The 57,671-nt window shown below is 67.8% G+C and carries 45 protein-coding genes; 28 read left to right on the forward strand and 17 right to left on the reverse strand.

Annotated features, from left to right (window positions below; translation table 11 throughout):
- Positions 1-583: 583 nt before the first annotated feature.
- Genes ACWDKQ_RS04155 through ACWDKQ_RS04165 form a run of 3 tightly spaced genes read right to left on the reverse strand, consistent with a single transcriptional unit; the run spans position 584 to position 3,448 of the window.
- A complete protein-coding gene (locus ACWDKQ_RS04155) occupies positions 584-1,483 on the reverse strand; it encodes a glycine betaine ABC transporter substrate-binding protein (protein WP_450137287.1) in 900 nt (299 codons plus the stop codon).
- Between the two features lie 26 nt (positions 1,484-1,509).
- Complete coding sequence (locus ACWDKQ_RS04160; protein ID WP_450137288.1) at positions 1,510-2,406, reverse strand: ABC transporter permease; 897 nt, start codon at positions 2,404-2,406, stop codon at positions 1,510-1,512.
- Positions 2,399-3,448 (reverse strand): quaternary amine ABC transporter ATP-binding protein, encoded by a 1,050-nt coding sequence (locus ACWDKQ_RS04165; RefSeq protein WP_450137367.1) that lies wholly within the window; start codon positions 3,446-3,448, stop codon positions 2,399-2,401. Before ACWDKQ_RS04165 ends, ACWDKQ_RS04160 begins: the two co-directional genes overlap by 8 nt.
- Positions 3,449-4,007: 559 nt before the next feature.
- Here ACWDKQ_RS04165 and mshC point away from each other — a divergent pair.
- The gene (gene mshC / locus ACWDKQ_RS04170; RefSeq protein ID WP_450137289.1) at positions 4,008-5,243 is read left to right on the forward strand and encodes a cysteine--1-D-myo-inosityl 2-amino-2-deoxy-alpha-D-glucopyranoside ligase; all 1,236 of its coding nucleotides are present in this window, start codon (positions 4,008-4,010) and stop codon (positions 5,241-5,243) included.
- 97 nt (positions 5,244-5,340) lie between these two features.
- Here mshC and ACWDKQ_RS04175 read toward each other — a convergent pair whose 3' ends face one another.
- Positions 5,341-6,219 carry a PAC2 family protein gene (locus tag ACWDKQ_RS04175; protein WP_450137290.1) on the reverse strand — a complete coding sequence of 293 codons (879 nt, stop codon included), beginning with the start codon at positions 6,217-6,219 and terminating at the stop codon, positions 5,341-5,343.
- 312 nt (positions 6,220-6,531) lie between these two features.
- Here ACWDKQ_RS04175 and ACWDKQ_RS04180 point away from each other — a divergent pair, with 312 nt between their 5' ends.
- From ACWDKQ_RS04180 to ACWDKQ_RS04210, 7 genes are all read left to right on the forward strand, one after another.
- Positions 6,532-8,898, forward strand: a complete 2,367-nt coding sequence (locus ACWDKQ_RS04180) for a lysylphosphatidylglycerol synthase domain-containing protein (protein WP_450137291.1) — start codon at positions 6,532-6,534, stop codon at positions 8,896-8,898.
- A 99-nt stretch (positions 8,899-8,997) separates the two neighbouring features.
- Positions 8,998-12,543: a methionine synthase gene (metH, locus tag ACWDKQ_RS04185; RefSeq protein WP_450137292.1), complete on the forward strand. Its 3,546-nt coding sequence runs from the start codon at positions 8,998-9,000 to the stop codon at positions 12,541-12,543.
- A 101-nt stretch (positions 12,544-12,644) separates the two neighbouring features.
- Positions 12,645-13,349 (forward strand): HAD family hydrolase, encoded by a 705-nt coding sequence (locus ACWDKQ_RS04190; RefSeq protein ID WP_450137293.1) that lies wholly within the window; start codon positions 12,645-12,647, stop codon positions 13,347-13,349.
- Positions 13,349-14,323, forward strand: a complete 975-nt coding sequence (locus ACWDKQ_RS04195) for a homoserine dehydrogenase (protein WP_450137294.1) — start codon at positions 13,349-13,351, stop codon at positions 14,321-14,323. Before ACWDKQ_RS04190 ends, ACWDKQ_RS04195 begins: the two co-directional genes overlap by 1 nt.
- Positions 14,324-14,414: 91 nt before the next feature.
- Positions 14,415-14,678, forward strand: coding sequence for a phosphoribosyl-ATP diphosphatase (locus ACWDKQ_RS04200; RefSeq protein WP_450137295.1), 264 nt, complete (start codon positions 14,415-14,417; stop codon positions 14,676-14,678).
- Between the two features lie 35 nt (positions 14,679-14,713).
- Complete coding sequence (hisG, locus tag ACWDKQ_RS04205; RefSeq protein WP_450137296.1) at positions 14,714-15,562, forward strand: ATP phosphoribosyltransferase; 849 nt, start codon at positions 14,714-14,716, stop codon at positions 15,560-15,562.
- A 201-nt stretch (positions 15,563-15,763) separates the two neighbouring features.
- Positions 15,764-16,609, forward strand: coding sequence for a VOC family protein (locus ACWDKQ_RS04210; protein WP_450137297.1), 846 nt, complete (start codon positions 15,764-15,766; stop codon positions 16,607-16,609).
- Between the two features lie 47 nt (positions 16,610-16,656).
- Here ACWDKQ_RS04210 and ACWDKQ_RS04215 read toward each other — a convergent pair whose 3' ends face one another.
- Positions 16,657-17,547: a RecB family exonuclease gene (locus tag ACWDKQ_RS04215; protein WP_450137298.1), complete on the reverse strand. Its 891-nt coding sequence runs from the start codon at positions 17,545-17,547 to the stop codon at positions 16,657-16,659.
- Positions 17,548-17,636: 89 nt separating this feature from the next.
- On the opposite strand from ACWDKQ_RS04215, the gene ACWDKQ_RS04220 reads away from it, so the two are divergent.
- Together ACWDKQ_RS04220 and ACWDKQ_RS04225 are read left to right on the forward strand one after the other, a co-directional pair.
- On the forward strand, positions 17,637-18,776 hold the full coding sequence (locus tag ACWDKQ_RS04220) for a site-2 protease family protein (RefSeq protein ID WP_450137299.1): 1,140 nt from the start codon (positions 17,637-17,639) through the stop codon (positions 18,774-18,776).
- A 57-nt stretch (positions 18,777-18,833) separates the two neighbouring features.
- Complete coding sequence (locus tag ACWDKQ_RS04225) at positions 18,834-19,667, forward strand: tRNA (adenine-N1)-methyltransferase (protein ID WP_450137300.1); 834 nt, start codon at positions 18,834-18,836, stop codon at positions 19,665-19,667.
- 58 nt (positions 19,668-19,725) lie between these two features.
- Here ACWDKQ_RS04225 and ACWDKQ_RS04230 read toward each other — a convergent pair whose 3' ends face one another.
- Both ACWDKQ_RS04230 and ACWDKQ_RS04235 read right to left on the reverse strand, forming a co-directional pair.
- On the reverse strand, positions 19,726-20,439 hold the full coding sequence (locus tag ACWDKQ_RS04230; protein ID WP_450137301.1) for a hypothetical protein: 714 nt from the start codon (positions 20,437-20,439) through the stop codon (positions 19,726-19,728).
- A 37-nt stretch (positions 20,440-20,476) separates the two neighbouring features.
- Positions 20,477-21,121: an Rv0361 family membrane protein gene (locus tag ACWDKQ_RS04235; RefSeq protein ID WP_450137302.1), complete on the reverse strand. Its 645-nt coding sequence runs from the start codon at positions 21,119-21,121 to the stop codon at positions 20,477-20,479.
- Positions 21,122-21,638: 517 nt separating this feature from the next.
- Here ACWDKQ_RS04235 and arc point away from each other — a divergent pair.
- Together arc and ACWDKQ_RS04245 are read left to right on the forward strand one after the other, a co-directional pair.
- Entirely contained in the window at positions 21,639-23,429 is a 1,791-nt protein-coding gene (gene arc / locus ACWDKQ_RS04240; RefSeq protein WP_450137368.1) for a proteasome ATPase, read from the forward strand.
- An 80-nt stretch (positions 23,430-23,509) separates the two neighbouring features.
- Positions 23,510-24,460, forward strand: a complete 951-nt coding sequence (locus tag ACWDKQ_RS04245) for an aldo/keto reductase (protein WP_450137303.1) — start codon at positions 23,510-23,512, stop codon at positions 24,458-24,460.
- 145 nt (positions 24,461-24,605) lie between these two features.
- On the opposite strand, the gene ACWDKQ_RS04250 is transcribed toward ACWDKQ_RS04245, so the two are convergent.
- On the reverse strand, positions 24,606-24,803 hold the full coding sequence (locus ACWDKQ_RS04250; RefSeq protein WP_450137304.1) for a hypothetical protein: 198 nt from the start codon (positions 24,801-24,803) through the stop codon (positions 24,606-24,608).
- A gap of 128 nt (positions 24,804-24,931) precedes the next feature.
- On the opposite strand from ACWDKQ_RS04250, the gene dop reads away from it, so the two are divergent.
- The 5 genes from dop to ACWDKQ_RS04275 all read left to right on the forward strand — a co-directional run bounded on the left by dop (position 24,932) and on the right by ACWDKQ_RS04275 (position 29,992).
- The gene (gene dop, locus ACWDKQ_RS04255) at positions 24,932-26,431 is read left to right on the forward strand and encodes a depupylase/deamidase Dop (protein ID WP_450137305.1); all 1,500 of its coding nucleotides are present in this window, start codon (positions 24,932-24,934) and stop codon (positions 26,429-26,431) included.
- A gap of 158 nt (positions 26,432-26,589) precedes the next feature.
- Positions 26,590-26,781, forward strand: a complete 192-nt coding sequence (locus ACWDKQ_RS04260; RefSeq protein ID WP_450137306.1) for a ubiquitin-like protein Pup — start codon at positions 26,590-26,592, stop codon at positions 26,779-26,781.
- A gap of 139 nt (positions 26,782-26,920) precedes the next feature.
- Entirely contained in the window at positions 26,921-27,766 is an 846-nt protein-coding gene (prcB, locus tag ACWDKQ_RS04265; RefSeq protein WP_450137369.1) for a proteasome subunit beta, read from the forward strand.
- Positions 27,767-27,823: 57 nt separating this feature from the next.
- Entirely contained in the window at positions 27,824-28,570 is a 747-nt protein-coding gene (gene prcA / locus ACWDKQ_RS04270; protein WP_450137307.1) for a proteasome subunit alpha, read from the forward strand.
- Positions 28,571-28,768: 198 nt separating this feature from the next.
- The gene (locus ACWDKQ_RS04275) at positions 28,769-29,992 is read left to right on the forward strand and encodes an RNA-guided endonuclease InsQ/TnpB family protein (protein WP_450137308.1); all 1,224 of its coding nucleotides are present in this window, start codon (positions 28,769-28,771) and stop codon (positions 29,990-29,992) included.
- Positions 29,993-30,013: 21 nt separating this feature from the next.
- Here the strand turns inward: ACWDKQ_RS04275 and ACWDKQ_RS04280 are convergent, their stop codons facing one another.
- Complete coding sequence (locus tag ACWDKQ_RS04280) at positions 30,014-32,119, reverse strand: UvrD-helicase domain-containing protein (RefSeq protein WP_450137309.1); 2,106 nt, start codon at positions 32,117-32,119, stop codon at positions 30,014-30,016.
- Between the two features lie 136 nt (positions 32,120-32,255).
- On the opposite strand from ACWDKQ_RS04280, the gene drmD reads away from it, so the two are divergent.
- Both drmD and ACWDKQ_RS04290 read left to right on the forward strand, forming a co-directional pair.
- Entirely contained in the window at positions 32,256-35,414 is a 3,159-nt protein-coding gene (gene drmD / locus ACWDKQ_RS04285) for a DISARM system SNF2-like helicase DrmD (protein WP_450137310.1), read from the forward strand.
- Positions 35,414-39,412, forward strand: a complete 3,999-nt coding sequence (locus ACWDKQ_RS04290; protein ID WP_450137311.1) for an Eco57I restriction-modification methylase domain-containing protein — start codon at positions 35,414-35,416, stop codon at positions 39,410-39,412. Before drmD ends, ACWDKQ_RS04290 begins: the two co-directional genes overlap by 1 nt.
- Positions 39,413-39,463: 51 nt before the next feature.
- Here ACWDKQ_RS04290 and ACWDKQ_RS04295 read toward each other — a convergent pair whose 3' ends face one another.
- Positions 39,464-39,676 (reverse strand): DUF397 domain-containing protein, encoded by a 213-nt coding sequence (locus ACWDKQ_RS04295; protein WP_450137312.1) that lies wholly within the window; start codon positions 39,674-39,676, stop codon positions 39,464-39,466.
- A 20-nt stretch (positions 39,677-39,696) separates the two neighbouring features.
- Positions 39,697-40,554, reverse strand: coding sequence for a helix-turn-helix domain-containing protein (locus tag ACWDKQ_RS04300; protein ID WP_450137313.1), 858 nt, complete (start codon positions 40,552-40,554; stop codon positions 39,697-39,699).
- Between the two features lie 171 nt (positions 40,555-40,725).
- Here ACWDKQ_RS04300 and ACWDKQ_RS04305 point away from each other — a divergent pair, with 171 nt between their 5' ends.
- Positions 40,726-40,938 (forward strand): zinc finger protein, encoded by a 213-nt coding sequence (locus tag ACWDKQ_RS04305; protein WP_450137314.1) that lies wholly within the window; start codon positions 40,726-40,728, stop codon positions 40,936-40,938.
- 43 nt (positions 40,939-40,981) lie between these two features.
- Entirely contained in the window at positions 40,982-41,260 is a 279-nt protein-coding gene (locus tag ACWDKQ_RS04310) for a hypothetical protein (RefSeq protein WP_450137315.1), read from the forward strand.
- Positions 41,261-41,459: 199 nt separating this feature from the next.
- Here the strand turns inward: ACWDKQ_RS04310 and ACWDKQ_RS04315 are convergent, their stop codons facing one another.
- Together ACWDKQ_RS04315 and ACWDKQ_RS04320 are read right to left on the reverse strand one after the other, a co-directional pair.
- A complete protein-coding gene (locus ACWDKQ_RS04315; protein ID WP_450137316.1) occupies positions 41,460-41,996 on the reverse strand; it encodes a DUF3558 family protein in 537 nt (178 codons plus the stop codon).
- Positions 41,993-42,406 (reverse strand): hypothetical protein, encoded by a 414-nt coding sequence (locus ACWDKQ_RS04320; protein ID WP_450137317.1) that lies wholly within the window; start codon positions 42,404-42,406, stop codon positions 41,993-41,995. Before ACWDKQ_RS04320 ends, ACWDKQ_RS04315 begins: the two co-directional genes overlap by 4 nt.
- A 289-nt stretch (positions 42,407-42,695) precedes the next feature.
- On the opposite strand from ACWDKQ_RS04320, the gene drmA reads away from it, so the two are divergent.
- Together drmA and drmB are read left to right on the forward strand one after the other, a co-directional pair.
- The gene (gene drmA, locus ACWDKQ_RS04325; RefSeq protein WP_450137318.1) at positions 42,696-46,187 is read left to right on the forward strand and encodes a DISARM system helicase DrmA; all 3,492 of its coding nucleotides are present in this window, start codon (positions 42,696-42,698) and stop codon (positions 46,185-46,187) included.
- A 3-nt stretch (positions 46,188-46,190) separates the two neighbouring features.
- Positions 46,191-48,065 carry a DrmB family protein gene (drmB, locus tag ACWDKQ_RS04330; RefSeq protein ID WP_450137319.1) on the forward strand — a complete coding sequence of 625 codons (1,875 nt, stop codon included), beginning with the start codon at positions 46,191-46,193 and terminating at the stop codon, positions 48,063-48,065.
- Here drmB and ACWDKQ_RS04335 read toward each other — a convergent pair.
- From ACWDKQ_RS04335 to ACWDKQ_RS04345, 3 genes are all read right to left on the reverse strand, one after another.
- Positions 48,037-49,116, reverse strand: a complete 1,080-nt coding sequence (locus tag ACWDKQ_RS04335) for a hypothetical protein (protein WP_450137320.1) — start codon at positions 49,114-49,116, stop codon at positions 48,037-48,039. The two genes, drmB and ACWDKQ_RS04335, sit on opposite strands and share 29 nt — an antisense overlap.
- A gap of 32 nt (positions 49,117-49,148) precedes the next feature.
- Entirely contained in the window at positions 49,149-49,661 is a 513-nt protein-coding gene (locus tag ACWDKQ_RS04340) for a DUF4365 domain-containing protein (RefSeq protein ID WP_450137321.1), read from the reverse strand.
- A 338-nt stretch (positions 49,662-49,999) separates the two neighbouring features.
- Entirely contained in the window at positions 50,000-51,478 is a 1,479-nt protein-coding gene (locus ACWDKQ_RS04345) for a phosphatase PAP2 family protein (protein WP_450137322.1), read from the reverse strand.
- Positions 51,479-51,672: 194 nt separating this feature from the next.
- On the opposite strand from ACWDKQ_RS04345, the gene pafA reads away from it, so the two are divergent.
- Entirely contained in the window at positions 51,673-53,031 is a 1,359-nt protein-coding gene (pafA, locus tag ACWDKQ_RS04350; RefSeq protein WP_450137323.1) for a Pup--protein ligase, read from the forward strand.
- Between the two features lie 123 nt (positions 53,032-53,154).
- On the opposite strand, the gene ACWDKQ_RS04355 is transcribed toward pafA, so the two are convergent.
- The gene (locus ACWDKQ_RS04355) at positions 53,155-54,822 is read right to left on the reverse strand and encodes an SMI1/KNR4 family protein (RefSeq protein ID WP_450137324.1); all 1,668 of its coding nucleotides are present in this window, start codon (positions 54,820-54,822) and stop codon (positions 53,155-53,157) included.
- 278 nt (positions 54,823-55,100) lie between these two features.
- Here ACWDKQ_RS04355 and ACWDKQ_RS04360 point away from each other — a divergent pair, with 278 nt between their 5' ends.
- The 4 genes from ACWDKQ_RS04360 to tatA all read left to right on the forward strand — a co-directional run bounded on the left by ACWDKQ_RS04360 (position 55,101) and on the right by tatA (position 57,635).
- Complete coding sequence (locus ACWDKQ_RS04360; RefSeq protein ID WP_450137325.1) at positions 55,101-56,096, forward strand: helix-turn-helix transcriptional regulator; 996 nt, start codon at positions 55,101-55,103, stop codon at positions 56,094-56,096.
- Positions 56,093-57,064, forward strand: a complete 972-nt coding sequence (locus ACWDKQ_RS04365; RefSeq protein WP_450137326.1) for a helix-turn-helix transcriptional regulator — start codon at positions 56,093-56,095, stop codon at positions 57,062-57,064. The genes ACWDKQ_RS04360 and ACWDKQ_RS04365 overlap by 4 nt, the downstream gene beginning before the upstream one ends.
- An 18-nt stretch (positions 57,065-57,082) precedes the next feature.
- Positions 57,083-57,283 (forward strand): bacteriophage holin, encoded by a 201-nt coding sequence (locus ACWDKQ_RS04370; RefSeq protein ID WP_450137327.1) that lies wholly within the window; start codon positions 57,083-57,085, stop codon positions 57,281-57,283.
- A 79-nt stretch (positions 57,284-57,362) separates the two neighbouring features.
- Positions 57,363-57,635 carry a Sec-independent protein translocase subunit TatA gene (gene tatA, locus ACWDKQ_RS04375; protein ID WP_450137328.1) on the forward strand — a complete coding sequence of 91 codons (273 nt, stop codon included), beginning with the start codon at positions 57,363-57,365 and terminating at the stop codon, positions 57,633-57,635.
- Positions 57,636-57,671: the final 36 nt, after the last annotated feature.

Genomic DNA, 57,671 nt, shown 5'->3' on the forward strand with positions numbered 1-57,671 from the left:
ACTGAACCTGATCAGACTCGACGCTTGGTGGAACAGCCACCCGCTCGACCGGACCCGCACCAGCCACCTCGCCCGCCTCGAACTCAGCCTGGCAGCCTAAACCAATTAACCACCAGGATCGGTGGAGACCCTGCTGGTTAATTTCGGCGCGGTGTTGGGGCTGTTTGGGAAGGTGCGGGCGTGAAGCGAACGGAGCTTCCGTTCGTGTCGTCTATCGAGGTGAACAGCCCCGGGCTCACAACTGATGAACGGGGCGAACGGACCGTTCGTGTCGTCTACCGAAGCGAACAGGCCGTCCACCACACCCCGGTTGGCGAGGCAGAACCGGACCACTCCCGCGGTGAAACCAGCCCCTCGAAGAACCTCGCCCTCAACTCTCCAGAAACCACGATCCCCGCAACTCCCTGAAATCCAGGGTGTTGCGGGGATCGCTAGAACCCGCCCCGTCTATTGGCGTGAACGGTCCGTTCGCTTCAACCAGCAGCTGCGGCTTACGTAGGGCGATCGACGGAATCCGGAAACCCCAGTAGCAGCAACGCGGAGGCCGGTGGTCGCGCCCACCGGCCTCCCGCTCGCCGTTGGCTCAGGGGGTGAAGAAGTTGGCCACCACGGCCTGGTTCTCCGACGCCCACTTCCGCGCGGCGTCGTCCTCCTTGCCCTTCTCCGCGCTGTTGATCGCGTTCTCCAGCGACGCGAGCTGGACGTCGTCCAGCTTGAACTTCTTCACCATCTCGGTGACCTCGGGGAAGTCCTGGCTGAAGTTCTTGCGGCCGATCGCGTGGACCTGCTCGGCCTTGCCCATCGCACCCAGCGGGTCCTGGAGGTCCTTGATCGGGTAGCGGGCGTAGGCCCAGTGCGGGTGCCACAGCGTGACCACGATCGGCTTCTGGTCCTTGGTCGCCTTCTCCAAGGAGGCCAGCATCGCGGTTGTCGACGAGGTCTGCAGGGTGTACTCGCCGGTGAGCCCGTAGGCCGGGATCGCGCTGTCCTTGGTGATGCGGGTAAGCCCGGCGCCCGGGTCGATACCGGTGATCACGCCCTTGAACTCCGGGCCCCTGCCCTTGAGGTCGGCGATCGAGTTCACGTCGGTCATGTACTTGGGCACCGCGATGTTCAGCGTCGCCTGGTCGTACCAGACGTTGAGGTCCTCCAGCTGCGGGCCGTACTGCTTCCAGTAGTCGGCGTGCGTCTGCGGCAGCCAAGCGTCCAGGAACAGGTCGATGTTGCCCTGCGCGAGCCCGGCGTACATCGGGCCGGCCTCCAGCTCCTGGGTGTTGACCTTGTAGCCCTTCTGCTCCAGCAGCACCTTGTAGAGGTGGGTGACCGCGATGTCTTCGTCCCACGCGATGAAGCCGATGTTGATCGCCTTCGCCTGCTGGCCGGTCTGCGCCGAGCGACCGCCGCACCCCGCGGCTACCGCCACCAGGGCGACCAGCGCGGCGAGGAGAGCGAGAAGACGTCTTGATCTTCTTCCGGTGAACATTCCTGCCCTGCCTTTCTGCGAAAACCTCATCCGGTCCGGGCCGCCTTACGCTCCGCCCGCGCGACCGGCGAGCGGTCCGAGAGCACGGCGGTGATCCGGTCCAGGTAGACCGCGAGGATCACCACCGACAGGCCGGCCTCGAAGCCCAGGTCCAGCTGGACCCGGGTGACCGCCTGGTAGATGTCGGTGCCCAGCCCCGGGGCGCCGACCATCCCCGCGATGACCACCATCGATAGCGACAGCATGATTACCTGGTTGATGCCCGCCATGATCGACGGCATCGCAAGCGGCAGCTGGATGCCGGTGAGGATCTTGCGGCTCGGTGCGCCGAACGCTTCACCCGCCTCGACTACCTCCTTGTCCACCTGCCGGATCCCCAGCTCGGTGAGCCGGACCGCCGGCGGTAGCGAGAAGATCACGGTCGCCACTACGCCCGGCGTCTCCCCGATGTTGAAGAAGATGATGGCCGGGATCAGGTAGACGAAGGCCGGCATGGTCTGCATCAGATCCAGCACCGGCCGCACGACCATGCGGACCCGCGAATTGCGCGCCGCCAGGATCCCCAGCGGGACGCCGATCAGCACCGCGATGACGCTGGCCACCAGCACCAGCGAAAGGGTCTCCATCGCGGCCTGGAACTCCCTCATGCTGGCGATCAGCCCGAAGCCGATCAGGCTGAACAGCGCGAACCGCCAGCTGCGCAGCCAAAGCGCCAGCGCGGTGAACAACAGCACCATGACCAGCTCGGGCAGGAAGGTCAGCGCGTAGGTCAGGCCCGACACCGCCGAGACCAGCACCAGGGTGATGAAGTCGAACACCGGGCCGATGTTGCTCTCGAGCCAGTCGACCAGGGCCTTGAAGGAGGCGCCGACGGGGATCCGCGGCAGCTCGAACTGGGCGGCGTGCAGGAACGCATTAGACATCGGAGGCCTCCTCGATCTCGGCGCGTTCGCCGTCGCCAGCCGCCGGCGCCTCCCGGCACAGTGCCCTGAACACCGCCGTCGGCGTGACCACGCCGACCACCCGCTGCTGCTCGTCGACCACGGGGACCGGCACCGCGCGGGCGCTCATCCGGGCGAACAGGTCCGCCATCGGCGTGTCGGCGGGCACCGGATCCTCCCCGGGAGGGGCGTTGCCCTGCGGCTCTGCGATAGACGCCGCGGTGAGCACCCGGCTGCGGTCGACGTCCTTGACGAACGTGGCGACGTAGTCGTCGGCCGGCTCGTTGAGGATCTGCTCGGCGGTGCCGATCTGCACGATCCGCCCCGCCCGCATCATCGCGATGCGGTCACCGAGCCGCATCGCCTCGTTTAGGTCGTGGGTGATGAAGATGATGGTCTTGCCGAGCTTGGCGTTGAGGTTCAGCAGCTGGTCCTGCATCTCCCGCTTGATCAGCGGGTCCAGCGCGCTGAACGCCTCGTCCATCAGCAGCACGTCCGTTTGGGCGGCCAGGGCGCGGGCGAGTCCGACGCGCTGCCGCATACCGCCGGAGAGCTGCTGCGGGTAGCGGTCCTCCCAGCCCTCCAGGCCGACCAGGCTGAGCGCCTCGCGCGCCTTCTCCGCGATCTCGGACTTGCTCGTGCCCCGGATCTGCAGCCCGTAGCCTGCGTTGTCCAGCACCGTTCGGTGCGGGAACAGGGCGAAGTGCTGGAACACCATGCTCATCTTCTGCTGGCGCATCGCCCGCAACGCCGGGGCGGACATACCGGTGATGTCCTCGGCGTCGACGAGCACCTGGCCCGAAGTGGGGGTGAGCAGCCCGTTGAGCATGCGGATCAGCGTCGACTTACCGGAGCCAGACAGCCCCATCACGACGAAGGTCTCGCCCTCTCCGACTTCGAACGATGCGTCCACCACCGCGGCGGTGGCACCCGCCGCCTTGATCTCTTCCTGGTCGGCTCCCGCCTCCAGGCGGCGTACCAGCTCCGTCGGCTGTGGCCCGAAGATCTTGTAGAGCCGCTCCACGCGTACCGATGTCACCGATCGCCTCCACCTGCTTCGCCGGAGCCGGATGGTTTCACCCGGGTACCGGGGTCTGCGCGAATTGTCGGTTCTCCGCCGATCAACTCGCCATGTCGCGGATTCGCGTTTGCGTCCTTTCGTATGGGCCTTGATCATACTTAGCGGGATGCCCATGTCCAGCCATTCGAGTGAAGATCTGTGTGCGCCACAACTGTCCGATTTGACTTTTCAGTCCGGTTGAACGAGCCGTTATCGAGCCTCTGACGTGCGAATATTAGACTTCTAAAGTGAATAATCCCACTTCGGCGCCGGCGTTGCGAAGGGACGAATTCGGACGATCAGAACGGATGGTTCCGCGTTGATTCGTCCGATTTTTCCGCTCGGCTAACTGATCTTTTGGCGGCCAGGTCCGGTTAATTACCAACCTAAGTATGGCTTACTTCGACAAGATTTTTTTTGCACTCGATGCGGAGTCGGGAAGTCGCCGATCCTCCCACCATGTGATACGGCCGATGGTCCGGTCGGGGGCGTCCGCCCGCCCCGGACGTTTAAGGTCGGATACATGCAACCCTGGTCATCGGTTCCCGTGCCTCAGGTGCCGGGCACACCCAGCCCGCTGCACCTCTTCGACACCGCTGCCGGTGAGGTCAGGCCCACCGAACCCGGGTCCGTCGCGAGGATGTACGTCTGCGGCATCACGCCGTACGACGCGACCCATCTCGGCCACGCCGCGACGTACCTGGCGTTCGACCTGATCCACCGGGTTTGGCTGGACAACGGTCACCAGGTGCACTACGTGCAGAACGTCACCGACATCGACGACCCGCTGCTGGAGCGCGCCGAGCGGGATCGCGAGGACTGGATCGTGCTCGCGATGCGCGAGACCGCGCTGTTCCGCGAGGACATGGAGGCGCTGCGGGTGGTGCCGCCGGCAGACTTCGTCGGCGCGGTCGAGTCCATCCCGGAGATCGTCGAGGCGGTCGGCAAGCTGCTGGCCTCGGGTGCGGCCTACCGGGTCGACGGCGAGCACCCCGACATCTACTTCCGGCACCAGGCCTCCGGCAACTTCGGCTACGAGTCCAACTACGACGAAGCGACCATGCGCGCCTTCTTCGCCGAGCGCGGCGGAGACCCCGAACGGCCCGGCAAGGAGCACCCACTGGACGCGCTGCTGTGGCGGATGGCCCGCGACGGCGAACCGTCCTGGGAGTCTGAGCTCGGCGCCGGTCGACCGGGCTGGCACCTGGAATGTTCGGTGATCGCGCTGAACCGGCTCGGCCTCGGTTTCGACGTCCAGGGCGGCGGCTCGGACCTGATCTTCCCGCACCACGAGTTCAGCGCCGCGCACGCCGAGTCGCTGACCGGCGAGTTCCCGTTCGCCAAGCACTACGTGCACGCCGGGATGATCGGCCTGGACGGCGAGAAGATGTCGAAGTCCAAGGGCAACCTGGTGTTCGTGTCCCGGCTGCGCGGTGACCGGGTGGACCCGATGGCCATCCGGCTGGCGCTGCTGGACGGTCACTACCGCACCGACCGGTCGTGGACGGATGACGCGCTGATCAACGGCTCCGCGCGCCTGGCCCGGTGGCGGGAGGCCATTGCGCTGGATGCGGCTCCGGCAGCGCAGCCGGCCGTCGCACGGCTGCGCGAGCGGCTGTCCGACGACCTGGACACCCAGCAGGCGCTGCGCGCGATCGACGCCTGGGCCCACGAGGCGCTGACCTCCGGCGGCGCCGACCGGGGCGCGCCGCAGCTGATCCGCACCGCCGTCGACGCGCTCCTCGGCGTCGAGCTCTGAGACCGCTGATCGACACCGAGGCGAACGGAAGCCGGGATCCCGGCTTCCGTTCGCCTTTTCGCTGTCCCTTTTCTGTGCGGCTGGCCCTGGCTGCCGGTCAGCCGGGGCCGGGACCCAACGGGCCCTTGCCGCCGGGCCCGCGGCGGCGCAGATAGCGCTCGAACTCCGCCGCGATCGCGTCGCCGCTGGCCTCGGTCAGCTTGACCTCGGCGTCCCCGCGCTCCTCCAGTGCGCGAACGTAGTTGCGAACGTCCTCGTCTTCCTCCGCCATCTCGCTGACCGTCTGCTCCCATTCCTCGGCCTGCTCCGGCAGGTTGCCGAGCGGAACCTCGACGTCGAGCGCGTCTTCGACCCGGTGCAGCAGCGCCAGGGTCGCTTTCGGCGACGGTGGCTGCGAAACGTAGTGCGGCACCGCCGCCCAGAACGAGATCGCCGGGATCCCGGCCTGCACGCAGGCGTCCTGGAAGACCCCGACGATCCCGGTCGGGCCCTCGTAGCGAGAGCGCTCCAGGCCGTACCGGGCCGCCGAGTCGGTGTCGTAGGCCGCGCCGCTGACCGGCACCGGCCGGGTGTGCGGAGCGTCCGCGAGCAGCGCTCCGAGGGTGACCACGGTGCGGGCCCCGATCCGCTCGATCTGCTCCACGAGTTCGGCGCAGAACGCCCGCCAGCGCATGTTCGGCTCGATGCCGTGCACCAGCACCACGTCGTGATCGCAGCCGGGCGGGCGGCAGACCGTCAGCCGGGTGGTCGGCCAGGAGACCTGGCGGGTGATGCCGTCCACCAGCTTCACCGTCGGACGGGTGACCTGGAAGTCGTAGTACGGGTCCGGGTCGATCTCGCTCAACGGCGTCGCGTCCCAGATGAGCTGGAGGTGCTCGATCGCGGAGCTGGCGGCGTCGCCGGCATCGTTCCAGCCCTCGAATCCAGCTATGACGATGGGGCTCTCAAGCTGGGGAAGGTCTTGCTTGTCGCTCACGCGAACCTCCCTCCGAAGCTACGGCGCGATCGCGGCGGTTGTGTAAGCCCGCCGTTCCAGCCCTCGAAAGCGCTGACCACGATCGGATCGGTCAGTTGGGGCAGTTCGGCGCGCGGTTGTGCGGTGTTGTGTGCGTCGCGATCGGTCACGGCGCCAGCCTACGACGCCACGCCGACGTGAGCGCCCGACATCCGTGCACCGCTCATGACCGTCCGGGCACCACCGGTTGCCGGTTTGACGTGAGGTTTCGGTGGCAAGACCCTTTACCCAAGTCACCGTGGGTGTCAGCGGAGAAGGAACCCGATCTAACAAGTGGACAGCACCGGATCGCCAAGCGAGGGGACTGGGATATCCCCGAGGTCCCGGCTGCGGTTGTCGATCGGCCGCCGCCCGGCGGACCTCGCCAAGCTGCTCGTCGCCGGCGGGCTGCTCACGCTGAGCGTGCTGCTGGTGCTGGTGCCCGCCAACCCCGTCGAGGTGGCGATCTACCAGCAGTTCGCGCGGATCCCGGCGATCTCCGATCCGGTGTGGGTGGTGCTGGGCTGGCTCGGGAGCTGGGCCGGGATCGCCGGGGTGACCGCAGTGGCGATGTACTTCGGCTGGATCCGGGTTGCGCTGCTGTGCGCGGGGTCGGGCGCGCTGACCTGGGGCCTCGCCCAGGTCATGCACCAAGTGCTGCCCGCCCGGGCGGTGCCCGCGCCGATCTTCGAGCCGCCGGGTGGATTCCCGTTCCCCGCCAGCGAAGTGGCCATCGTGACGGTGCTGGCGGTGGTCGCCGCGCCCTACCTGGGTAGGCACGCGCGGCGCGTCGGCTGGGGGCTCACCGTGCTGGTAGGCGTGGCCGTGGTCCACCTGGGTGTCCAGCTGCCGCTGGACACGGTGGGTGGCGCGCTGCTTGGTTGGGGCGTCGGGATGCTCTGCCACCTCGTCTGGGGAGCACCCGGGCGGAAGGTCTCCGAGAAGGTGATCTTCGGCGAGTTGGAGCTGGCCGGGCTGGAACCGGTCTCGATCGTCGCGTTGCGGCACCGGCTGCTTGTGCCGCGCGAGTTCGCGGTGCGGACCGGGGACGGGCGGACGCTGCGGGTGAAGGTGGTGCGGCGGATGAGCCGCCGCGCCGGGCCCTGGTACAAGATCAAACGGTTGCTCACACTGCTCGACGTCCAAGACGAGCCGCGGCTGTCGACCCCGCACCACGAGGTGGAGCACGAGGCCTACGTGACGCTGCTGGCCGAGCGGGCCGGTGTGCGCACCCCGCAGGTCGTGCTGGCCTGCGACGTCAAGCACGCGCCTGCGCTTCTGGTGGTCGGGCAGGTGCGCGGACGCAGGTTGTCGGAGATGCGGGGCGAGGACATCGACGACGAGCTGCTGGCGGCGATCTGGGCGCAGTTCGCGGCCCTGGCCGGGGCCCGCATCGCCCACCACGACCTGCGCGCGAAGAACATCCTGGTGGACGACGAGAACCGGCCCTGGCTGCTGAGCTTCACGTTCAGCCATGCGGGTGCGGACGAGGCGCGCTGCGCCCAGGACCTGGCCGAGGGGATGCTCTCGCTGGCGACGGTGGTCGGCACCGAGCGCACGGTGTCCACCGCGCTCCGCGCGCTGTCCGCCGAGCAGCTCGCGGCCGCCCTGCGGAACCTGGTCCCGCTGGCGCTGCCCCGGCGGATCAGGAACCAGGCACCGCACGGCCGCTTCCTGCTGCCCGAACTGCGCGAAGTCCTGGCCGACGGGTTGGGCCTGCCCATCCCGGGGTTCCGCTCGCCGGTCCGCCCGATCACGGTGATCGGCCTGCTGCTCATCGCCGCAGCCGTCTACCTGCTGCTCCCGGAGCTGTCCAGCATGGGCGCGGTGCTCACGGCGGTGCAGCACGCGAACTGGGTCTGGTTGGGCGTGGCGGTGGCGACCGGATTCCTGGCGATCCTGCTGTCGTCGATCTCCGTGCAGGGTTCCAGCCGGGTTCCGCTGCCGTTCTGGCAGACCCTCCTCGTGCAGGTGGCGGCTGCGTTCACCGGGCGCACCACGCCCAGTGGTGCCGGGTTCTTCGGCATCAACGTGGTGTATATGGAGCGGCTCGGGCTGCGGCGGCGGGTGGCGGTCGGGGTGACGCTGCTGAACCAGGCGGGCACCGGAGCGGTGGCGTTCGTGGTGGCCGTGTTCGGGGTGTTCGCGGTCGGGCTGTCCGGGACGTTCACCAGCCTCTCGATCCCGACCGCCTGGCCGGTGGTGGTCGCCGCGGTCGCGGTGCTGGTGGTCGCCGCTGTGGTGGTGGCCTCGCCCTTCGGCCGCCGCCGGATCGTCGCACCGTCGGTGGAGGTCGGGCGCGAACTGCTGGAGACGCTGCGCCACCCGGTGCGCGCGCTCCAGCTGTTCGGCGGCGCGCTGGGCTACCTGGTGGTCTCGGGCCTCGGCCTGGCGGCCTCGCTGGCCGCGCTGCACCCGGACTTCTCGTGGGTGGCGGTGACGGTCGTGTTCATCATCGGCAACACCCTCGGCCACCTGGTGCCCTCGCCCGGCGGGCTCGGCGCCGTCGAGGCGGTGCTGCTGGCCGGCCTCGGCGCCATCGGGGTACCGGCGACCGCGGCGATCACGGCGGTGCTCATCTCCCGCCTGCTCACCTACTGGCTGCCCGTGCTCCCCGGCATCCTCGTGTTCCGCTACCTGCAACACCACGGCGTGATTTGAGGGAGCCGGGTACCACAGCCCCACTGGTCACCACGACAGGCCACCAGCCGGTACCACAGTGTGGGAATCTGGTTGGCCGCCGCTCGTACGCTGATTGGTATGCCGCATTCTCCCTGGTCACCCCTGCTGGAGGCGCTGGAGCGCCGAGTCCTCGTCGCCGACGGCGCGATGGGCACCATGCTGCAGGAGGTGCCGCTGGGGCTCGACGATTTCGCGGGGCTGGAGGGGTGCAACGAGATCCTCAACGCCACCCGCCCGGACGTGGTGCGCGACGTGCATCGCGGGTACCTGGCGGCCGGGGCGGACGCCATCGAGACCAACACCTTCGGCGCGAACCTGGCCAACCTCGGCGAGTACGGCATCGCCGAGCGCATCCGCGAGTTGGCTGAGTGCGGCGCGCAGCTGGCGCGGGAGTGCGCCGACGAGTTCGCCACCGTCGAGCAGCCCCGGTTCGTGCTGGGCGCGATGGGGCCGGGCACCAAGCTGCCGACGCTGGGGCACGTGGGCTTCCAGGCGCTGCGCGACGCCTACGAGGAGCAGACCGTCGGCATGCTCGACGGCGGGATCGACGCGGTTCTCGTGGAGACCTCGCAGGACCTGCTGCAGACCAAGGCGTCGGTGCTGGCCGCCAAGCGCGGCATGGGGCGGGCCGGGCGGCGGGTGCCGATCATCGCGCAGGTGACCGTGGAGACAACCGGCACGATGCTGCTGGGCACCGAGATCACCGCCGCGCTGACCGCGCTGGAGCCGCTGGGCATCGACCTGATCGGGATGAACTGCGCCACCGGGCCGGCGGAGATGAGCGAGCACCTGCGGCAGCTGGCCAAGCACTCGCGCGTGCCGCTGTCGGTGATGCCCAACGCCGGGCTGCCCGAGCTCGGGCCCAGCGCAGCGGTGTACCCGTTGACCCCGGAGGAACTGGCCGAGGCGCTCGCCGAGTTCGTCACCAACTTCGGTGCCCGCCTGGTCGGCGGCTGTTGCGGCACGACCGGCGAGCACATCCGGCAGGTCGTCGAGGCGGTGCGGGAACTGGACCCGCCGCCGCGCGAGCCGCGGCCCGAGCCGGGCGTCAGCTCGCTGTACCAGGCGGTGCCGTTCGACCAGGACGCGTCGGTGCTGGTGATCGGCGAGCGCACGAACGCCAACGGCTCCAAGGCTTTTCGCGACGCGATGCTGGCCGGTGACTACGACGACTGCGTCGAGATCGCCAAGGCCCAGACCCGCGACGGCGCGCACCTGATCGACCTCTGCGTGGACTACGTGGGCCGCGACGGGACCGCCGACATGGCCGAGCTGGCCGCGCGGCTGGCCACCGCCTCGACTCTGCCGGTGATGCTGGACTCCACCGAGCCTCCGGTGCTGCGCGCCGGGCTGGAACGGCTTGGTGGCCGGTGCGTGGTCAACTCCGTCAACTACGAGGACGGCGACGGCCCGGACTCCCGCTACCGGCGGGTCGTGGAGCTGGTCCGCGAGCACGGCGCGGCGGTCGTGGTGATGTGCATCGACGAGGACGGACAGGCCCGCACCAAGGACTGGAAGCTGCGAATCGCCAACCGGATCATCGACGACTTGACCGGCAACTGGGGGTTGGCGGAGTCGGACATCATCGTCGATACCTTGACCTTCCCGGTCTCCACTGGCCAGGAGGAGGTGCGCCGCGACGGCATCGAGACCATCGAGGCGATCCGCGAGCTCAAGCGAACGCGCCCGGAAGTCCGCACCACGCTGGGGGTTTCGAATGTCTCTTTCGGACTGAACGCGGCGGCCCGGCAGGTGCTGAACTCGGTGTTCCTCAACGAGTGCCGGGAAGCGGGGCTGGACACCGCGATCGTGCACGCCTCGAAGATCCTGCCGATGAACAAAATCCCGGACGAGCAGCGGCAGGTCGCGCTCGACCTGGTCTACGACCGGCGCCGCGACGGCTACGATCCGCTGCAGCGGCTGATGGAGCTGTTCGAGGGCCAGACCGCGAAGTCCAGCCGTGCCTCGCGCGCCGAGGAACTCGCGGCGCTGCCGCCCTACGAACGGCTGGAGCGGCGGATCGTCGACGGCGAGCGCAACGGGCTCGAAGCGGATCTGGACGTGGCGATGGCGGAGAAGCCGCCGCTGGAGATCATCAACGAGAACCTGCTGGCCGGAATGAAGGTCGTGGGCGAGCTGTTCGGTTCCGGGCAGATGCAGCTGCCGTTCGTGCTGCAGTCCGCCGAGGTCATGAAGGCCGCGGTCGCCTACCTGGAGCCGCATATGGAGAAGGAATCCGCCGGCGGCAAGGGAACCCTGGTGCTGGCCACGGTCAAGGGCGACGTGCACGACATCGGCAAGAACCTCGTCGACATCATCGTGTCAAACAACGGGTACAACGTGGTCAACCTGGGCATCAAGCAGCCGATCGGCACGATCCTGGACAGCGCGCGGCAGCACGGCGCGGACGCCATCGGCATGTCCGGGCTGCTGGTGAAATCCACGGTGATCATGAAGGAGAACCTGTTGGAGATCAACGCCAGGGGAGTGGCCGAGAAGTTCCCGGTGCTGCTCGGTGGCGCGGCGCTGACCCGGTCCTATGTGGACAGCGACCTCGACGAGCTGTACGAGGGCGAAGTGCGTTACGCCCGCGATGCCTTCGAGGGCCTGCGGCTGATGGACTCCATCATGGCTCGCAAGCGCGGCGGCGTGGTGGTTGCGGACCGGGCCGAGGAGGCGAAGAAGGCCGAGCGCAGGGCCCGCCGGGAACGGTCGCTGCGGATCGCCGAGATGCGCAAGGCACTGGTGGAGGAACCCGCGCCGGTGAGCCGCTCGGACGTGGCTGCCGACGTTGCGGTGCCGACGCCGCCGTTTTGGGGGCGGCGCGAGGTGCGCGGCGTGCCGGTCGGCGAGTACGTCGCCTACCTGGACGAGCGGGCCACCTTCCTCGGCCAGTGGGGGCTGCGCGGCGCGAAAGGCGGTCCGTCCTACGAAGAACTGGTCGAGTCCGAGGGGCGCCCGCGGCTGCGGTACTGGATGGACGAGCTCGCCACCGAGGGGATCCTGCAGCACGCGGCGCTGGTCTACGGCTACTTCCCGTGCGTGTCCGAAGGTGACGACCTGGTCGTGCTGGAAAAGGACGAGGCGGATGCGCCAGAGCGCTACCGCTTCGCCTTCCCCCGGCAGGCCCGCGACCGGCACCTGTGCCTCGCGGACTTCTTTCGCTCGCGGGAGCGCGCCGAGGAGTCCAGGCAGGTGGACGTGCTGCCGTTGCAGCTGGTCACGATGGGCCAGCCGATCGCGGACCACGCCAACGAGCTGTTCGCCCGCAACGCCTACCGCGACTACTTGGAGCTCCACGGCCTCGGGGTGCAGCTCACCGAGGCGCTGGCTGAGTACTGGCACCGCCGCGTCCGCCAGGAACTGCTGTTCGCCTCCGGCGTCCCGGTGGCGGCTGATGATCCGTCCACAGTGGAGGAATTTTTCCGGCTCGGCTATCGCGGCGCGCGCTTCTCCCTGGGTTACGGCGCTTGCCCGAACCTGGAGGACCGCGCCAAGATCGTCGACCTGCTGCAACCGGAACGGATCGGCGTGACCCTCTCCGAGGAGTTCCAGCTGCACCCGGAGCAGTCCACCGACGCGATCGTCGCTCACCACCCGGAAGCCAAGTACTTCAACACCTGATCTGACGAGGGATTGAACACTTTCGCTGGGGGAGGTCGGGCCCGGGGTGCTGTACTGGAGGCGGCCTTGGCCCAAACTCCTCCCGGAATGGAGAATCCCGAGTGACCCGCGACGCCGGTCAGACCTCGCCCGCCGCAGTGCTGTTAGACATGGACGGCACCCTCGTCGACTCCGAGAAGTTGTGGACCATCGCGCTGGGCGACTACGCAAGGCATCGTGGGGGCGTGCTCACCGACGCCACCAGGGAGGCGATGGTCGGCTCCAACATGACGCGCAGCATGCGGATGTTGTTGGCCGATGTTGGGATTGCGGACACCCCGGAAGAAATCAGCACTGCCGAGGTCGACACGGCGGCGGAGTGGGTCGCGGCCCGCATGGAGGAGCTGTTCGAGCAGGGCCTGCCGTGGCGGCCGGGCGCGCAGGAGGCGCTGCGCGAGGCCCGCGAGCTGGGCATCCCCACCGCGCTCGTGACCTCCACGATCCGGTCCCTGACTGAGCTCGCGCTGGAGACCCTCGGCCGCGGTTCGTTCGACCTGACGGTCTGCGGCGACGAGGTGGACGGCAAGAACAAGCCCGACCCCGAGCCGTACCTGAAGGCCGCGCGACTACTCGGCGTGGACCCCGCGGACTGCGTCGCGATCGAAGACTCACCGACCGGCGTGGCCTCGGCGGAAGCCGCCGGCTGCCTGGTGATCGCCATACCGTGCGAGGTGCCGCTGCAACCCGGTCCGCACCGGGTGCTGTGCGACTCGCTGGCGGACGTGGACTTCGCCGCCCTCGGCGAGCTGTTCGTGCGAGCGGCATAATGATCGAAGTCCCGATCCTCCTCGTCGGGTACGGCCCGGTCGGACGCGAGTACGTCGAACTCGTCCGGCTGCACCGCGCGCAATGGCGCGACCAGTACGGCGCTGACCTGCACGTGGTCGCCGTGCGTGGTCGCAGCTCGCAGACCGAAATCGCCGACGCCGTGCCGCCCCGCGAGCGGTGGGCTCCCGCAGAGGAGGTCACCGAACTGCTCGCCCGAACCGGTGCCCGGGTGCTGGCGCAGGCTGTGCCTTCCGACGGCGGTGAGCAGCCCGCGCTGGATGCATTGCAGGCGCTGCGGCAAGGCGCGGACGTCGTGACCGCGACGAAGTCGCACCTGCTAACGCACTGGCGGCAGCTCGAGGAGACCGCGCGGCGGGCCGGGCGGTCGGTGCGGATCTCGGGGGCCACCGGGGCCGCGATGCCCGCCGGTGACCTGGCCCGATCGGTGCTGCGCGGCTTCGACGTCCGCGCCGTGCAGGGCTGCCTGAACGGCACCGCGACCTTCGTCCTCGACCGGATCGCCGCTGGCCGGGAGCTCGCCGGGGCGGTCGCCGAAGCCCAGCGGCTCGGCATCGCCGAAGCCGATCCCACCGCCGACCTCGCCGGCAAGGACGCGGCGACCAAGCTGCGGCTGCTCACCGGCCTGCTGTGGGGCTGGGACCCGGCGGATACCGCGGTCGAAGCGGAGCCGATCCGAGAACCGCTGCCGGCCGCCGCCGACGGGCATCGGCTCCGGCAGGTCGCCGGCGCGTCGCGCGACGAGCCCGGCTTGGTCCGGGTCGAGCTGCGCGCCGAGCCGGTGGCTGGCCCGCTCGGGGCGTTGGTCGGGCCGGAGAAGGCGGTGCGCTACGACTGCGGCGACGCCGGAGCGGTGGCCGTCACCGGCGGCCGGTCGAGCCCGCGGGGCGCCGCGCTGGCCATGATCAAGGACACGCTGGGCTCGGCACTGGAGGCGACCACCGGGTTCCGGTGAGGTGGCCACCAGGTGACGCGTTGTAGTGGAACCCGCGAACGATCGGGTCCGCCGTCGAGTTCGGCGACCCGGGATGCAAGGATCGTGCACTGTGAAGACCTTCGACGAGTTGTTCGCCGAACTGCAAGAACGGGCCCGTACCCGCCCGGAAGGCTCGGCGACGGTAGCCGCGCTCGACGCCGGGGTGCACACCCAGGGCAAGAAGGTCCTCGAAGAGGCCGGCGAGGTGTGGATCGCCGCCGAACACGAATCGGACGAACAGCTCGCCGAGGAGATCTCGCAGCTGCTGTACCGGCTGCAGGTCATCATGCTGGGGCGCGGACTGTCCCTCCAGGACGTGTACCGCTACCTGTGAACCCGACCCAGGAATAACCGAGGAGATCGAGTCCCATGCTGCGTGTGGCTGTGCCCAACAAGGGCACGCTGGCCGGTCCCGCATCCGAGATGCTCGCGGAAGCCGGGTACCGGCAGCGCCATGAGCAGCGGGACCTGACCGTCCTGGACACCGCCAACAACGTCGAGTTCTTCTTCCTGCGCCCCAAGGACATCGCGATCTACGTCGGCTCCGGCGAGCTCGACCTGGGGCTCACCGGCCGCGACCTGGCCCGCGACTCCGGCGCGCCGGTCGAGGAGCGGCTCGCGCTCGGCTTCGGCGGGTCCACGTTCCGCTACGCCGCCCCGGCGGGCCCGCACGAGTGGACCGTCGCGGACCTGCAGGGCAAACGGATCGCGACCTCCTACCCGAAGCTCGTCGCCAACGACCTCGCGCAGCACGGCGTGACGGCCGACGTCATCCGGCTCGACGGCGCGGTGGAGATCTCCATCCAGCTCGGCGTCGCGGACGCCATCGCCGACGTCGTCGGCTCCGGCCGAACGCTGCGCCAGCACGGCCTGGTGGCCTTCGGCGACCAGATCTGCAACTCCGAGGCGGTGGTCATCCAGCGGCGCGGCTCGGACGAGGAGCAGGCGAAGAACCAGCTCATCGCCCGGCTGCAGGGCGTGGTGTTCGCCCAGCAGTACGTGATGCTGGACTACAACTGCCCGCGCGAGCTGCTCGACGACGCCACCAAGGTGACCCCGGGCCTGGAGTCGCCGACCATGTCGCCGCTGGCCGACGACCGCTGGGTGGCGGTGCGCGCGATGGTCTCCCGCAAGGAGGCCCCGGCGATCATGGACCGCCTCGCGGCCGTCGGCGCCAAGGCGATCCTGTCGTCCGACATCCGCGCCTGCCGCCTCTGACGGCTGCGCTGAAGGAGCGAACGCCATGGCCCCCGGCCCACCCTGCGGGGTTGGGACGGGTGGCCATGGCTTTTTCTCGCGCGGTTGTCCGAAAAGCCGGGATGCTCCACCAGATTGTGATCTGACTGCCCCACCGGGCCGCACGCGTTGCGGATAATGGGGGGTCTGGACGATCTTGAGCGACCCGGGTGGGGTGACGAAATGGCCGTCGTGGTACCGGGGAAAACCGCGCCGCGGTGGGAGCTCTACGAGGGAATGCCCTGCTGGATAGAGCTGATCACCACGGACCTGGAACGGGCCCGCGAGTTCTACGCCGGGCTGTTCGCCTGGGAGTACGAGACCCACAGCGACCCGGTCTCAGGCGAGCATGTGATCGCCCTGCACGAGGGGTTCCCGGTGGCGAGCCTGCGCGCCGCCTCCGGCGACGAGTCGCGGTGGCGGCTCTACCTGGCCACGGCGGACTGCGCGGAGTTCACCGAGCGGGCCGTCAACCACGGCGCCGTCGTGACCGTTGCGCGCAACCACGTGCCCCGGTTGGGCACCAAGACCGTGCTGGTGGGGCCGGCCGATGCCGAGTTCGGGCTGCTGGAACCCGAGGAGTCCTGGCAGTTCGACGTCGGGCTGCCAGGCACCCTGATGTGGGCCGAACTGGTCACCATCAAGGCGCAGACCGCGGACAACTTCTTCCAGGAGCTGTTCGGCTACAGCGCCGAGCAGTTCGGCACCGAGCACCGCTCGGACTACTCGGTCTGGTATCTCGGCGACGAATCGGTGTGCGCCCGGGTCAGCATGATCCGCGAGTTCATCACGGAATCCACCCGGCCGCACTGGCTGCTGTACCTCGGCGTCGACGCGGAGGTCGGCACCGACGCGCTGTTGCGCAACGCGATCACCCTCGGCGGCCGCGTGCGGGTGGACCCGTACGACTCCAGCATCGGCCGCGTCGCGGTTCTCCGGGACCCCACCGGCGCCCGCTTCGCGGTCATCGACCCCACCCAGGCCGGTGACTTCGGCACCGCCGCCAACTACGACCCCTACGAGGACTGAGCCCCGGGGGGCGCGGTTTCGGTTGGAACTGCGGTCCCGGGGTCCGGTCAGTCGGTGCGGTCGAGGACGGATTCGGGGCCCGGGTCGGGCTCCGGCCAGCCCGGGTATGGCGGCGGGGTGCCGCCGAAGGCCGGGCACAGCGGCTTGTGGTCGCAGTAGTCGCACAGGCGACTCGGATTCGGCCGGAAGTCGCCGGTCTTGCCCGCCCGCAGGATTGCCTGCCAGATCGCCTCCAGGGTGCGCTCGAAGCGGCGCAGTTCCGTCTCCTCCGGCGTGTACGCCAACCGCTGCTTGCTGGCCAGGTACATCAGCAGCAGCTGGCGCGGGATCTCGCCGCGGGTGCGCCACAGCACCAGGGCGTAGAACTTCATCTGGAACATCGCCTTGGCCTCGCCGATCTCCCGGGGCGCTGCACCGGTCTTGTAGTCGACCAGCCGGATCTCGCCGGTCGGGGCCACGTCGACCCGGTCGATGAACCCGCGCAGCAGCACCCCGGAGTCCAGCTCGGTCTCCACCCGCAGCTCACAGGCCTCCGGCTCGAGCCGCTGCGGGTCCTCCAGCTCGAAGTAGGCGTCCAGCAGCGCATTCGCCGACTCCAACCAGCCCGCCAGCTCCGGGTCGTCGGACCCGTCGAACAGCTCGCCCAGCTCGGGCTGCTGCGCGAGCAGCTCCTCCCAGGCCGGCTGCAGCAGCGCCCGCGCCTGCGCCGGGTCGCGCTCGGCCGACGGCAGCCCGAACAGCCGCTCCAGTACCGAGTGCACCACCGTGCCGCGCACCTGCGCCTTGGTCGGCGTTTCCGGCAACCGGTCCACGGCGCGGAACCGGTACAGCAGGGGGCACTGCTTGAAGTCGCTCGCGCGGGACGGGGACAGCGCAGGACGCCTGGTCCCGCCGTCTTGGAGCGTCCCGCCTGTTGCCGCCTGCGCTGATTCCGCCATGGCCCGAAACCCTAAACGAGCGGGCCGACACGCGATCACCCCCCGCACGGATCACAACCGCCTCACGCGTGGCGCACTACCCTGCGTGCATGCCGTCGACCGCATCCCCGCCTGCCCGGCCCAAGCTCAACGACGGCGGCCTGCTGCTGTGCCGCGTCGCCGGAGTGCCGGTGCTGCTTTCGCCGTCGTGGTGGCTCGGGGCGGCGCTGATCGTGCTGCTGTACACGCCGCTGGTGGGCCGGATCCTGCCGGACGCGGGCATCTGGGAGAGCGCAGTGCTGGCGGCGGTGTTCACCGTGCTGCTGGCGGTTTCGGTGCTGCTGCACGAACTCGGGCACTGCATCGTCGCGCTGCGTCTGGGGCTGCCGGTGCGGCGCGTCCGGCTGTTCCTGCTCGGCGGCCTGTCAGAGATATCCCGGACGCCACCAAAACCGACCCAGGAGGGCCTGATCGCCGCGGCCGGGCCGGCGGTCTCGATGGTGCTGGCAGTGGCCACCGGCATCGGCTGGTTCGCGCTGGTGCCAGGCGGCGCGGTCTGGCTGCTGGTGGCGCAGACCTGCGTGGCGAACCTGGCCGTGGCCGTTTTCAACCTGCTGCCGGGGCTGCCGCTGGACGGCGGCCGGATGCTGCGGGCGCTGACCTGGCGGATCACGGGCAAGCGCGCAGCGGGCACCACGGCGGGCGTGATCGGCGCGGGAGCGGTTGCCGCGGCCCTGATCGCCTGGGCGCTGGTCGGGCTGCTCGACGACGCCCAGGACCAGTGGCTGCGGCTGGGCGTGTGCGTGCTGATGGCGTGGTTCGTGGTTGCCGGGGCCAGCGCGGAGCACGCTGCCGAGCAGCGCAAGAACTGGCCGGCCGGGCTGGAGCTGCGCGAGTTGGTGCGCCCCGTTCTGCAGCTCCCGGCGGAGAGCCCGGTGGGCGATGCGCTGCTGGCGGCGGCGGGCCGGGGAGTGGTGTTGGTGCGCGCCGACGGCATCGCGGTCGGCCTGCTCGACCAGACCGCGGCGGAGCGGCTGGCGACCCACGCGCCCAACGAACCGGCCGAGCGAGCCGCCGAACCGGTGGACCCGGACACCATCCTGCTCGACAGCGAAACCCCGGACTCGATCCTGGAGCGCGTCCAGTCGGTCCTGGCCTGGCAGTTCCTGGTGGTCGACGGCGAAGGCAGGCCGAGCGGAGTGCTGCGCCGCGAGGACCTCCGCAGCGCCTTGCGCTCCCGTCGCGGGTGACGGCGGGTCTTCTGCGACGATGGTGTGCTGTACCAGCGTGGAGAAGGTAGGCAGCAGTTGAGCAGCACCGTCAGCGGTGAGTTCCAGCCCGGCGACCGGGTCCAGTTGACCGACCCGAAGGGCCGCAAGTACACGGTCGTCCTGGAGCGGGGAGGGGAGTATCACACGCATCGCGGTGCGCTCGCGCACGACGACCTGATCGGCAAGCCGGAGGGCTCGGTGGTGGCCTCGGCGGGCGGCACGTCGTTCCTGGCGCTGCGCCCCCTGCTGGCCGACTACGTGCTGTCCATGCCCCGCGGCGCCCAGGTCATCTACCCGAAGGACGCGGCGCAGATCTTGATGTGGGGCGACATCCGGCCGGGCGCGCGGGTGCTGGAGGCCGGTGCCGGATCTGGCGCGCTGAGCTGCTCCCTGCTACGCGCGGTCGGCCCGGCGGGCAGCGTCACGTCGTTCGAGGTGCGCGAGGACCACGCGGAGCACGCGGAGCGCAACGTGCGGCGATTCTTCGGCGAGAAGCCGGACAACTGGACGCTGCGGCTGGGCGACGTGCAGGAGTACGACGGCGAACCGGTCGACCGGGTGGTGCTCGACATGCTCGCGCCGTGGGACGTCCTGGAAACCGTCCACGGCAAGCTGCGCCCAGGTGGGGTGCTGATCGTCTACGTCGCCACGACGACCCAGTTGTCCCGGATCACGGAGGCGATCCGCGAGCAGCAGAACTGGACCGAACCCCAGGCCTGGGAAACCCTCCTGCGCCCGTGGCACGTGGTGGGCATGGCGGTCCGCCCCGAGCACCGGATGGTGGCCCACACAGCGTTCCTCCTGACCACCCGCCGCCTGGCCGACGGCGTGATCCCACCCCGGGTGCAGCGCCGCCCGAGCAAGGGCTGACGCGAGCAGGCCCGTCCCCGGATCCGGGGACGGGCCTGCGCACGTGGTCAGGCGTCGATCAGCAGAGCTTCCAGGAGCCGTCTTCGACGACCAGCTTGAACTCGTCATCGATCGGCTGGTCGGGGATCATGTCGGCCACGTTCTGACCCATGATCTCGACGTCGGCGGTGATGCTGACGTTGCCGGTGATCTTGGCCGTGGCGGTGTTGTCGCCGTGGTCCTTGACCTCGCCCAGCTGCATCTCGATCTTCATGCCGTCGATCAGCTTCTGGATGTCGGAGTCGGTGACGCCGAATTCCTTGAGCTCGTCGAACTCGCCACTCTTGCCTTCGAAGGTGTCCAGCATCTTCTGGAAGTCTTCCTGGTCCTTCTTGCAGGCCAGCGGCTGCAGACCGGCGAAGTCCTTGGAGTTGATCTTGTCGACGCCCTGCTGGGCGACCTTGCGGGGGTCGCCGGCGCCGCCGCTGGCGAAGACCAGGATCAGGGTGATCACCAGGCCGATGACGACCAGGCCGCCGACGCCGCCGAGGATCCAGGGGAGCGGGGACTTCTTCTTCGGGGCGTCTAAGCCCGGCTGGTCGTACCCACCGCCCTGCGGCGGGTACGGGGGCTGCTGGCCGAAGCCCTGCTGCGGCTGCGGCCCGCTCTGCGGGTACGCGCCGCCCGGCTGGCCGTAGCCCTGCTGGGGCTGGCCACCGCTGGGCGGGTACTGGCCGCCGGGCTGCTGCCCCCAGCCGCCCTGTCCGGGTGGCTGCTGCGGTGGATACGTCATGGGTCCTCCCCCGTTTTGAAATTCTCGGCTTGCGGGCTCACTGGTCGAGTTGGCAGACCTTCCAGGCGCCGTCCTCCACGGTCAGGCCCATCGTCTGGTCCACAGGTGTGGACGATCCGTCGGCTTCGTAGGTTCCGGTCAACTCTGCGGTGGCCTGGTCGCCACGCTCGGTGACGTTGCCCAGCTTGATGTTGAACTTCCACTGCTTGAGCTGGTCCATGTTCTTGTCCAGCTCGGCCTTGTTGGACTTGCAGAACAAGCTGCTGACACCGGCGAAGTCACCGGCGTTGACCTTGTTCACGACCTCCTGGGCCACCGGACGGGCCCCGCCGGGGCCGCTGCCCTGCCAGAAGAACACCCCGACGCCGATCGCGGCGACGACGACCAGCGCCCCGACCAGGCCGAGGATCAGCGGCAGCTTCGACTTCTTCTGCTGCGGCGGCTCGACGTCGGCGAAGCCGTTGGGTTCCTGGAGCCAGGCGGGGCCGAACTCGCTGCCCCACTGCGGGGACATGGGCGCCTGCTGCGGCTGTTCCTGCTGCCGGTCCCAGCCGGTGTGCTGGTTGCCATACCAGGCGGGCTGCTGCTGCGGCGTTCCCGACGGACCCTGGTGCGGGAATCCGTTTCCCATGGGTTGCTGGCCCCACCCGCCCGGGCCAGGTTGCTGTGGCGGATAGGTCATGAACTCCTCCCCGGAGTGGTGCGGCTTACGGCCGCGGTGTGCGCGGCGGCCGTAAGTAGAACAGAGCCCGCGGTGAGAGGTGCGCGGAGTGGACTTTTCGGCATTTAATCGTCACGGAGCGTTTCGTCCCGCGTAAGTGGTCTTCGAGCGCCGTTGTTCCAAATGATGGGAGAAGTGCTCTGTGTGACGATCCCGCGGGCTGCCGCAACGCCACCCGGTTGCCGGGTCGGTTAACCCAGATGTCCGCAGGCTGCCGCGATCCGCGTGGCGCAACGGAAAACCAGTGCTCGTGGGGTCGCGCGACCCGGCGCGGAACGTATCGAACGGACCATGATCGTCAACGCAACGTGTCCGCTCGGCCGGAAATCTCCCGACCCACGGGTACCAACCTGGCTCACCTCGTGGGTATTCGCGGATTTTTGTGGCACGCTGGGCGATCCGGCGGGCATCAGCGACGCCGCCGTCGTCGGTGATCGCCGGTACCGTGGTGGTACGAGCACGGGAGGAGGGTGCCGACATGCAGCACGACCGTCCCGGCAGCCGGCCTGAGGAGGGCGGCGAGCAGTACAGCGGTGGCTCCGCAGAACTCCGCAGCCAGATTCGTCTCCTGGAGGACGAGGTTGCGCTGCTGCGCCGCAGGCTCAACGAGTCTCCCCAACAGGTCCGGTTGCTGGAAAAGCGGCTGGCCGAGGCATCCGAGAGAGTGAGTCAGCTCACCGAACGGAACGCCAAGCTCACCGAGACCCTGAAGGAAGCGCGGGGCCAGCTGATGGCGCTGCGCGAAGAAGTCGACCGACTCGCCCAGCCCCCCAGTGGCTACGGCGTGTTCCTGAACCGCTACGAGGACAGCACGGTCGACGTGTTCACGTCTGGTCGCAAGATGCGGGTGGCGGTGTCGCCCAACGTCGAGACGGAGGAACTGAGACTGGGCCAGTCAGTGCGCCTCAACGAGGCCCTGACGGTGGTGGAGTCTGGTGCGTTCGAGCAAACCGGTGAGGTCTGCACCTTCCGGGAGCTCCTGTCCAGCGGTGTCGGGGAGAGTCCTCGGGCGCTGGTGCTGGGCCACACCGACGAGGAACGCGTGGTGTGGGTCACCGAACCACTGGCCGCGTCCGGCCTGAAGGCGGGCGACTCGGTGCTGGTCGACAGCAAGGCGGGCTACGCCTACGACGTCGTGCCGAAGGCCGAGGTCGAAGACCTCGTGCTGGAGGAGGTGCCCGACGTCGGGTACCAGGACATCGGTGGTCTGGCCGGCCAGATCGAGCAGATCCGGGACGCGGTGGAGCTGCCGTTCCTGCACTCCGACCTCTACATCGAGTACCAGCTGCGGCCGCCGAAGGGCGTGCTGCTGTACGGCCCGCCAGGCTGCGGCAAGACGCTGATCGCAAAGGCCGTCGCCAACTCCCTGGCGAAGCAGGTCGCCGCCGCGCGCGGGGACGACGATGGTCAGGCCAAGTCCTACTTCCTGAACATCAAGGGCCCCGAGCTGCTCAACAAGTTCGTCGGCGAGACCGAGCGGCACATCCGCCTGATCTTCCAGCGGGCTCGTGAGAAGGCCTCCGAGGGCACCCCGGTGATCGTGTTCTTCGATGAGATGGACTCGATCTTCCGGACCCGCGGCAGCGGGGTTTCCTCCGACGTGGAAACCACCATCGTGCCGCAGTTGCTCAGCGAGATCGACGGTGTCGAGGGGCTGGAGAACGTCATCGTCATCGGCGCCTCCAACCGCGAGGACATGATCGACCCGGCGATCCTGCGGCCGGGCCGGCTGGACGTGAAGATCAAGATCGAGCGTCCGGACGCCGAGTCCGCCAAGGACATCTTCTCCAAGTACCTGACCAAGGAGCTGCCGATCCACGAGGAGGACCTCAAGGAGTTCGGCGGCGACAAGGGCGCGTGCGTGGAGGCGATGATCCAGACCACGGTCGAGCGGATGTACGCCGAGACAGAGGAGAACCGGTTCCTGGAGGTCACCTACGCCAACGGCGACAAGGAAGTCCTGTACTTCAAGGACTTCAACTCGGGCGCGATGATCCAGAACATCGTGGACCGGGCGAAGAAGGCGGCCATCAAGTCGGTGCTGGAGACCCGCCAGCCGGGTCTGCGCGTGCAGCACCTGCAGGACGCCATCATCGACGAGTTCGCCGAGAACGAGGACCTGCCCAACACCACCAACCCGGATGATTGGGCCCGCATCTCCGGTAAGAAGGGCGAGCGGATCGTGTACATCCGCACCCTGGTCAGCGGGAAGAACCAGGAGTCCGGTCGAGCGATCGACACGGCCACCAATACGGGCCAGTACCTGTAAGGAAGCAGCCGGGGCCGCCACCCTCGCGCGGGTGGCGGCCCCGAGCTGTGCGCCGCAGCGACAGCGGTTACTTTCCAGGAATGATCCCAGCCCAACAACCCGTACAGCGCCTAGGACTCGGCCTCGCCGCGCTCGGTAGGCCCGCCTACATCAATGTCGGGCGCGCCGACGTGCTGCCCGTGCAGCGCACCGCGCAGGCCATGCGGGAACGCACCCGGACGGTGCTCGACGCCGCCTACGCCAACGGGATCCGCTGGGTGGACACGGCCCGCTCCTACGGCAGCGCCGAGCAGTTCCTCGCGGACTGGCTGCGCGAACGCGGCCACCAGGACGTCACGGTGTCCAGCAAGTGGGGCTACGCCTACGTCGCGCAGTGGCGCATCGAAACCGAGGTGCACGAGGTCAAGGAGCACTCGGTGGAACGCCTGCGCACCCAGTGGGCGGAGACCCGGACGCTGCTCGGCGACCGCATCGACCTGTACCAGGTGCATTCGCTGACCACCGGCAGCCCGCTGTTCGAGGACCTGGCGCTGCAGCACGAGCTGGCCCGGATCCGGGACGCCGGGGTGCTACTGGGCTTCTCCACCAGCGGCGCGGCGCAGGGCGACACCATCGAACGCGCCTGGGAGATCGAGGTCGGCGGGCGGCAGCTGTTCGGTGCCGTGCAGTCGACCTGGAACACCCTGGAGCCGTCCGTGGGCCGGTACCTAGCCGAGGCGCACACTGGAGGCTGGCGGGTGCTGGTGAAGGAAACCCTGGCCAACGGGCGGCTCGCGGTGGACCCGCCAGCGGCGCTGGCCAAGATCGCGGACCGGCACGGAGTGGGGACCGACGCCATCGCGCTCGCGCACGTCCTGCGCCAGCCCTGGGCCGGCGTGGTGCTGATGGGCGCCGCCAGCGTCGAGCAGCTGGAGTCGAACCTGGCGGCGTGCCGGGTGGAGCTGACCGATCGGGACATCGAAGCGCTCCGGCCGCTGGCCCGCGACGCCGCGACCTACTGGGGCGAACGAGCCGAGCTGCCCTGGCGCTAGGGCGTGGCCCCGGCCGGGTCCGAGGCGTCGAACCACTCTTCGCCCGAAATGGCGGCCGTCCGGTACCAACGGCCACTCAGGGTAGTTGAGGCGCTCGCGGAGCTCGTCCACGGGCATCCACCAGACCTCTGCGACTTCTTCCGGCTCAGTCGTGCATGCCCGGGTAGACGTCCTTGGTGTCGGTGCGGCGATGCACGTAGATCTTGTCGCGGTCGGAGGAGAGCAGGAAGACCGCCGAGGCCGCATGCCAGAGGCCCGCCGCGCGCATCCGCCGCAGAGTCGCACTGCCCACGACACGTCCAGTCGCGTCGTACAGGGCCACCGATTCTTCGCCTGCGCTCATTCCCCGATCGTCGCATCCACCCTTCGAGGCACACGCGTTGCGCCGAATCGGGTCACAGTTGGGCCCCGTCCGATCCCTGTGGCGTGCGGCACTCCGCTTGGTCGCTGATACCCCGTACGCTGCGTGGTATGCGGCGGATCATGGGAACCGAGGTCGAGTACGGCATCGTCGTGCCGGGCGACTCCAGCGCCAACCCGGTGCTGACCTCCACGCACATCGTGCTGGCCTACGCGGCGGCGGCCGACATCCCGCGGGCGCGGCGCGCGCGCTGGGATTACGAGGTCGAGTCGCCGCTGCGCGACGCCCGCGGTTTCGACCTCAGCACCGCGGCGCAGCAGACCAACGGCTCGGATGGCGATGACCTCGGCGCGGCCAACGTCATCCTCACCAACGGCGCGCGGCTGTACGTCGACCACGCGCACCCGGAGTACTCGGCGCCGGAGGTGACCAACCCGCGGGACGCGGTCATCTGGGACAAGGCCGGCGAACGCGTCATGGAGGAGGCGGCGATGCGGGCGGCCAGCGTGCCCGGCACCGCGCCGATCCAGCTATACAAGAACAACGTCGACGGCAAGGGTGCCAGCTACGGCACCCACGAGAACTACCTGATGTCGCGCAGCACCCCGTTCACCTCCGTGATCGGCGGCCTGACGCCGTTCTTCGCGTCCCGCCAGGTGATCTGCGGCTCGGGCCGGGTCGGAGTCGGGCAGGCGGGGGAGAAGGCCGGATTCCAGCTCTCCCAGCGCTCCGACTACATCGAGGTGGAGGTCGGCCTGGAGACCACCCTCAAGCGCGGCATCATCAACACCCGCGACGAGCCGCACGCCGACGCCGACAAGTACCGGCGGCTGCACGTCATCATCGGCGACGCGAACCTCGCGGAAACCTCGACCTACCTCAAGCTCGGCGCCACCGCGCTGGTGCTGGACATGATCGAGTCTGGGCAGCGTTTCGACGACCTGAAGCTGGTCGACCCGGTGCAGGCCGTGCACCTGATCAGCCACGACCCGGCCCTGAAGCAGACCGTCGAGCTCACCGACGGGCGCCGGTTCACCGGCCTGGACCTGCAGCGCGCCTACCACGAGCGCGCCGCCCGGCACCTCGACGAGCACGGCGCCGAGCGGGCGGCCCGCGACGTGCTGGATACCTGGGGCGAGGTGCTGGACCTCCTCGGTGGCGACCCGATGGACTGCGCTGACCGGCTGGACTGGCCTGCCAAGCTGCGGCTGATGGAGAGCTACCGGACCCGCGATGGCCTGGGCTGGGCGTCGCCGCGGCTGCACATGATCGACCTGCAGTACTCCGACGTGAGGCTGGACAAGGGCCTGTACAACCGGCTGGTCGCCCGCGGCTCGATGAAGCGCCTGGTCAGCGAGGACGAGGTGCGGGACGCGGTCACCGCGCCGCCGGAGGACACCCGCGCCTACTTCCGCGGCCGGTGCCTGGAGCGCTACCCGGCCGAGGTGGCCGCGGCGTCCTGGGACTCGGTGATCTTCGACCTGGGCCGGGAATCCCTGGTGCGCATCCCGACGTTGGAACCGCTGCGCGGCACCAAGGCCCACGTCGGCGCGCTGCTGGAGGCCGCGTCCAGCGCCGAGGATCTGGTCGACTCGCTGACCAAGGGGTGAGACTCCGGGAAAAGCTCGTTTCGCGCATGTCAGGCCGAAGCGTGATCGAGATAGCGCCCGGCTGGACGTGGGCTAACGGGTGTCGGATGGGTAGTGTTCACAGCAGGGTGTCCCCGCTGCGGGGACAACACCCGAAAGGGCAAGCACCGGGAGGCAAGATGTCCCAGGAAAAGGTTCAGCGGCACGGCGGCGGCGAAGGCGACGAAGAGCAGGGCCAGGAGGCCGCCGGTCAGGAACGTCGCGAGAAGCTCGGCGAGGACGTCGACGCCATCCTGGACGAGATCGACGACGTCCTGGAGGAGAACGCCGAGGACTTCGTCCGCGCCTATGTGCAGAAGGGCGGCCAGTAGTCCGCGGGCCCGATTCGACGCCGTCCGCACGGGCCGCGCCGGGCCGACACTTCCGGCCCGGCGTTGTCCGCTGCGCGCCGGATCACGACTAAAGTGCTAACGAAGTCGCAAGCCCTTCGATCGGGAGACGATGTCGCTGATGGAACCGCGCTCGGCCCAGTTCCCGGGTCAGGCCCTGCCCGCCGCCTATCTCACGCCGGGGTCTTCCTCGTTCACCGACTTCCTCCGCGCCACCGCGCCCGAACTGCTGCCCGGCGGCCGGGCGGTGCCGGAGGGGACGGTGCAGGCCCCGCACGGGACCACGATCGTCGCGGTGGCCTTCCGCGGCGGCGTGCTGCTCGCCGGTGACCGGCGAGCCACCATGGGCAACCTGATCGCCCAGCGGGACATGGAGAAGCTGTTCGTCACCGACGCGTATTCGGCGGTGGGCATCGCCGGTACCGCTGGTGTGGCGCAGGAACTCGTCAAGCTGTACGCGGTCGAACTGGAGCACTACGAGAAGCTCGAAGGCATCCCGCTTTCGCTGGACGGCAAGGCGAACAAGCTGGCCACCCAGCTGCGTGGCAACCTCGCGGCCGCGATGCAGGGCCTGGCGGTCGTGCCGCTGTTCGTCGGCTATGACACCGAGGCCGAGGACCCGGACCGCGCCGGCCGGATCGTCTCCTACGACGTCGTCGGCGGCCGGTACGACGAGGTCGGCGGTTACCACGCTGTCGGTTCGGGTTCGCTGTTCGCGAAATCGGCGCTGAAGAAGCGCTTCGACCAGGACGCCGACCTGGAAACCGCGGTGCGCACCGCGGTGGAGGCGCTCTACGACGCGGCCGACGACGACACCGCCACCGGTGGCCCGGACGTGTCCCGGCGCATCTACCCTTCGGTCATCACGATCACCGGCGCGGACGGTGCCATGCGAATGCCCGAGCAGCGGACCTCCGAGATCGCCACCGAGGTGGTCAACGGCCGGTTGGAGAACCCCGGCGGCTGACCCAGGCCAGATCCAACCCGCCTGCAGCGAGCTGATTCGAACCAGGAGTGCACAGCTGTGACGATGCCGTTCTACACCTCCCCCGAGCAGTTGATGCGGGAGCGTTCCGAGCTGGCCCGCAAGGGCATCGCGCGGGGCCGCAGCGTGGTGGTGCTGAAGTACGCCGGTGGCGTGCTGTTCGTCGCCGAGAACCCGTCGCCGACGTTGCACAAGGTCGCCGAGATCTACGACCGCATCGGATTCGCGGCGGTGGGCCGCTACAGCGAGTTCGAGGCGCTGCGGGTGGCCGGTGTGCGCATCGCCGACGTCCGCGGGTACTCCTACGACCGCCGGGACGTCACCGGCCGGTCGCTGGCCAACACCTACGCCCAGCATCTGGGGGCGATCTTCACCGAACAGATCAAGCCGTTCGAGGTGGAGATCTGCGTGGCCGAGGTCGGTTTCACCGCAGACACCGACCAGCTGTACCGGTTGACCTACGATGGGTCCATCGTGGACGAGCCGCAGTACGTGGTGATGGGCGGCCAGGCCGACGCGATCGCCAGCACGCTCAAGGATTCCTTCAGCGACGGGCTGGAGCTGGCCGCCGCCGCCGAGCTCGCGATCCGCGCGCTGTCCTCCGGTGGGGAGAGTTCGCGGGAGCTGGGCGTCAAGCAGCTGGAGGTCGCCGTGCTCGACCGCGCCAGGCCGAACCGGACGTTCCGCCGGATCACCGGTGCGGCGCTGGAAGCGCTGCTGCCCAAGCCGGAAGAGGCCGAGCCGGAAGAGGCCGTTTCCGGCGACGAGGCAGAGAAAGACAAGTAGCCCGATCCTGCCCATCTGAAGGGCACCTTGCGTCAAGCATGTGGACGGCTATGCCACCGAAAGGTGCCCTTCACCGAAGAAACGTAGTGCGGAGGCCCCCGGATTTATCCGTGGGGAGGAAGCACGTCAAGCCGTGATTAACGCGTCCAGCGGTAACCATCCCACCAGGTGATTACTGGTGTCGGCCCGCTGTGTTAAATGATCAGTGTGAGGACTGCGTACAAGGTTCGGGCCTATCCCGACCCCGAGCAGGCGGCCCAGCTGGGCCGCACGTTCGGGTGCGTACGCCTCGTGTGGAACAAGACCCTCGCCGAACGCCACCGCTGCTATCACGCCGGCAAAAAGACCTCCTACAAGGAGACTGACGCCGCGTTGACCGCGTGGAAGAAGACCGAAGAGCTGGCGTTTCTGTCCGAGGTGTCGTCGGTGCCGTTGCAGCAGACGTTGCGGCACCAGCACACCGCCTACGCGAACTTCTTCGCTGGACGTGCTCGCTACCCGCGCTTGAAGTCGCGTAACGGACGTCAGTCGGCGCACTACACGCGCAGCGCGTTTAGCCTGCGCGATGGAAAGCTGAAGCTGGCCAAGCACAACGCGCCGCTTGAGTATGTGTGGTCCTGGGGTGCAGAGGTTCTTCGGTTTCTGAATCCGACGATGGTGATCGTTTCCCGTGAGCCTGACGGCCGCTGGTACGTGACCTTCGCCGTGGACACCGACGAGCCCGAACACGCCCCGGCCACCGGCCGCGTGGTCGGCGTTGACCTGGGTGTGAAAGACTTCGCTGTCCTGTCCACCGGGGAGAAGATCCCCCACGCTGGGCACTTGGACCGTAAGGCCCGCAACCTTGCCCGCTATCAACGTCAGATGGCCCGCAAGCAGCGCGGTTCAGCGAACCGCCGCAAGGCTAAAGCCAAGGTTGCTCGGGCGCATCGCAAGGTGCGGCACGCGCGGCAGGACTTCCTGCACCGCACCTCAACGGACCTGGTTCGTAACAATGACCTGGTCGCGGTCGAAGACCTTGCGGTGAGAAACATGGTCCGCAACCGAAAACTGGCCAAGACGATCTCCGATTGCGGGTGGAGCGAGTTCCGGCGCCAGCTTGAATACAAAGCCGAGCGAGCGGGAAAGATCGTCGTTGTCGTTGACCGCTGGTACCCGAGCTCAAAGACCTGCTCGAACTGCGGGCACCTGCTGAAGAACCTGAAACTGTCGGTGCGGCGCTGGACGTGCCCCGACTGCGGCACTCGGCACGACCGGGACCACAACGCCGCGAAGAACATCCTTGCCGCTGGTCGAGCGGTAGCCGGGTGGAAACCCGGCGATGCCTGTGGAGCTGGTGTAAGCCGGGGCGAGCTTGCTCGCGCGCAGTCGGCTATGAAGCAGGAAACCCAACCTGTGAAGGTTGGATTCCCCCGCCTTTAGGCGTGGGGAGGAAGTCAATTCTCACCCTTTTCGGGGTGGTAGGAATTCGCTGGGGTTGCCCGAGTACGAGACGTACAGGGCATCTCGTGCACGGGTGCTGGCGACGAACAGTAGGCATCTTTCGCGCTGGGTATCGTGTTCATGGGACGTCGGATCTTCCTCTGCGGGCGTGATCGCGACGGGGAGCGGGAGGCTGGCGTTGTCTACGCCGACGATCGCCGCGCAGCGGAATTCGAGTCCCTTCATGGAGTGCATGGTGTCCACTCGCGCGGCTGGGGCACCATCGCGCTGGGTATGCGGGATGCCGGCCTGATCGAGCGCGGCCTTGATGTCCTTGACTTTGGCGGCGGATCTTGCCGCGATACCGATCGAGTCCGCTTCCACCCCTGCCTTGAGCCATTCTTGAACCTGCGTAACGAGTCCGTCGAGTTCGGCATTCCAGTCGGGGTAGTCGCGCACGTCCGGGCGTTTGCCATGCATTGGCGAGCGGTAGCCGGCGAGGGTGTCAGGCTCGTCGTCCATTCCGTCGCTGGGCCGGCCGTCGAGGGCTTTCACCGACCAGCTCAAAATCTCCTGGGTGGTGCGGTAGTTGATCTTCAACTTGTAGCTGCGGTTGTGGATATTGATGCCGAGACTGCCCAGCGAAACTCGGTTTTCGTAGATCCGCTGATTCGGGTCATTCACGATGAACAGGTCGTTTTCCCCGGCGGCGACGGCCTGCCGCAGGAGTCGCCATGCCGCGGGATGCAGGTCTTGCCCTTCGTCGACGAGTACGTGGCGATACGGGGCAGCTTCCTGTTCGGCCAGGATTCCCGCTGCCTTCTCAGCGACCTGGTGGTGAGTGGTCCTGCCGGTACGGCGAAAGTCCACCAGTACGCTCCCGATTGCGTTCCAGATTTCTATCTTCTGTGCCCGGCTGAGCGGGCGGCCTCGCCCGCGCCGACGGCACTGGAGGTACGCGTCACGGTTGCGCAAGTCCTGGGCCAGGATCACTTGTTCCCATTCCCGCTGCAGGAACGTCGGCGAGAACTTGTGGTCCGTGGTTCTGGAGGCGGTATGCCAAAGCAGGGTGGCGGCGGCCCGTGGGATGATTTCCGGCTGGCTGCCGGTTGACTCGGTGACGATCCGGTAGGCGAGCCTGTCCACGTTGAGCACGTCGATCCTGGCCAGGACCAACTCATCATCGACCAGCAACCGCAGCTGTTCTTCGATCGAGCTGGCCAATCCCCGGTTGAAGGTGGTTAGCAGGACCTTCTGTGTTCCGTCGGAAGGCAGTTTTTCAGCGAGGTAGGCGGCGCGGTGTACGGCGGTGACGGTCTTGCCGGTGCCCGCGCCGCCGCTAACCAGGGTCGGACCGCGGTATACGGGACGGTATGCGACGTTCTGCTGAGCCGGGTGCAGGAACACACGCCACAACGCGAACGGAGCCTCGAAGATCTTTGTGAGTTCGTCGGGGCCGGAGACCGTTACGTACTTGTCAGGGGTACGGGCGGCGGCGGTGGTGAAGTCGTCGACGTCCACTTCCTGGGGAATGTCAAGGATGCGCGAGCTGAGTTCTTGCCAGGTCTCCTCGGTTGTCATGCCCGATGCCAACGCCGTCAGCACGTCGTACTGAACGTCCGGCAACACCTTGGCAAGCGCTTCCAGGTGCGGTTCCGATCCAAGCAGGCGTACTAGCGGAAGCAGCTGCGCGTCGATTCCCAGCCGGAGAAGGTCGCTGTCCTTGACATGCTCGAACAGCTTTGTGTCCGTCTTGGTACCTGCTGCCCGGAGGGCAGGCTCGAAGTCTTCTAGCGCGCTCTGATCACGGACCTCCAGTACGCCGAGTGTCTGATTGACCGTGAACCGTTTACTCGTCGCGTAGGCGATGGCGTCGTCGTGCGGCAAGACCGTGAGGAGGAAGTATTCTTCACCTCGTTCTGGGGCGAGAACCACGCCGCGGTAGAAGTTGGTGATCTTGATCGTCCGGATGTTAGGGTCCTTCGCCCCACCGAGTTTCTCCAGGTGCACGCCGGCGAACGTGTGGTGTCCGAACTTGTCGAGAGCTTCCTCGACTGCCCGCTGGACCGGCTTCTGCAACTTGCTGTAATCGGACAGAAACTCTTTGGCGATGGACAGCCGCGGCACGTGCAAGCCTCCCCTGATCGGCGAACGCGCTTTGTGTTCCTCTCGATACTGGTAGCGCATGCTATCCAACTATTGGTGACAGCTATCGTTGCGGTGAGTAAAAAAGGGCAGGCTGTTGTCGACAGGAGGGGGCGGCTTGAGTACCGAGGCGACAGCGGCCGTGCCGGGTGAGGGGCAGCTGGTTACGGTGCGCAATCGGCAGTGGATTGCGTCGGACGTTGAACCCGGCGAAGTCGCCGACGGCGACCCGAAGGTGGTCAACAGGCTGCGTACCCACCTGGTGACGCTGGTAAGCATCGAGGACGATGCGCATGACGACGTGCTGCGGGTGGTGTGGGAGCTGGAATCCGGTGCGGTCGCCCACGACGGCAAGGTGCTTCCGTCTCCGGAACGTGGTTTCGACGCCCCGTCCGAACTGTCGGCATTCCTGCACGCCGTTCGCTGGGGAGCCATCGCCTCGGCCGATACGACCATGCTGCAGGCCCCGTTCCGCTCCGGCATTCAGATCGAGGATTACCAGCTTGACCCGGTGGTGCGCGCGCTGTCCATGCCGCGCACGAACCTGCTGATCGCCGACGACGTGGGCCTCGGCAAGACGATCGAGGCGGGGCTGGTGATGCAGGAGCTGATGCTGCGGCACCGCGCCCGTTCCATGCTGATCGTCTGCCCCGCCGGGCTGACCCGGCAGTGGCACGACGAGATGCGGGACAAGTTCGGGCTCGACTTCCGCATCGTCGACGCCGAGCTGCTGAAGCAGCTGCGACGCTCCCGGGGGCTGTACGCGAACCCTTGGACCCACTACCCGCGGTTGATCGTCAGCGTCGACTGGCTCAAGCGTGAACGGCCGATGCGCCTGCTGCATGAGGTGCTGCCCCCGGCACCGGGCTACCCGAGAAAATTCGACCTGCTGGTGGTGGACGAGATCCACACCTGTGCGCCGTCCGGCCGTGGCCGGTATGCGGTGGATTCATTGCGGACCAAGGCGATTCGTGCCCTGGCCCCGCACTGCGAACATCGGCTCTTCCTGTCGGCCACACCGCACAACGGCTATCTGGAGTCGTTCACCGCGCTGTTGGAAATGCTGGATGACCAGCGTTTCCACCGGGGTGTGCGGCCAGCCGAAGATCAGCTTGCCCGGGTCATGGTGCGCCGCCTGAAGCGGAGCCTGCCGCCGAAATGGGACGGTTCCCCGCGCTTTAGCGTCCGCAAGGTCGATTATCTGCCGGTCGCATACTCGCCGTCGGAGCGGGACGCGCACGGGCTGCTGGTCGAGTACATCGGCAGCCGGCGGTCCACAGCCACCGGCAAGGCGGCTCGGAACGCGGCCGATTTCGTGACGACGCTGCTCAAGCGGCGGTTGTTCTCTTCGGCGAAGGCGTTTCACCACACCGTTGAGAAGCACCTGCAGACGATGTCGACGCGTAAGGAGCCGACCGACGCTCAGGGCGGCCAGCTGCTCTTGCGGGACTGGTCCGACAAGCTTGACGAAACCGCCGAGGACGATGCCGCCTACGCCGAGACCGAGGCGGAAATGCTTAACGCGGTGGGTAAAAGCGCCCCGCCGTTGTCGGCGCACGAGCGGAAGCTGCTGACCGAACTGCGCGATTGGGCGCGGGACGCGCAGGATCGCGGCGACGCTAAGTTCGCCGCATTGCTCAGCTGGCTCAAGCCGATTGTGCCGGTCGATGGAGATTCCGTCGAGCGGGTCATTATTTTTACGGAGTATCGGGATACTCAGCGCTGGATCTTCGAGAGGCTGCTCGCCGCCGGCTACCCGAAGCAATGGCTGGCCCAGCTTTATGGCGGCCAAGATGAAAAAGAGCGTGAGCACGTGAAGAACGTGTTCACCGCGGATCCCGCGCTCGACGAGGTCCGTATTCTGATCGCGACCGATGCCGCGAGTGAGGGCATCAACCTGCAGTGGCACTGCCACCGGGTGCTGCACTGGGAGATCCCGTGGAACCCGAACCGGATGGAACAGCGCAATGGCCGTGTCGACCGGCACGGGCAACGCGCACCGGAGGTGGAGGTCCGGCACTTCGTCCCGAAGGACTGGCAGTCGAGCACCTTCGACACCGGTTCGCTGGAGGACGAACTGGACTTCCTGCGGGTGGCAGTGGAGAAGGTCGACCGGATCCGCGAGGACCTCGGCAGCGCAGGCGAGGTGATTACCGCGCAGGTCGAGCAGAAAATGCTGGGCAGGCGCACCGAATGGCAGACCGCCGATCAGGAGATCGACCGGCGGGCGTCGCGTGCCAGGCTCCGGGTGCGGCGTGATCTGGCGCGTGACGTAGAGAAACTCACCGAGGCGTTGACCAGTAGCCGCAGCCAACTTGACTTGACCGCGGGAACGATCGAGCAGGTCGTGCGGACCGCGCTACGGTTGGCACATCGCAAGGATCTTGGCGAGGCGCCGACGCCGGCGGGCCTGAATGTCCCGGTCTTCCGGCTTCCCGAATTGCCGGGCGCATGGGCGGCCGCTCGCAACGATGGCCTGCGGCACCCGGTTACCGGCGCCGAGCGGCCGATCACCTTCGATCAGGAGGCGGGCGCGGGACGCCCGGATGTGGTGGTGCTGCATCTCGGGCACAAGCTGGTGCAGATGTGCCTGCATCTGCTGCGCGCGGAGCTTTGGGCCGAACAGCGAGGCACTTCCGGCGTCGCCAAGCTCCACCGCGTCACAGCCCGGATTTTGCCCGGCAACGTTCTCCGCACCCCCGCTGTGGTCGCGCACGGGCGCTTGGTCGTCACCGGCAGCGAAGGCACCCGGCTCCACGAGGAGATCATGTCGGCGGGCGGGACGATCGAGCAGGGCAAGCTGGTCCGAGCGAACTGGGACGATGTCAGGTCCTGGTTGGCGGAAGCGTCCAGCGAACCGGTGCCGGAGTCGGTGCGGGGCCGCCTCGTCGAGTTGTGGTCCGATCTCGCCAAACCGCTGGCGGGTCTACTGCGGCGTCGCGCCGCCGACCGCACCCGGAGCATGCAGGCGCTGCTTCGGAACCGGTGTGAGGAGGAGGTGTCGGCCATCACCGCGGTGTTGGCGGAGCTGGAGCGGTCGATCCGTGCCGCGTTGACCGACAACGACTGGGAACAGCCGAGCCTGTTCGACGTCGATGAGCGCAATCAGCTCCGCGCGGACCACGACGCTTTGCTGTCCCGCCTCGGTACGATCCCGACTCAGCTTGAATCGGAGGTGGCCGTGCTGCGTCGCCGCTACGAGTCCCCGACCGACCGGTGGTTCCCGGCCGCCGTCGAATTCCTGGTTCCGGAACGGATCGCCCGGGAAGGTCGCTGATGCCCCGTCCATTCAAACCCAAGCCCCCGACCGCTGACGAGCAGCACGCCGAATGGCTCGGACTGCTGCGCGCGGAGGGTCCTTTTCTGGCGCTTCCGGTCCTGTCCAGGGCGTTCCCGCAAGGCTTGGACACGGTTCCTCAGGAGGTGCGGGCGCGGATTCGGCAGGCGTGGGCGGAGCGGTGTGAGGCGCCTGATGTCCTGACGCCCGGCTGGCAGGACCTGGTCCTCGGCGAGTTGCTGCGCTACCACTCCGCGACGATGAGCCCGCCCGCAGGTGCGCAGGGCCTGCAACCGGACGCGCTGATCTCCGGTCCCGGCGGTGCGATCCGCATGCACCTGTATCGGCGCGGAGCCCACGAACCGCTGACCACGTCGGTGCACGGGCGGCCCGCGTTGTCCGAGCAGGCGGCGCAAGTGTGCCGCGAGAGCGGGATTGCGCTGGCATTGCTGACCAACGGTCAGTTCTGGGTGCTGGTACATGCCAGGCCGAACGAGGCGACCAGCACGGCGGCGTTCGACGCCGACTTGTGGCTGGAAGAACCGGTGTTGCTGCGAGCGTTCGCCACGTTGTGTTCGTCGGGCCGCGTGCTGCCGCCGCCGACGCTGCCCGACGGGCGGCCGTCCACCAGCACGGCCGGGTTGTTCGCGGCGAGCGCGGCCGAGCACACCCATGTGACCAACACACTGGGCCAACAGGTCAGGCAGGCCGTGGAGCTGTTCGTGGCCGAGCTGGCACGGCTCGATAGGGAGAGCGACGGACGGCGGCTGGCATGGGTCTCCGAGCGGGACCTGTATCGCGGCGCGCTGACGACATTGATGCGTCTGGTGTTTCTGCTGTTCGCCGAGGAGCAGCGGTTGCTGCCGGTGACCGACCCGGTTTACGACGACGGTTACGCCGTCTCGACGTTGTTCGACCAGCTGGAAGCCGAGCGCAGTGTGCACGGCGACGAGGTCGGCGATCGCCGGTGCTCGGCCTGGCCGAGGCTGCTGGCCTTGTTCAAGGCGATTCATGGCGGCAGCGAGCACCCGAGATTCCGCATCCCGGCCTATGGCGGCTCGCTGTTCGATCCCAAGGCGTTCCCGTGGCTGGCTGACGCGGCGGTCACGGACCGAGTGGTGCGCACGATGCTGGACGCGCTGCTTATGCTGCGCCACAAGGGAAAAGCCGCCGAGCGGTTGAGCTATGCGCGGCTTGGCGTCGAGGAGATCGGGCATGTTTACGAGGGTTTGCTGGAGTTCTCCTGCCTGCGCGTTTCCGAGCCGTATGTCGGGTTGATCGGCAAGACCGAGCCGGAGGTGGCGCTGGCGGAACTCGAAGCGGTCCCGGATGGCGAACGCGCCGACTGGCTGCGGGAACAGTGCGGTCTCACCGAGCGGCAGGTGACCAAGGCGCTGGCCGCGCAGCCGAGCCCGCACCAACTCGGGGAGCTGCATGCGGCGTGCGACAACGACGACGAGCTGGCTGAGAAGGTGCGGCCGTTCTGGGGTTTGCTGCGGATCGATCTGCGTGGCCAGCCGACCGTGTTCCCGGCCGGCTCCGTGTTGTTCACTCAGCTCGGCCAGCGGCGCTCGACGGGCACGCATTACACCCCGAGGGCACTGGCGGAAGAGGTCGTCGAGCACACCTTGGCGCCGTTGTGCTACTCGCCGGGGCCAGCCGAGGGCGCCGAGCGGAAGGCGTGGCGAACCCGCAGCGCCGACGAGCTGCTGGCGTTGAAGGTCGTCGATCCCGCGATGGGCTCTGGCGCGTTTCTGGTGTCGGCGTGCCGGTACCTGGCCGACCGGATGCTGGAGGCATGGGACCGGGACGGGGTGCCGTCCCGGGTGGCGCGGTCGCTTGGAGCCGATGATGGCCGGGAGGGCCTGCTGCTGGAGGCGCGGCGGCTCGTGGCGTCCCGGTGCGTTTACGGCGTGGACCGGGACGACATGGCGACCGAGCTTGCGAAGCTGTCGCTTTGGCTGGTCACGCTGGCGAAGAACAAGCCGTTCGGCTTTCTCGACCACGCCCTGCGATGCGGGGATTCCCTGGTCGGCCTGGTGTCGGAGCGCCAGGTGACGGCGTTCCACCTGGACCCGTTGAGGGGGCGGGATATCGGCGCGACCCTGTTGAGCTCTCTCAACGACGAGATCGCCGGGGTGCTTTCCGATGCCGTTGAGCAGCGCGACAAGATCGAAGCCACCGTTGTCCAGGACGCCCACGATGCGGCGGAAAAGGCAAAACTGCTGGAGGCGGCTGAGAAGATGACCGAAAAGCTGCGGCTGGCGGCCGACGTCGTGGTCGGTGCCGCGCTCAGCACGGCCGCACAGGATCCCGACGATGACGACGCCGTCGACCTCGATACCCGCCTGATCGGGGTGTCTGGGGACATGGAGGCATTTCTGCGGCGGAAGAACGGCGAGAGCCGGGCGGAGGGACAGCTGCGGAACCTGATCGACAGCTGGTTGCGCGGGGCTCGGCCACAGCCGGTCCGGCCGTTCCACTGGCCGCTGGAGTTCCCCGAGGTGATGCGCCGGGGCGGCTTCGACGCGGTGATCGGCAACCCACCGTTCATCGGGGGAAAGCGGGTTTCGGGCGCAGTGGGCAAGGACATGCGTGAATACCTCAAGACCCACATCGCAGGAGGCAAACCGGGAAACGCTGACCTCTGTTCGTACTTTCTGCTGCGAAACCTGGATGTGAGCCACCGGGGGCGGGTCGGCATTATCGCTACCAACACCATCGCCCAGGGTGACACCCGGGAAGTCGGCCTGGATCAGGTTATCGGTGAAAAGGGCTGGTCGGTTTACCGGGCGGAGAAGTCGCAGCCGTGGCCCGGCACGGCATCGCTGGAAGTGTCGTTGCTATGGGTCGGAAACGTGGACGGGACGGAGTCCCGGTACCTCGACGGACGGGTGGTCAAGGGCATCACGCCGTCTTTGGAGCCCCAATCGCGGGTGTCGGGAAACCCGCATCGCCTGGTGGCGAATGAGGACATGTCGTTTCAAGGCGCCATTATCCTCGGACTCGGGTTCACCATGCCGCCCGAACAGGCGCAGGAGCTCATCAGCAAGGACCCACGGAACAAAGAAGTGCTGTTCCCGTACCTGAACGGTGACGACCTCAACTCCGACCCCGGCAGTAGGGCTAGCCGATGGGTGATTGACTTCAACGACTGGTCGATCGAGATGGCAATGTCGTATCCGGATGTATTTTCGATCGTGGAGCAGCAGGTCAAGCCTCAGCGGCAGCGAACAAAGCCAGACGGCAGCTACGTCCTGCGCAAACCGCTTCCACAGCGGTGGTGGCAGTACGCAGACAAGCGTCCCGCGCTGCGGAGGGCTATCGCTGAGCTGGATCGGGTGTTGGTGATTGCGCTGGTCAGTAAGACCGGGTTGCCGGTTTGGGCGCCGACCGGCCAGGTCTTCTCGCATATGCTCGGCGTCTTCGCGGTCGATCGGGATGCGTATCTGACGCTGCTGTCCAGCAGCATGCATTTCGTGTGGTGGACAACCAAGGGTGAGTCGACTCTTGAAACTCGCCTCCGCTACACGCCGTCTGACGGGTTCGAGACATTCCCGCAGCCGGTGTTGACCGCGCGGATGGATCAGGCCGGTGAGCAGTTGCACTCGTTCCGGCGGTCGGTGATGCGGGAGCGGAACCTCGGGCTCACCAAGCTCTACAACCTGGTGCACGACGCGTCGGTCACCGACGAGGATGTCCGGCGGCTGCGGGAAATCCACACCGAGGTCGACTACGCGACGGCCGAGGCATACGGCTGGGATCTCGAACTCGGCCACGATCATCACCCGACCCGTCAGGGGGAGCGCTTCATCATCGCGCCCGATGTGCGGGTGGAGGTGCTGGACCGGCTGCTGGAACTCAACCACGAGCGCTACGTCGAAGAACTCGCGAAGGGCCTGCACGGAAAGAAGAAGCGCAAGGCCAAGCGAGTGAAGTCAACGAGCGCCAAGCACCTGGAAGATGCCCTCTTCCCGCCCCCGGACGCCTTGTTCTGAACCGAGGGCTCCGTCCGATCGAGGTCGGACGGAGCCCTCGGTCAGTTTCGGTCAGCGCAGGTCGTGTTTACCGGTCTGCACGTCGCGTAGGAAGGCCGACCACGCCGAGGTCGTGAAGGGGAGAACTGGGCTGGCGTCGCCGAGCTTGCTGTCCTTGACGCCGGCGGCCCCTGGTACGTGCGCCACCATGACACAAGCGCCCCCACCGCCGTTGCTCCGGCTGCTCTTTCGCCACTGCGCCTGGGTGAAGTCGGGGGTGAACATGACGTGCTCCCTTGTTGTGCCTACAACTCGCGGGCGAGCCGGGTGAGGAAGGCGATCGACTCCTTCTGGCTCAACGCCTTGGCCCGCAGCGCGCTGTAGTTCAGGTTATACGTCTGAACTTCGTCCGGATCCTCCAAATAGACGCTGCCGGTGAGGAACTCGGTGAACGCCACGTCCGGGTCGTCGTGGTCGGGGAAGGACAGCAGGATGAACGGCGCGCCGAGCGCGGGTATCGCGCCGGCACTGAACGGCAGCACCTGAACCGTCACGTTCGGCAACTTGGCGCTGGTCACGAGGTGTTTGAGCTGCTCCCGTAGCACCTCGGGGCCGCCGACGAGCTGGCGCAGCGCCGACTCGTGGATGACCGTCCGCAGCGTCAGCGGATCCGTCTCGTGCAACCGCGCCTGCCGCTGCGCCCGCAGATCGGCACGCTCCTTCATGACGACCTCATCGGCCGTCGGTATCCACGCCCGGATGAGCTCGGTGGCGTAGCGCTCGGTCTGCAGCAGCCCGGGAATCAGCTCCGCGGCGAACTCCCGCACCTCGGTCGCCTCGGACTCCAGCCCGACGTATTCCTCGAAGTTCGACGCCAGCGTGTCCTGCCCATACCGCTGCCACCAGCCCTTCTGCCTGGCCTGCAAGGCGAGCGCGACATACTGGTCGCGTTCGGCTTCGGGGACGCCATAAACCGTGGCCAGGGCAATGACTTCGGCAGGGCCAGCGCCCTTCTCGGCGTTCTCGAAACGACTGAGCTTCGCCTTCGACCAGTCCAGGGCCCCCACCACATCGTCCTGGCGCAGCCCGGCTTCCGCGCGCCAACGCCGGATTCCCCGGGTGAGCTTGCGCAGCCGCACCGTCGGACTGACCCGCTCTTCCATCGTGTCCTCCTCGTATCCCGATCGCTGTGTCGATCATGACAGAGGCTGAAACTTCCGCGCATTCACTCATTTGTGTGCAAAATCGGTAGATCAGGTTTTCGTAGTTGCAAATGTGGAAGTTTCACGAGATCTTCGTTTCAGTTCTGATCTTGAGCGGTGAAGGGAAATCCCGTGAACGAGTACCTGACCTACATCTGGCGTCCGGTGACCGGCGGGCGTCACGCATTTCCCATCGCGGCGAAGAAAACCCCGGCCGGCGAGCGGGTCGCGGCCTACTGCGGTGCGGAGGCCGACTCGGCCGAACTACACGACCGCACCGAGGTGGACTGGATCCGCGAGGACACCTGCATGAAGTGCTGGCGGATCATCGCCGACCGCAACTGACCGGCTACGTCGCCCGTTCGTCCTTCGCAATCAAGGAGATTCCATGTTCTGGCTGCAGCTGAGCACGCTCGTGCTGATCAACCTGCTCATCGTCGCGCTGATCGCCAGCTCCACCACACTGCGGTTCCCGCTGTTCACCCGAGTTCAGCATGTGGGAGCGGATGAAGGCAGCTACAACGTCTGGGATCTCATCGCTCAGGTCGAAGCCGAACGCGATGCCGAACAGGATCGCCTAGTGGAGCGGCCACATCGGGCTGAGCCACCTCGTTTCCCGCAATTTGACCCCGACGAACCCACGGGACGGCATCACCTCCGCCCCTAGCAGTAAAGCCTTCAAAAGTGCGGGCTGCGGTAAGAAACCGGAAGCTCCGCCCCCCCAACGGCTCCCCCGAGCCGGGCCGGTGCGGCTGCCTTCCCCGACGCGCCGCATCGGCCCACCTCCGGTGGCCGGGCGCACCGAACCCCTCCCACCCGCGCCCGGCCACCGTCGCCTCAACAGCACAGTGGCCGCAAGGCCTGGCTCACTTCGGGAGCCTGGAAGCGGTCTGGTTGGCGATCTTCTCCGCTTCGGCACACGCATCAACGGAATCCCGCATGGCGCCGCTGACCATGTAAATCGCGACGCCTCCGCCGGTGTCGACAAGGACGGTGCAGCCCCCGGTCCCACTTACCCCAGCCTCAGCGGCCAGGGCACCGGTACGACCACCAAAGGCTTTGTCGTTGTAGAAGTCCCAACTTCCGTTCTCCCGGTATGAAGCCACGGTTTCGTCAAGGTTCTTCTGCAAGGTGAGGTCCATCTTCTCGCCGACCCACCTGCAGCCGGGCTCGAAGCTCAAGGGCGAAAAGGTCTCGCTCTGGGTAGGAAGACCCCAGGACGTCAGCTCATCTGCTTTGAAAAACGTACATGGGTCGAAACTCGCCAGCGCGCGCCCTGGAGCAGGAGAGGTGGACGTCTTTTCCGTATCGCCGTCGCTGCGTTTCCCGCTAGAGCACGCCGCAAGCCCAATCAGGGCTAGGCCGGCAGCACCTGCGATCAGTGACCGGGAGAACACACTCACTGCATACCTCGCCTCAAGTCGTCGGCGTTCTGCTCGTCGGTGGCACGATAGTCCCTGGCAGCAGCCCGGAAAGCGTCGGCTTGCTTCTTCAGCTCTTCCTGCATCTGCCGGATCAACGCGAACGCCCCAGCCTGCGGGTCGTTCGCTTTGTCCTCGAAACGCTTAGCCAACTGCTGGCCGTCCGGATAGCTGCCCAGCCCCGCAACGCGGGCGATCGCTCGCGCTTGGGTGAACAGAGTCCGCAAAGACTCCCTCTCGTCTTCGCAGCGTTTGGCGGCTTTCTCTGCGGCTTCGGGGTCGAGTGTGAGTTTCCCAGCACCCACCTGCTGGTTGATCCACTGCGTCTGCGCCGCGATGGCCCGCAGCCCTTCCTGCGCTCCGGTGAAGGCGATGTCCGCCGCTTCTGTCATCCCAGCCCCCTCTGGACTCTGCGATCTTCCCCCGAGATCGATTGACACTTTAGCCTGACACTGCCCTGGCTGAGACGGCTTCGACGAACTCGCTCACCTCGAAAATCACCCGGTCTTTCACCGGGTAAACCCCACTGCATAAAGGATTGGTCACAGATCGTGAATAAACAGGTGCCTACACTGTTGGCAGATCGCGCAGCTTTCGCGGGTACCGATCGGACTTCTTCAACCGTGTCCTGACGTTCCGGCCCCCAAACCGCTGTCGCCCCTGTTCGCTACGGTACGTCCTGTGGATGAACTGCCCGTGCTCGAAGCACCGACCGAAGCGGCGATCCGCGACGAACTGCAGCGGCTCGTCGTGGCCGACCTGCACGGCCCGCTCGGCGGCGAGGACGAGGAGTTCCTCAGCAGCGAAAACCCCATTGACCGGTACCCGTTGGGGCGGCTGGCGCCGAAGAACCAGACGATCGACCCGAATATCCAGGAAGATTTGGCCGAAGCCGACGGCGCCGACACCTCGGACCCCGACCCGGAGCCCAGCTCGCCGAACGTGCCGAGCCTCAATCCATCGGCGATGGGCTTCACCGCGCACGTGCTCGACGACGTCGTCCAGCTACGGGTCACCGCGAGGTGGGCGCGATACGAGCAGGTGCGCTCCGAGCGCGAGGACACCGCCGGACGCCTGGTGTGGAAGCGCGTGCAAGCGGGCGGAACGGTGCCGGTGCCGCTCGTCGCCGAGGGAGACTTCGAACCCACCGCGCCGGACCCGGATCAACCGGATGTGGTGGTACGCGGCCGGATCAGGCGCGTCGAAGGCAACTGGTTGGTGTCGCTGTTCCTGGAAAATCAGCAGAGTCAACCCGACAAGAAACGGCATGCCCCGTCGTGGATCTTCCAGGTCGAGCTGGCAGCCGAAAGCCCGACTGGTGCGGCCGCGTTCCTGCCCCGGCCCGACAGGGACCGGGGAAGTGACGCCGAGGACCGTGCGGAGCAACGCCGGCTCGCCATGGCCTACCGGTTTCACCCAGAGTTCGCGACCGGCAGTGGCACCGCGGTGCACGCCACCATCTCCGGGGACAACCCGATGCGGGCAACGAAGATCCGCACCCGCAGCATGCCGGAATACGAGATCCCGGCGACCGATGTCCCGCGCCCGGACACCGACCCCGACCTTCCCGAGCTGGCCGAACTCGAACTGGGCATGAACCGGCTCGCCGACCTCGCCGAAGCCGGTGCCGAGCCACTCACGGCAGTCCTTGAACCGCTGGTCAGCGGGTACCGGTCATGGATCAAGCGAAATCTGGCCGCCATCGAGGAAACCGACCAGCACCTTGACGAGTTCGCCGAAACCGCACGCGACAACCTCGCCGTGGCGGGCGCGGCCGCCGACCGCATCGAGGCCGGCATCAGATCGCTACACGACGACACCGCACGGCGGGCGTTCGCCTTCGCCAACCGCGCGATGCATTTCCAGCGGCTACATACCCAGATCGCGGCTAAACGGCGGGTCGAACCGGGCCGGGGTCTCGACGACATCGCCGCCGAGGTCACCGCCGCCGACACGCCGCGCTGGCGGCCATTCCAGCTCGCGTTCGTCCTGCTGAACCTGCCGGCCCTGGCCAACCCGCAACACCCGGAACGCTCCGGCACCAGGGAACAGTCCATCGCCGACCTGCTGTGGTTCCCGACCGGTGGTGGTAAGACCGAGGCGTACCTCGGGCTGACCGCGTTCACCATCGCGGTCCGCAGGCTCCAGCCCAGCTACGGTGACCTCGACGCGCACGGCGGAGTCGCCGTCCTGATGCGCTACACACTGCGGCTGCTGACGATTCAGCAGTTCGAACGTGCCACCACGCTGATCTGCGCCGCCGAAAACCTCCGGTGTGAGGATCCGGAAACCTGGGGAGAAAAGCCCTTCCGCATCGGCCTTTGGGTCGGTGCCCGGGTCACCCCTAACAAGACAGACAAAGCCGAGACCTGGCTCAAGGAACTCAAGCGTCAACGTGGCCGAACCGGACGTGGCCAGGGCTCGCCGCATCAGCTCACGAGCTGCCCCTGGTGTGGCAGTGCCATCGAGCCCGGGCGCGACATCAGCGTGGACGTCAAGACCTACCGCCGGACCCGGGTGATCTGCCCGGACGTCTTCTGTCCATTCGGGACCGTGCTGTCGGTCGAAGGCTTGCCGATTCTGGTGGTGGATGAGGAGATCTACCGGCACCCGCCGGCTCTCCTGATCGGCACCGTGGACAAGTTCGCCCAGCTACCGTGGCAAGGCGAGACGGCCACTCTATTCGGTGCGGTCAGCAAGCAATGCGAACGGCATGGCTACGTCACCGAGGACATCGCGGCGACCGACTGGGAGAGCACCCGGCATCCAGCGACGAACGACGCCCCGGCGGCACGGACCGTCGGCTGCACCAGGCTCCGCCCGCCAGAGTTGATCATTCAGGATGAGTTGCACCTGATCACCGGGCCATTGGGTTCCCTGGTCGGGCTCTACGAGAGCGCCGTCGATCGCCTGGCGAGCTGGCGGGACCCAGAGACAGGTCGCATGGTGCGGCCGAAGGTTGTCGCCAGCACCGCCACGGTCCGGCGCGCCAACCGGCAGATCGGTTCGCTGTTCGACCGGCAGACGCAGGTGTTCCCGCCCGCTGGGCTGACCGCCGCCGACAACTTCTTCGCCCGTCAACGGGACACCGCCAAGCAGCCAGGACGGCGGTATGTTGGGATCTGCGCGCATGGCACCCGTATCAAGTCCACCATGATCCGCGTTTACGTGTCAGTTCTCGGCGCCGCCCAGCGGCTGCACGACAAGTACGGACGCAACCCGATTACCGACCCGTATATGACCTTGGTTGGCTACTTCAACAGCCTTCGCGACCTCGGTGGGATGCGCCGGCTCGCCGACGACGACGTCAGCAGCCGTCTCAAGCGAGCGGACGCCCGTGGGCTGACCAAACGATTCGACCTGGAAATAAGGGAGCTGACCTCACGGCTGTCATCCGACGAGATCAGGCCCCTGCTGGACCGGCTGTCGGTTGCCTTTCCGCGCAGGCGCGACACGCCCCGCCCGATCGACCTGCTGCTGGCGACGAACATGATCGCGGTCGGTGTCGACGTGTCCCGGCTCGGCGTGATGGTGGTGTGCAACCAGCCCAAGTCCACCGCCGAATACATCCAGGCGACCAGCCGTGTCGGCCGTGCCGCGCCCGGACTCGTGTTCACGGTGTACAACTGGGCGCGCCCACGGGACCTGTCGCATTACGAAGGATTCGAGCACTTCCACGCCACCGCCTACCGCCACGTCGAAGCGCTCTCGGTCACACCCTTCGCGGAACGAGCCGTGGACCGCGGGCTGACTGGTGTGCTGGTGTCCCTGGTCCGCGGACGCAACCTGGCACACAACGGCAACCTGCGCGCCCAGGATTTCGACCGCGATTCCGAGGTGGCCGACCACATCGTCGGCTACCTCAAACGCCGGGCTCAGGACGCCAGCCGGGAAAGGGCAATCGGGCAGCGAGTGGAAACCGAACTCGAGGACCGGCTGCGCCATTGGAATCAGCAGCGGTCGATCTCGGGCCGTCGGCTTGCCTACTCGAAACCGCCGAAGGCCGACGACATCGCGGGACTTCTGCACCATCCCTCCGAGGGAGCGTGGCGGCAGACAACCTGCCCAAACTCGCTGCGCGACGTCGAGCCCGCGATTCCGTTGCTGCTGCGACCAACCGACACGGACACCGCCGAACCACCGTTCCGGCCGCCGTCGAACGACGAGGAGTGACCAGTGACCGAGGTGGGGACCGACCGGGAGATCCGGGTCGGGGCGCTTCGTCCGAATCAGCTGCTGCACACCTATGGTGTGGGCGCGATGGCCGACCTGCCCAATCTGTCCGTGGTGATGCTCGGGCTGGACTACTGGAACCTTGAACGATCCCGGACCGTGCAGGAGGAGCGCCTCCTCGCCGCGGTGCGCGCCAAGCTCGGCAACCAGGTCGATACGTTGCGGCTCCCGCCCTACCTGCCTGAAACCGGGGACCCCTTCGCCGAATGGACGCGAGTGGGCGTTCCGGTCGGGCTCTTTCCGGGCTGGCTCCGGTGCACGAACTGTGGACGGCTCGGGCGGGTAGGAGACGGGCTCTTTTATCGCCTGGACAACGTGGTCCGGCCCGAGCAGACCCGCTTCGTTCACGACTGCCGAGGAAAGGGATACGGCCGCCCGGTCGCGGTCCCGGCCCGTTTCGTGCTGGCCTGCGCGGACGGACATCTCGACGACTTCCCGTGGTTGTATTTCGTGCATCGTGGAGGGCATCCCGGGCCGGGGCATTCACTGAAGATGAGCGAAACCGGCAGCACCGGTGAGGCCGCTGATGTGTTCGTCACGTGCGACCAAGACGGGTGTGCGAGCCGCCCCATGTCGGAGGCATTCGGGGATGCCGCCGAGCAGAACCTGCCGGCCTGCCGAGGACGTCACCCGCATCTCGGGACGTTCAGTGAATGCGCACGGCAAACCCGCACACTGGTGTTGGGCGCGACGAACAGCTGGTTTCCCATGCAGCTGCGTGCGATCACGTTGCCGCGCGCTAAGAACCCGATCGATCATCTCGTGGCGGAGTACGCCGAACAGCTGCAGTTGCTCGCCGCGCTCGATGAGACAACGGCGAAACGCCTGATGCCCACGCAGACCTGCTGGCCGCAGTTGGAGCCCTACGGCCCCGACGCCGTCTGGCAGGCACTCAAGCGGCACTCGGCCGCCGACGACTCGGCCGAGGAAGCAGTCGAAGACCTCCGGACACCGGAGTGGAAGGCGTTCACGGACGCCGAGACGATCAACCTTCCGGATTTCACCACCAAGCACGAGGGCGTGCCGCAGACGGCCAAGAAATGGCTGGACAGAGTCGTACTGGTGCCACGGCTGCGCGAAGTAGCGGCGCTCTACGGGTTCACCCGCATCGATGCGCCGGAATGGGACGTGCAGGACACGCCTAGCGATCGGTCCGCACCATTGTCCAGCGCAGACCCGAGCTGGGTTCCGTGTGCGGAGATGCGTGGCGAGGGGATCTTCCTGCGATTTAACGAGGAACGAGTAGCGACGTGGGAACGGAACCCGGAGGCGCGCAAACGCGAGCGCACCGTGTTGGTTCCCGCATTCAAGAAGTGGTGCCAACAGCGCCGACTTCCCGATAACGACTGGCCCGGCCTTCGCTACGTTCTGCTGCACACGGTAGCCCATGTGCTTATTCGTGAGCTCGCACTGGAATCCGGATACAGCGCGGCCGGCATCGGTGAACGGATCTACGCGACCGACGGGTCGGCGCCGATGGCGGGCATCCTGCTCTACACCGCCGCACCGGACAGCGAGGGAACGTTGGGCGGCCTGGTGTCGCTCGGCAGCAAGGAAAGGCTTGGTCAGCTGATAGAACGTGCACTCGACGCGGCGACGCGGTGCAGCTCAGACCCGTTGTGCTCTGAGCATGATCCGACAACGCACGGCCGATTGCACGGTGCGGCCTGCCATGCGTGTCTGTTCGCCTCAGAAACCAGCTGTGAGCGGGGAAATCACTTCCTGGACCGGGCACTGCTGGTCGACACGCTCGCGCACTCTGGGCTCGCGTTCTTCACCGGCGCGGCGGTCAGTCGTCGAGCACCTCGAACTCCGTGACCGCGCTCAGTTCTGGCTGCCTTCCGGAGGTTTTCACCAGACCAACCGCGCGCACCCGCTTCCTGCCCGGATGGGACTCGTGAGCCAGTTCGTAATACCGGCTGGGCAGGACAACAAGGACCCGCTCCGTTGATCGGCCCTGCGGCGTCGTCAGCACCCCTGCTATCACGACCACGCCCTGTTTGTCCGGTCGGTAGCTGCGAAGTTCGACGACCCGTCCCTCGATCTGAGCCTCTCGGTGCGCAGGCAAATCCCTCAGGTACTGGCCGGCCTTCTTGATGCGGCTGATCGACTCGGTGTCGAAGTGAAGATCTGGGGTGGGCCGTTGCATCGGCAGCGTCGCAGCCCAGGCGAACTTGATCTCGAACGGGCTGTTCCCGAGCGCACCTATACTGCTCAACGCCTCGCATAGATTGGCTGAAACACCACTGGCGATATGCTCGGCGAACGGCCTTGATCCGTCGGGCAGGTCGGTGTCCGCGGCCGCTCTGTGCGCCGAATTCATGGCCAGATGGAGAAGGTCCAGGACTCTCCGCGATGGCGAGCCGGCCGGGCTGCCAGCACCCGTCAGCGGTGTTTCAACGCGGAAAATGTAGCTACCAGGAGCCGTCTGCCCTAGCCGGACGCCGCCGATGAAATCCCACGCTTCCGGCGGTTTCTGGCTGGGCAGCACGGCCATCGGCTCAAGTAGGTGTGCCGAGGTCGCCGCGGATAGGAAAAGATCGTGAACTCCCTTGACTGCCTGATAACCGTGATGCAGCGGAGTCGTACCACTGGGCGAGTCCGGCATGGTACGGATGTACTGGACGTCAACCTGAACCGACAGTAAGTCTTGCAACACGTCGGCGGGTTCGCGCTGCTCGACGTCCGCCACCGTGGTGAGCAGTTCTATCATCCGCCGCGGGTAGTCGCGGAACGTGTTGTTGGGCGGAGCTAGGACGTCGGTCTCGTTCCCCGCGGGGCCGTGTGTCCAGATCGTCGCTTGGTTGTAGTGGTCGGCTTCGTACCAGCCTGATGCCCGTAGATAGGTGGCGATGTCCTCGGGTTTCACTGCGACGAGCAGATCTGCGTCCGGGTAGGAAGTCATCGGCGAACCTCCTCGTCATCCTTGCCCTCGATGAGGTCGCGCAGTGAATCCACGGTGAGCAGATTGGTCGCGGGCACATCCACCGACACGGTTGCCTGGGCCGACGGATCCACCAAGTTCCGTCCCTGCAAGCGAACCCAGTAGGCGGCGTGGCTCAAGATGAGCTGTCCTTCCCCGCCCACCGCGTACTGAGTCGCGTCCGCGGGGACGATTACCAGGAAAAGGTACCGGCGTAGCGGAAGCGCAGAGTCGGCGAGATCATTGAAATGGTCCGCCTGCATCCGGTATTTCCAGACACCGTCACGCCAGGTGGCTTGCGACCGGGACCAGGACTTCACCTGGACATCTATCTTTGGATGCCTGCGGCCTACGAGTCGGCCCTTATGGCCGAGCGTGAAGTCTTCGCCCGTCACGTCCGGATACGGTCTCGAAACCGTTAATCCCGCAGCCGTTGCCAGCACCGCGACGAACGCCTCGCCGAAGACGCCTTGGTGCTGGTTCGGATCCAACGCCATGCTCACCACTTCATCTGACTGCACTGATCACTCAGGCCATTTGATCTTAATCGTTACAACAGGTCACCTGTTTTGCCCGAACGTCATCCGAATGGCTCAATTCTTTGGGTAGCGGTGTGCCACAGGTATCGGGACCTGTCTGGTGCGTGTACAGGGCGCCGATCACGTGCTTCTCGGCTGCCAGTAGGCCGTGGGCACAGCCGGGCTCGACATCGGAGATCCGGAGCGGGCACCCGGTCGATGTCATGACCGCTTGGATGTTGCCGCCGTGCTGGTCCGCCGACCGCATGGTCGGCCAGGCGCTCGCGCGCCACGAGCAGTACTGACGCCGATCAGTCCACTGCGTTCGGGCGGTAGACGTTCAGGGCGTTCTCGTGCGTGGTGAAGGAGAATCGCCGGCCCGGCCGGTGCACCTCGCCGTCGGCCGCTAGCGCGACCGGTGTTCCCCGTACCACGACGTCCAGCCGGGACACCTGGCGTTCGACGTAGGTGCGGCTGCGGTGCAGTGCCCCCGTCATCGCCGCGAGCGCGAAGCGAAGTCGGGAGAATCGCCGGTCGGCGCGGACCAGGCGCACGTCCAGCGTCCCGTTGTCCAGGCGGGGGCGCCAGGCCGGCGCGAAACCCCGTGGCGCGTATGCGCCGTTGCCGACGAACAGCACCCACACGCGGTGGCGTTCGCCGTCGATCTCCACGTCCAGCGGGCTGGACTCGTGGAGCACCCGGATCAGGGCCATCGCGGCAGCCGGCCACTTGCCCCAGCGCGGTTCCCACTTCTCGCGGAAGCGCACCATGTCCGGGTAGCCGCCGAGGCTCGCGGTGTTGACGAACCGGCAGGCGGGGACGTCGTCGATGGCGACCGCACCCAGGTCGACGGTGGCTCCTGAGCCGGTGGAGACCGAATCGGCGACCGACGTCGGGTCGCCCACCCCGATGTCGCGGGCGAAGTGGTTGAGCGTGCCCGCGGAGACCACTGCCAACGGCAGGCCGTGGTCGGACGCCATCGCCGCCACTGCGGCCACGGTGCCGTCACCGCCGGCCACGCCCAGGGCCCGGACGCGATCGCGGTCGCGGGCGAGCTGCTCGCGCAGCCCGTCGACCAGGTTGGCCTCCGGCTCCGGGTGCACGATCACGGCCTTCGGCCACTGCTCGCCGACCCACTGCTCGGGGTCGAGCTCGCCGTTTCCGGAGCCGGGGTTGACCAGCGCAAGCATCCCGTCCCCGTCTTCGAGGGCCGGGAGCTCGGCCGGGTGGTTGCTGGCGGCGGGGGCGTCCGGTCGCACCGGCCACCACCGCCTGGTCGCCCACGCCACACCCGCCCCGAGGGCGGCCCCGCACACGACGTCGGTCGGCCAGTGCACGCCGGTGTGCACCCGGGAGTACGCGACCGCTGCCGCCACCGGGGCGATGACGGCTCCGGTCATCGGGGATTCCATCGCGGCCGCCGTGGCGAATGCTGCGGCCGACGCCGCGTGCCCGGACGGGAACGACGACGACGTGGGTGGGTCGCTCAGCCGGCGGTGCCGCGACATCAGCTCGGCGGCAGGGCGCCGCCGCGGGAACAGCGGCTTGCCGATGAGGTTGGTCGTCGCGCTCGCGCCGGCGATGGCCACCACGCCGCGCAGTGCGGCCCTGCGGGAAGCGCCCTTGCGGCCGGCCAGCACCGCCGCGATGGTCAGCCAGAGCACACTGTGGTTCGCAGCCGTGCTGAGCGACTTGAGCCGAATGTCGGCGACCGAGGCGGGCAACCGGGCACTGCGGCGTGCGAGTTCGCCGTCGATCGCGTTGATTGTGTTGCGCAACCTCCCGAGCATCCCTGCGATGCTACCTGTGAATCTGAACGAGATCCCCGCGACGCGTGAGCCTTTCGACGCCGGGTGCGACCGTCGGAACCCCCTGGTCACCAGGGTGACCAGGAGTGACATCACGCTGGGCGAACCTTTTCGACCTGCAACGAGGCCCGAACGGCGGACCGCCGAAAAGCGGGGTTTGCGCCTAGTGTGGAACCATGCAGCGGCGGATCTTCGGCATCGAAACCGAGTTCGGGGTCACCTGCACGTTCCACGGGCAGCGGCGACTGTCCCCGGACGAGGTGGCCAGGTACCTGTTCCGGCGGGTCGTGTCGTGGGGAAGGTCGTCAAACGTCTTCCTGCGCAACGGGGCCCGGCTCTACCTCGACGTGGGCTCGCACCCGGAGTACGCCACGGCGGAATGCGACGACCTCGTCCAACTCGTCACCCACGACAAGTCCGGCGAGCGGATCCTGGAGGACCTGCTCATCGACGCCGAACGCCGACTGTCCGACGAGGGCATCGGCGGAGACATCTTCCTGTTCAAAAACAACACCGACTCGGCGGGCAACTCCTACGGCTGCCACGAGAACTACCTGGTCGGCCGGTCCGGGGAGTTCTCCCGGATCGCCGACGTGCTGCTGCCGTTCCTGGTGACCCGCCAGCTCATCTGCGGCGCCGGGAAGGTGCTGCAGACGCCGCGCGGCGCGGTGTACTGCCTTTCGCAGCGCGCCGAGCACATCTGGGAGGGCGTCTCCAGCGCGACGACCCGTTCGCGGCCGATCATCAACACCCGCGACGAGCCGCACGCCGACGCCGAGCGGTACCGCCGGCTGCACGTCATCGTCGGCGACTCCAACATGTCCGAGGTGACCACGCTGCTCAAGGTCGGCTCGGCGAACCTGGTGCTGGAGATGGTCGAGCAGGGCGTGCAGTTCCGGGACTTCAGCTTGGACAACCCGATCCGCGCGATCCGCGAGATCAGCCACGACCTCACCGGGCGGCGCACGGTCCGGCTGGCCGGCGGCCGGGAGGCGTCCGCTCTGGACATCCAGCGGGAGTACTACGGCCGGGCGGTCGACCACGTGGCGCGGCGCGGTTCGGACCCGATGACCGAGCGGATCCTGGAGCTGTGGGGCCGCGCGCTGAACGCGATCGAGCAGCAGGACTTCTCGCTGATCGACCGGGAAATCGACTGGGCGATCAAGCACCGGCTGCTGGAGCGGTACCGCGGCAAGCACGGGCTGGAACTGTCCAGCCCGCGCATCGCCCAGCTCGACCTCGCCTACCACGACATTCGCCGGGGCCGCGGGCTGTTCGACATGCTGCAGCGCAAGGACCTGGTGGACCGGGCGACCGAGGACGGCGAGATCGAGGCCGCCAAGGACACTCCGCCGCAGAGCACCCGGGCCAAGTTGCGCGGTGACTTCATCGCCGCCGCGCAGGCCGCGGGCCGGGACTTCACGGTGGACTGGGTCCACCTGAAGCTCAACGACCAGGCCCAGCGGACCGTCCTGTGCAAGGACCCGTTCCGCGCGGTGGACGAGCGGGTGGAACGCCTGATCAGCTCCCTCTAACGGTCGGGTGCCGAAAAGATCAACACGTGCATCTGCCGCCGTCGCCGAAGGAGCGGCAGATCGCGATGCAGGTCATCACGCCCCGCCTCGACGCCACGGAGCGCTTCCGAGCCGACGCCTCGGTCAGAACTCCCACGGTTTCTTGATCCGGCGCCACAACGGGGTGCGCGATCCCTTCGGCGGGGTGAAGCGGCCCCGCGTGTAGCGCACGTCGGGGGAGTCGTCGGCGAGGGTCCCGGCCCACTTGGCGGCCTTGCGCAGCGTCGGGGCTCTGTGGAGCTCGGCGGCGGCCAGGCCGACCGGGTGGGTCGTCGCCGCCCACAGCTCTTCCCACTGGGCCGCGTTCAGGTTGAGGTAGAGCAGGCCATCCAGGTCGCCCAGCACCGCGATGTCGCGCACCTCGGCGGCGGCCAGGTCCAGCCCGTACAGCCGCGGGCAGGTGCGCAGCGGGGTGAGGTCGACCGGTTCGCCGGTGGCCAGCTTCAGCAGCCGCAGCGTCGGGTGCTCGGCCAGCGGGGCGAGGTCGATGCGGTCCAGGTCGGCGGTCAGCACCTCCAACGGCGCGCAGCGCAGCGGGGAGAGGTCCGCGGTCGGGCAGTTGGCCAGCTCCACCTCCCACAGCGACGGCGCGTTGCGTACCGGGGTGAGGTCGACCAGGTGCGAGTTGGCCACGACGAGCCGCTGGATGCCCGGGTGGATTTCCCGTAGCGGAGCGGAGTTGCCCTCGATGCGCAGTTCGCGGTCCGGGGCCGGCGCGTCGTCCCCGAGGAACAGCCGGAGCCGTCCGTTCTTGTACTGGTAGGAGAAGTTCTCCAGCGCCTCGACGTGGCGCCGCAGCAGGTTCGTCACCGAATCGGCGACGTAGACCGGGCCGTCGTGGTCGTGCAGGCCGATGCGGATCACCTGGCCGAGGTGGCCGTTGGGGCCGGGGTCCATGTCCACCGCGAGGCACTCGCCGCCGGTGTCGTGGGCGAATGGGATCCAGCCGGGCAGGTGCTGCGCGCGGCGCACCGCGCCCGCGGGATGGGTGTCGTAGCGGACTTCCCGCAACAGCACCCGGTCCCAGTCCCGCACGACCCACCAGCGGTTCTGCGGGCGGTCCTTGTCGCTCAAGGCGGCGAGGCCCGTCAAGTCCAACCAGCGGAACACGCCGAGCAGGCCGACCTGGTGGTCGCCGTCGGCCCGGCCGTACAGCGCGCGGAGGTCGTCTGGCAGCGGCACCGGGAGGTGCCCTTCGAGGAACTCGCGCTGGGCCGCTTCCAGCGGTTCCGGCAGCTTCTCCTGGAGACCGACGATCTCCGCGCGCCGCCGCAGGTAGCGGTCCAGCAGTTGCAACGCCTCCAGCGGGTCGCCGGCCTGTACCGCTCGGGCGGGGCCGGGCTGGAACGCCGCGGGTTCGGCGGGTAAGGCGTCGGGCCGCAGGAGATAGGTGAAGCCCCCGCGGTCGGTGCGCGGCGAGCGGCGCAGCGATTCGCTGGTGACCGCCTCGAACTTGCCGGTCGGGTGGACGACGAGCTCGATGGTGAGCCGGTCCGCGGCCCGCTCCAGCTCGTGCACCAGGCACATCTCATAGTGCAGGTCGACGGAGGAGCCGGTGCCCTCCAGCGACCGCGGCTCGTACACGGGCCCGCGGTGACCGGAGCCCGTGCCGTCGGCGAATCCCTCCAGCACGGCGCGTCGCCAATCCTTCGGTGCGGCCGCGGCGATCTTCACGGCCATCTCGCGCAGCACGGCGAGGGTCTCGGGATCGTGCTCGGTCGTCACGGACCAGATCCGCCTTCCGGTCGGCATGGTGGGCTCGTTTTCATACCGCACCGGCCGGGAGCCGCCCGAAACGCCCCGACCTGGGTGGGATCACCGCAGGGGTTGACTGATCATCAGGTCAGCCTAGAGCCATGAACATTCTTCATCTTCGCGATACCTTCAGTGTCAGTCGAAACCACGACGGTTCTGAGTCGGGGGGAAATCGGCGCGGGTCGGCGAGCCACGATGACTCCATCCCGCATCACTAGGCATGATGTGCACCGACCCAAACACTTGATCGAATACAGCGGAGCTAGAGTTTCGAAGTGGCCACTGCGCGCGCTGAACGCTTGGTGAACCTGGTGCTGTGTCTCCTGTCGACCCGCCAGTACCTCACCGCGGAGCGGATTAGGGCGATCGTTGCGGGTTATGCCGGCGCGCCCACCGACGAGGCCTTCTTCCGGACCTTCGAACGCGACAAGGCCGAGCTGCGCGACCTGGGGATCCCGTTGGAGACCGGGCGGAACTCCGCCTTCGACGCCGCCGACGGGTACCGCATCGCCCGCCGCGACTACGAGCTCGGCGACATCGACCTGGAGCCAGACGAAGCAGCCGCGGTCGCCCTCGCGGTGCGGCTGTGGGACTCCCCGGAGTTCACATCGGCGGCCCGCGGCGCCCTGCTGAAGCTGCGCGCCGCCGGGGTTGACGTCGACGAGCGCTCCTCGGCGGCGGTCGAGCCGAAGGTGCGTACCAGCGAACCCGCCTTCGCGTCGCTGCTGGCGGCGGTGCAGGCCGGGCGTGTGGTGGAGTTCGACTACCGGCGTCCGAGCAGCCCGGACGTGCACCGCCGCACGGTCGAACCGTGGGGCGTGGTGTCCTGGCGGGGCCGCTGGTACCTGGTCGGGCACGACCGGGACCGGCAGGCGCCGCGCTGCTTCCGGCTGTCCCGGATCCTGGGGCAGGCCAAGTCGGTGAGCCCGGCCGGTCAGGTGCAGCGGCCGCCGGACACAGACCTACTGCGGCTGGTGGCCGGCGAGCAGCGCGAGCCCCCGCCCAGCACGCTCGCGCGGGTGTGGGTCGCGGCCGGTCGGGCGCAGGGGTTGCGGCGCCGGGCGACCTTCCTCGAGCAGATGGAGCTCGGCGGCGATCCGGGTGACGTGCTTGAGCTTGACCTGCTCTTCCCCGAGTCGGCGGCGAGTTGGCTCGCCGGGTACGGGCCGGACGTCGCGGTGCTGGAGCCGGACACGCTGCGCAAGACGGTGCACGAGATCCACCTGGACGTCGTCGACCAGGAACGCGGGTTCGACCAGGAGGGCCGATGACGAGCGCGACCGAGCGGCTGCCGAGGCTGCTGGCGCTGGTGCCGTACCTGCTGAGCCGCCCGGGCATCCCGATCGCCGACGCCGCGGGCGACTTCGGCGTCACCGCGCAGCAGTTGCGCAAGGACCTGGAGCTGCTGTGGATGTGCGGGCTGCCGGGTTACGGGCCCGGCGACCTGATCGACCTGTCCTTCGAGAGCGACTCGATCACCGTCACATACGACGCGGGCATGCGGCGCCCGCTGCGGCTCACCGCATCCGAGGCCACGGCGCTGCTGGTGGCGCTGCGGGCGCTGGCCGACACCCCGGGCATCACCGACACCGACGCCGTGCAGCGCACCCTGGCGAAGGTGGAGGATGCCGTCGGGCAGGCGCGCCCGGCAAGCGTGGTGGTCGGCCTGGAGGGCCGGGAAGGCGCGGTGCGACCGGGAGTGCGCTCAGCGGTGCAGGACGCTACGACCCGCCGCCGCGCGCTGCGGATGCGCTACTACACCGCCTCCCGCGACGACATCAGCGAGCGGATCGTGGATCCGATGCGGCTGCTGCTCATCGACGGGCGCAGCTACTTGGAGGCCTGGTGCCGCAGCGCGGCCGGGGTGCGGATGTTCCGGCTGGACCGCATCGACGACGTCGAGGTGCTGGACGAGGCCGCGCAGCCGCCGTTGGAGGCCGAGCCGACGGACCTGTCGGCGGGGCTGTTCCGGCCGGCCCCGGACCAGTTCGTCGCCGAGTTGGAGCTGGAGCCCGACACGCGATGGGTGGCCGAGTACTACCCGGTGGACGAGCTGGTCGAGCTGCCGCGGGGGAGGGCCCGGGTGCGGATGCGGTACTCGGACCGGTCGTGGATGGCCCGGCTGCTGCTGGGCCTGGGCGGCCAGGTGCGGGTGCTCAGCCCCGACGAGCTGGCGTGTGACGTGCGTCAACGCGCGAAAGGCGCGTTGGCACGGGCACGTCACCTCAAGTCCACCTGAGCCCGCTACGGTGACGCCGTGCCGTACACGTGGAGTCTTGTCCTGCTGGCCGTTGGCCTGGTCCTGCTCGTGCTGCTGCTGATCCGCTTGTTCCGGGAGCTGCGCAGGGTCAAAGCCGTGCAGCGGCAGGTCTTCCACGACTTCGGTGATCGCAGCGGCCTGGTGAAGGCACGCGTGGCCGGTCTGAAGGTGGCGTTCGCCCAACGTCGCAACCGGTGACGCGCGACGGCCCTGTTTGTCGACCCCTGCCTTGCGTACCATTGCGCCTGCAGGGGACATCACGAAAGGTTGAACTCGAATGGGTTTGCCAGGTGGCTGGGAACTGATTCTCATCGTCTTGGTCTTGGTGCTGCTCTTCGGTGCCACCAAACTTCCGCAGATGGCCCGTTCGCTCGGCCAGTCGGCTCGCGTCTTCAAGGCCGAGGCGCGCGGCATGAAGGCCGATGAGGAAGCGGCCAAGAAGGAGAAGGCTGAGCGGGAGCCGAAGCCGGAGTTGACCTCCGGTGAGTCCAGCGCGCCCCCGGTGACGTCCGCGCTCGACGAAAAGCAGCGTAACGACTCCAAGAACTGACTGAGGACGGGAACGACAAGGTGGGTGCCAGTGTAT

It is taken from the genome of Saccharopolyspora sp. NPDC000995 (assembly GCF_053599315.1).

What these genes read in the sequence shown, in the direction of transcription:
- ACWDKQ_RS04155 (WP_450137287.1), bottom strand. Translation starts at nt 1,483, where the DNA reads ATGTTCACCGGAAGAAGATCAAGACGTCTTCTCGCTCTCCTCGCCGCG.
- ACWDKQ_RS04160 (WP_450137288.1), bottom strand. Translation starts at nt 2,406, where the DNA reads ATGTCTAATGCGTTCCTGCACGCCGCCCAGTTCGAGCTGCCGCGGATC.
- mshC (WP_450137289.1), top strand. Translation starts at nt 4,008, where the DNA reads ATGCAACCCTGGTCATCGGTTCCCGTGCCTCAGGTGCCGGGCACACCC.
- metH (WP_450137292.1), top strand. Translation starts at nt 8,998, where the DNA reads ATGCCGCATTCTCCCTGGTCACCCCTGCTGGAGGCGCTGGAGCGCCGA.
- ACWDKQ_RS04195 (WP_450137294.1), top strand. Translation starts at nt 13,349, where the DNA reads ATGATCGAAGTCCCGATCCTCCTCGTCGGGTACGGCCCGGTCGGACGC.
- hisG (WP_450137296.1), top strand. Translation starts at nt 14,714, where the DNA reads ATGCTGCGTGTGGCTGTGCCCAACAAGGGCACGCTGGCCGGTCCCGCA.
- ACWDKQ_RS04210 (WP_450137297.1), top strand. Translation starts at nt 15,764, where the DNA reads ATGGCCGTCGTGGTACCGGGGAAAACCGCGCCGCGGTGGGAGCTCTAC.
- ACWDKQ_RS04215 (WP_450137298.1), bottom strand. Translation starts at nt 17,547, where the DNA reads ATGGCGGAATCAGCGCAGGCGGCAACAGGCGGGACGCTCCAAGACGGC.
- ACWDKQ_RS04220 (WP_450137299.1), top strand. Translation starts at nt 17,637, where the DNA reads ATGCCGTCGACCGCATCCCCGCCTGCCCGGCCCAAGCTCAACGACGGC.
- ACWDKQ_RS04230 (WP_450137301.1), bottom strand. Translation starts at nt 20,439, where the DNA reads ATGACGTATCCACCGCAGCAGCCACCCGGACAGGGCGGCTGGGGGCAG.
- ACWDKQ_RS04235 (WP_450137302.1), bottom strand. Translation starts at nt 21,121, where the DNA reads ATGACCTATCCGCCACAGCAACCTGGCCCGGGCGGGTGGGGCCAGCAA.
- arc (WP_450137368.1), top strand. Translation starts at nt 21,639, where the DNA reads ATGCAGCACGACCGTCCCGGCAGCCGGCCTGAGGAGGGCGGCGAGCAG.
- ACWDKQ_RS04245 (WP_450137303.1), top strand. Translation starts at nt 23,510, where the DNA reads ATGATCCCAGCCCAACAACCCGTACAGCGCCTAGGACTCGGCCTCGCC.
- ACWDKQ_RS04250 (WP_450137304.1), bottom strand. Translation starts at nt 24,803, where the DNA reads ATGAGCGCAGGCGAAGAATCGGTGGCCCTGTACGACGCGACTGGACGT.
- dop (WP_450137305.1), top strand. Translation starts at nt 24,932, where the DNA reads ATGCGGCGGATCATGGGAACCGAGGTCGAGTACGGCATCGTCGTGCCG.
- ACWDKQ_RS04260 (WP_450137306.1), top strand. Translation starts at nt 26,590, where the DNA reads ATGTCCCAGGAAAAGGTTCAGCGGCACGGCGGCGGCGAAGGCGACGAA.
- prcB (WP_450137369.1), top strand. Translation starts at nt 26,921, where the DNA reads ATGGAACCGCGCTCGGCCCAGTTCCCGGGTCAGGCCCTGCCCGCCGCC.
- ACWDKQ_RS04275 (WP_450137308.1), top strand. Translation starts at nt 28,769, where the DNA reads ATGATCAGTGTGAGGACTGCGTACAAGGTTCGGGCCTATCCCGACCCC.
- ACWDKQ_RS04290 (WP_450137311.1), top strand. Translation starts at nt 35,414, where the DNA reads ATGCCCCGTCCATTCAAACCCAAGCCCCCGACCGCTGACGAGCAGCAC.
- ACWDKQ_RS04295 (WP_450137312.1), bottom strand. Translation starts at nt 39,676, where the DNA reads ATGTTCACCCCCGACTTCACCCAGGCGCAGTGGCGAAAGAGCAGCCGG.
- ACWDKQ_RS04300 (WP_450137313.1), bottom strand. Translation starts at nt 40,554, where the DNA reads ATGGAAGAGCGGGTCAGTCCGACGGTGCGGCTGCGCAAGCTCACCCGG.
- ACWDKQ_RS04310 (WP_450137315.1), top strand. Translation starts at nt 40,982, where the DNA reads ATGTTCTGGCTGCAGCTGAGCACGCTCGTGCTGATCAACCTGCTCATC.
- ACWDKQ_RS04320 (WP_450137317.1), bottom strand. Translation starts at nt 42,406, where the DNA reads ATGACAGAAGCGGCGGACATCGCCTTCACCGGAGCGCAGGAAGGGCTG.
- ACWDKQ_RS04345 (WP_450137322.1), bottom strand. Translation starts at nt 51,478, where the DNA reads ATGCTCGGGAGGTTGCGCAACACAATCAACGCGATCGACGGCGAACTC.
- pafA (WP_450137323.1), top strand. Translation starts at nt 51,673, where the DNA reads ATGCAGCGGCGGATCTTCGGCATCGAAACCGAGTTCGGGGTCACCTGC.
- ACWDKQ_RS04355 (WP_450137324.1), bottom strand. Translation starts at nt 54,822, where the DNA reads ATGCCGACCGGAAGGCGGATCTGGTCCGTGACGACCGAGCACGATCCC.
- ACWDKQ_RS04365 (WP_450137326.1), top strand. Translation starts at nt 56,093, where the DNA reads ATGACGAGCGCGACCGAGCGGCTGCCGAGGCTGCTGGCGCTGGTGCCG.
- tatA (WP_450137328.1), top strand. Translation starts at nt 57,363, where the DNA reads ATGGGTTTGCCAGGTGGCTGGGAACTGATTCTCATCGTCTTGGTCTTG.